Annotated in this window: 55 protein-coding genes (1 of these 55 only partly in view); 30 read left to right on the top strand and 25 right to left on the bottom strand. The window is 65.2% G+C overall.

The genetic code is table 11. The annotated features are described in order from the left end of the window. Positions 1-260: 260 nt before the first annotated feature. From EDE08_RS28795 to EDE08_RS28815, 5 genes are all read right to left on the bottom strand, one after another. Positions 261-578: an HPr family phosphocarrier protein gene (locus EDE08_RS28795; RefSeq protein WP_131872092.1), complete on the bottom strand. Its 318-nt coding sequence runs from the start codon at positions 576-578 to the stop codon at positions 261-263. Then, complete coding sequence (locus tag EDE08_RS28800) at positions 575-976, bottom strand: PTS sugar transporter subunit IIA (RefSeq protein ID WP_024339151.1); 402 nt, start codon at positions 974-976, stop codon at positions 575-577. The genes EDE08_RS28795 and EDE08_RS28800 overlap by 4 nt, the downstream gene beginning before the upstream one ends. Positions 977-1109: 133 nt before the next feature. Then, positions 1110-1634 (bottom strand): HPr kinase/phosphorylase, encoded by a 525-nt coding sequence (locus EDE08_RS28805; protein WP_131872093.1) that lies wholly within the window; start codon positions 1632-1634, stop codon positions 1110-1112. After that, the gene (locus EDE08_RS28810; RefSeq protein WP_165936247.1) at positions 1631-3427 is read right to left on the bottom strand and encodes a sensor histidine kinase; all 1797 of its coding nucleotides are present in this window, start codon (positions 3425-3427) and stop codon (positions 1631-1633) included. Before EDE08_RS28810 ends, EDE08_RS28805 begins: the two co-directional genes overlap by 4 nt. A gap of 117 nt (positions 3428-3544) precedes the next feature. Beyond that, complete coding sequence (locus EDE08_RS28815) at positions 3545-4246, bottom strand: response regulator transcription factor (protein ID WP_027535781.1); 702 nt, start codon at positions 4244-4246, stop codon at positions 3545-3547. A gap of 245 nt (positions 4247-4491) precedes the next feature. On the opposite strand from EDE08_RS28815, the gene EDE08_RS28820 reads away from it, so the two are divergent. From EDE08_RS28820 to EDE08_RS28830, 3 genes are all read left to right on the top strand, one after another. After that, positions 4492-5241 (top strand): HugZ family pyridoxamine 5'-phosphate oxidase, encoded by a 750-nt coding sequence (locus tag EDE08_RS28820; RefSeq protein ID WP_131872094.1) that lies wholly within the window; start codon positions 4492-4494, stop codon positions 5239-5241. 63 nt (positions 5242-5304) lie between these two features. Continuing rightward, on the top strand, positions 5305-7899 hold the full coding sequence (locus EDE08_RS28825) for a CHAT domain-containing tetratricopeptide repeat protein (protein WP_131872095.1): 2595 nt from the start codon (positions 5305-5307) through the stop codon (positions 7897-7899). 285 nt (positions 7900-8184) lie between these two features. Beyond that, complete coding sequence (locus EDE08_RS28830; RefSeq protein WP_131872096.1) at positions 8185-9801, top strand: phosphoenolpyruvate carboxykinase; 1617 nt, start codon at positions 8185-8187, stop codon at positions 9799-9801. A gap of 231 nt (positions 9802-10032) precedes the next feature. Here the strand turns inward: EDE08_RS28830 and EDE08_RS28835 are convergent, their stop codons facing one another. The 3 genes from EDE08_RS28835 to EDE08_RS28845 form a co-directional block, all read right to left on the bottom strand. After that, complete coding sequence (locus EDE08_RS28835) at positions 10033-10848, bottom strand: acyl-CoA thioesterase (protein WP_131872097.1); 816 nt, start codon at positions 10846-10848, stop codon at positions 10033-10035. A gap of 4 nt (positions 10849-10852) precedes the next feature. After that, positions 10853-11221 (bottom strand): hypothetical protein, encoded by a 369-nt coding sequence (locus EDE08_RS28840; RefSeq protein ID WP_245524906.1) that lies wholly within the window; start codon positions 11219-11221, stop codon positions 10853-10855. A 69-nt stretch (positions 11222-11290) separates the two neighbouring features. After that, entirely contained in the window at positions 11291-13807 is a 2517-nt protein-coding gene (locus EDE08_RS28845; protein WP_165936260.1) for a glycogen/starch/alpha-glucan phosphorylase, read from the bottom strand. Between the two features lie 205 nt (positions 13808-14012). Here EDE08_RS28845 and EDE08_RS28850 point away from each other — a divergent pair, with 205 nt between their 5' ends. Continuing rightward, positions 14013-14282: a hypothetical protein gene (locus EDE08_RS28850; RefSeq protein ID WP_131872098.1), complete on the top strand. Its 270-nt coding sequence runs from the start codon at positions 14013-14015 to the stop codon at positions 14280-14282. A 23-nt stretch (positions 14283-14305) separates the two neighbouring features. On the opposite strand, the gene EDE08_RS28855 is transcribed toward EDE08_RS28850, so the two are convergent. Then, positions 14306-15169, bottom strand: coding sequence for a LysR substrate-binding domain-containing protein (locus tag EDE08_RS28855; protein ID WP_165936248.1), 864 nt, complete (start codon positions 15167-15169; stop codon positions 14306-14308). A 98-nt stretch (positions 15170-15267) separates the two neighbouring features. Between EDE08_RS28855 and EDE08_RS28860 the strand changes: the two genes are divergently transcribed. Continuing rightward, positions 15268-16179 carry a DMT family transporter gene (locus EDE08_RS28860; RefSeq protein WP_131872100.1) on the top strand — a complete coding sequence of 304 codons (912 nt, stop codon included), beginning with the start codon at positions 15268-15270 and terminating at the stop codon, positions 16177-16179. A 168-nt stretch (positions 16180-16347) separates the two neighbouring features. Here EDE08_RS28860 and EDE08_RS28865 read toward each other — a convergent pair whose 3' ends face one another. The 3 genes from EDE08_RS28865 to EDE08_RS28875 form a co-directional block, all read right to left on the bottom strand. Next, on the bottom strand, positions 16348-17118 hold the full coding sequence (locus EDE08_RS28865) for a TIGR02186 family protein (protein WP_131872101.1): 771 nt from the start codon (positions 17116-17118) through the stop codon (positions 16348-16350). Further along, positions 17115-18032 (bottom strand): sulfite exporter TauE/SafE family protein, encoded by a 918-nt coding sequence (locus tag EDE08_RS28870; RefSeq protein ID WP_131872102.1) that lies wholly within the window; start codon positions 18030-18032, stop codon positions 17115-17117. The genes EDE08_RS28865 and EDE08_RS28870 overlap by 4 nt, the downstream gene beginning before the upstream one ends. 313 nt (positions 18033-18345) lie before the next feature. Then, complete coding sequence (locus tag EDE08_RS28875; protein ID WP_165936249.1) at positions 18346-21768, bottom strand: tetratricopeptide repeat protein; 3423 nt, start codon at positions 21766-21768, stop codon at positions 18346-18348. A gap of 265 nt (positions 21769-22033) precedes the next feature. On the opposite strand from EDE08_RS28875, the gene EDE08_RS28880 reads away from it, so the two are divergent. After that, positions 22034-22210, top strand: coding sequence for a DUF2934 domain-containing protein (locus EDE08_RS28880; protein WP_131872104.1), 177 nt, complete (start codon positions 22034-22036; stop codon positions 22208-22210). Positions 22211-22215: 5 nt separating this feature from the next. On the opposite strand, the gene EDE08_RS28885 is transcribed toward EDE08_RS28880, so the two are convergent. Then, positions 22216-22806: a PadR family transcriptional regulator gene (locus EDE08_RS28885; protein ID WP_131872105.1), complete on the bottom strand. Its 591-nt coding sequence runs from the start codon at positions 22804-22806 to the stop codon at positions 22216-22218. 190 nt (positions 22807-22996) lie between these two features. On the opposite strand from EDE08_RS28885, the gene EDE08_RS28890 reads away from it, so the two are divergent. The 4 genes from EDE08_RS28890 to EDE08_RS28905 all read left to right on the top strand — a co-directional run bounded on the left by EDE08_RS28890 (position 22997) and on the right by EDE08_RS28905 (position 28843). Continuing rightward, entirely contained in the window at positions 22997-23383 is a 387-nt protein-coding gene (locus EDE08_RS28890) for a nuclear transport factor 2 family protein (protein ID WP_131872106.1), read from the top strand. 39 nt (positions 23384-23422) lie between these two features. Continuing rightward, positions 23423-25213: an acyl-CoA dehydrogenase C-terminal domain-containing protein gene (locus tag EDE08_RS28895; protein WP_131872107.1), complete on the top strand. Its 1791-nt coding sequence runs from the start codon at positions 23423-23425 to the stop codon at positions 25211-25213. A 57-nt stretch (positions 25214-25270) separates the two neighbouring features. Further along, on the top strand, positions 25271-26479 hold the full coding sequence (locus tag EDE08_RS28900; protein ID WP_061882502.1) for an acetyl-CoA C-acetyltransferase: 1209 nt from the start codon (positions 25271-25273) through the stop codon (positions 26477-26479). Between the two features lie 150 nt (positions 26480-26629). After that, the gene (locus tag EDE08_RS28905; protein WP_131872108.1) at positions 26630-28843 is read left to right on the top strand and encodes an FAD-dependent oxidoreductase; all 2214 of its coding nucleotides are present in this window, start codon (positions 26630-26632) and stop codon (positions 28841-28843) included. 471 nt (positions 28844-29314) lie between these two features. Here the strand turns inward: EDE08_RS28905 and EDE08_RS28910 are convergent, their stop codons facing one another. Continuing rightward, entirely contained in the window at positions 29315-29623 is a 309-nt protein-coding gene (locus tag EDE08_RS28910; protein ID WP_131872109.1) for a hypothetical protein, read from the bottom strand. Between the two features lie 682 nt (positions 29624-30305). Here EDE08_RS28910 and EDE08_RS28915 point away from each other — a divergent pair. From EDE08_RS28915 to EDE08_RS28925, 3 genes are all read left to right on the top strand, one after another. Continuing rightward, a complete protein-coding gene (locus tag EDE08_RS28915) occupies positions 30306-30800 on the top strand; it encodes a MarR family winged helix-turn-helix transcriptional regulator (protein WP_061882499.1) in 495 nt (164 codons plus the stop codon). A gap of 98 nt (positions 30801-30898) precedes the next feature. Next, positions 30899-32269, top strand: coding sequence for a glutamate--cysteine ligase (locus EDE08_RS28920; protein ID WP_131872110.1), 1371 nt, complete (start codon positions 30899-30901; stop codon positions 32267-32269). A 111-nt stretch (positions 32270-32380) separates the two neighbouring features. Next, a complete protein-coding gene (locus tag EDE08_RS28925) occupies positions 32381-32947 on the top strand; it encodes a PAN domain-containing protein (RefSeq protein ID WP_131872111.1) in 567 nt (188 codons plus the stop codon). Between the two features lie 150 nt (positions 32948-33097). On the opposite strand, the gene EDE08_RS28930 is transcribed toward EDE08_RS28925, so the two are convergent. The 4 genes from EDE08_RS28930 to EDE08_RS28945 form a co-directional block, all read right to left on the bottom strand. After that, positions 33098-33667 (bottom strand): nucleotidyltransferase family protein, encoded by a 570-nt coding sequence (locus EDE08_RS28930; protein ID WP_131872112.1) that lies wholly within the window; start codon positions 33665-33667, stop codon positions 33098-33100. A 22-nt stretch (positions 33668-33689) separates the two neighbouring features. After that, entirely contained in the window at positions 33690-34469 is a 780-nt protein-coding gene (gene lepB, locus EDE08_RS28935) for a signal peptidase I (RefSeq protein WP_061882496.1), read from the bottom strand. Next, positions 34466-35893 (bottom strand): metalloprotease TldD, encoded by a 1428-nt coding sequence (gene tldD, locus EDE08_RS28940; protein ID WP_131872113.1) that lies wholly within the window; start codon positions 35891-35893, stop codon positions 34466-34468. Before tldD ends, lepB begins: the two co-directional genes overlap by 4 nt. A 118-nt stretch (positions 35894-36011) precedes the next feature. Further along, entirely contained in the window at positions 36012-36545 is a 534-nt protein-coding gene (locus EDE08_RS28945; RefSeq protein ID WP_028179828.1) for an invasion associated locus B family protein, read from the bottom strand. 460 nt (positions 36546-37005) lie between these two features. Here EDE08_RS28945 and coxB point away from each other — a divergent pair, with 460 nt between their 5' ends. The 9 genes from coxB to EDE08_RS28990 all read left to right on the top strand — a co-directional run bounded on the left by coxB (position 37006) and on the right by EDE08_RS28990 (position 44121). Continuing rightward, a complete protein-coding gene (gene coxB / locus EDE08_RS28950) occupies positions 37006-37863 on the top strand; it encodes a cytochrome c oxidase subunit II (protein WP_131872114.1) in 858 nt (285 codons plus the stop codon). Positions 37864-37949: 86 nt separating this feature from the next. Then, the gene (ctaD, locus tag EDE08_RS28955) at positions 37950-39575 is read left to right on the top strand and encodes a cytochrome c oxidase subunit I (protein WP_131872115.1); all 1626 of its coding nucleotides are present in this window, start codon (positions 37950-37952) and stop codon (positions 39573-39575) included. A 61-nt stretch (positions 39576-39636) separates the two neighbouring features. Continuing rightward, a complete protein-coding gene (locus tag EDE08_RS28960) occupies positions 39637-40581 on the top strand; it encodes a heme o synthase (RefSeq protein WP_061882493.1) in 945 nt (314 codons plus the stop codon). A gap of 7 nt (positions 40582-40588) precedes the next feature. After that, the gene (locus EDE08_RS28965) at positions 40589-40753 is read left to right on the top strand and encodes a cytochrome c oxidase system small membrane protein (protein ID WP_131872116.1); all 165 of its coding nucleotides are present in this window, start codon (positions 40589-40591) and stop codon (positions 40751-40753) included. A gap of 5 nt (positions 40754-40758) precedes the next feature. Next, on the top strand, positions 40759-41418 hold the full coding sequence (locus EDE08_RS28970) for a cytochrome c oxidase assembly protein (protein ID WP_131872117.1): 660 nt from the start codon (positions 40759-40761) through the stop codon (positions 41416-41418). Positions 41419-41495: 77 nt separating this feature from the next. Continuing rightward, positions 41496-42392, top strand: coding sequence for a cytochrome c oxidase subunit 3 (locus EDE08_RS28975; protein WP_131872119.1), 897 nt, complete (start codon positions 41496-41498; stop codon positions 42390-42392). A 96-nt stretch (positions 42393-42488) separates the two neighbouring features. Continuing rightward, positions 42489-42890, top strand: a complete 402-nt coding sequence (locus EDE08_RS28980) for a DUF983 domain-containing protein (RefSeq protein WP_131872405.1) — start codon at positions 42489-42491, stop codon at positions 42888-42890. Then, the gene (locus EDE08_RS28985) at positions 42887-43639 is read left to right on the top strand and encodes an SURF1 family protein (RefSeq protein ID WP_131872121.1); all 753 of its coding nucleotides are present in this window, start codon (positions 42887-42889) and stop codon (positions 43637-43639) included. The genes EDE08_RS28980 and EDE08_RS28985 overlap by 4 nt, the downstream gene beginning before the upstream one ends. A 116-nt stretch (positions 43640-43755) precedes the next feature. Then, on the top strand, positions 43756-44121 hold the full coding sequence (locus tag EDE08_RS28990; protein ID WP_131872123.1) for a nuclear transport factor 2 family protein: 366 nt from the start codon (positions 43756-43758) through the stop codon (positions 44119-44121). A 1-nt stretch (position 44122) separates the two neighbouring features. Here EDE08_RS28990 and EDE08_RS28995 read toward each other — a convergent pair whose 3' ends face one another. Further along, entirely contained in the window at positions 44123-45463 is a 1341-nt protein-coding gene (locus EDE08_RS28995) for an ATP-binding protein (protein WP_131872125.1), read from the bottom strand. An 86-nt stretch (positions 45464-45549) separates the two neighbouring features. Between EDE08_RS28995 and EDE08_RS29000 the strand changes: the two genes are divergently transcribed. The 5 genes from EDE08_RS29000 to EDE08_RS29020 all read left to right on the top strand — a co-directional run bounded on the left by EDE08_RS29000 (position 45550) and on the right by EDE08_RS29020 (position 50856). After that, on the top strand, positions 45550-46194 hold the full coding sequence (locus EDE08_RS29000) for a response regulator transcription factor (protein WP_028178165.1): 645 nt from the start codon (positions 45550-45552) through the stop codon (positions 46192-46194). 547 nt (positions 46195-46741) lie between these two features. After that, the gene (gene thrC / locus EDE08_RS29005; protein WP_165936250.1) at positions 46742-48160 is read left to right on the top strand and encodes a threonine synthase; all 1419 of its coding nucleotides are present in this window, start codon (positions 46742-46744) and stop codon (positions 48158-48160) included. After that, positions 48157-49446 (top strand): M16 family metallopeptidase, encoded by a 1290-nt coding sequence (locus EDE08_RS29010; RefSeq protein WP_131872129.1) that lies wholly within the window; start codon positions 48157-48159, stop codon positions 49444-49446. Before thrC ends, EDE08_RS29010 begins: the two co-directional genes overlap by 4 nt. Before the next feature lie 38 nt (positions 49447-49484). Next, a complete protein-coding gene (locus EDE08_RS29015; protein WP_131872131.1) occupies positions 49485-50072 on the top strand; it encodes a GNAT family N-acetyltransferase in 588 nt (195 codons plus the stop codon). A 133-nt stretch (positions 50073-50205) separates the two neighbouring features. Further along, complete coding sequence (locus EDE08_RS29020) at positions 50206-50856, top strand: hypothetical protein (protein ID WP_131872407.1); 651 nt, start codon at positions 50206-50208, stop codon at positions 50854-50856. Positions 50857-51063: 207 nt separating this feature from the next. Here the strand turns inward: EDE08_RS29020 and EDE08_RS29025 are convergent, their stop codons facing one another. The 5 genes from EDE08_RS29025 to EDE08_RS29045 form a co-directional block, all read right to left on the bottom strand. After that, the gene (locus EDE08_RS29025) at positions 51064-51549 is read right to left on the bottom strand and encodes a F0F1 ATP synthase subunit B family protein (protein ID WP_131872133.1); all 486 of its coding nucleotides are present in this window, start codon (positions 51547-51549) and stop codon (positions 51064-51066) included. A gap of 5 nt (positions 51550-51554) precedes the next feature. Beyond that, positions 51555-52118 carry a F0F1 ATP synthase subunit B gene (locus tag EDE08_RS29030; protein WP_131872135.1) on the bottom strand — a complete coding sequence of 188 codons (564 nt, stop codon included), beginning with the start codon at positions 52116-52118 and terminating at the stop codon, positions 51555-51557. Positions 52119-52183: 65 nt separating this feature from the next. Further along, positions 52184-52414 carry a F0F1 ATP synthase subunit C gene (locus EDE08_RS29035; protein WP_007599451.1) on the bottom strand — a complete coding sequence of 77 codons (231 nt, stop codon included), beginning with the start codon at positions 52412-52414 and terminating at the stop codon, positions 52184-52186. A gap of 53 nt (positions 52415-52467) precedes the next feature. Next, positions 52468-53217, bottom strand: a complete 750-nt coding sequence (locus EDE08_RS29040) for a F0F1 ATP synthase subunit A (RefSeq protein ID WP_061882481.1) — start codon at positions 53215-53217, stop codon at positions 52468-52470. Positions 53218-53328: 111 nt separating this feature from the next. Then, positions 53329-53703, bottom strand: coding sequence for an AtpZ/AtpI family protein (locus EDE08_RS29045; RefSeq protein WP_131872138.1), 375 nt, complete (start codon positions 53701-53703; stop codon positions 53329-53331). Positions 53704-53778: 75 nt separating this feature from the next. Between EDE08_RS29045 and EDE08_RS29050 the strand changes: the two genes are divergently transcribed. The 3 genes from EDE08_RS29050 to EDE08_RS29060 are packed head-to-tail and all read left to right on the top strand — an operon-like array spanning position 53779 to position 55060. Beyond that, positions 53779-54021 carry a hypothetical protein gene (locus EDE08_RS29050; protein ID WP_131872140.1) on the top strand — a complete coding sequence of 81 codons (243 nt, stop codon included), beginning with the start codon at positions 53779-53781 and terminating at the stop codon, positions 54019-54021. Positions 54022-54062: 41 nt separating this feature from the next. Next, on the top strand, positions 54063-54578 hold the full coding sequence (locus EDE08_RS29055; protein WP_131872142.1) for a hypothetical protein: 516 nt from the start codon (positions 54063-54065) through the stop codon (positions 54576-54578). A gap of 8 nt (positions 54579-54586) precedes the next feature. Next, on the top strand, positions 54587-55060 hold the full coding sequence (locus EDE08_RS29060) for a secondary thiamine-phosphate synthase enzyme YjbQ (RefSeq protein ID WP_131872144.1): 474 nt from the start codon (positions 54587-54589) through the stop codon (positions 55058-55060). A 164-nt stretch (positions 55061-55224) separates the two neighbouring features. Here the strand turns inward: EDE08_RS29060 and EDE08_RS29065 are convergent, their stop codons facing one another. After that, a protein-coding gene (locus EDE08_RS29065; RefSeq protein ID WP_207913125.1) for an MFS transporter crosses the window boundary here: on the bottom strand, positions 55225-55446 show its 3' portion. Its footprint extends 1404 nt past the window's final position; only the last 222 of its 1626 coding nucleotides appear in the window; its start codon lies beyond the right edge, outside the window; it ends in the stop codon at positions 55225-55227.

Here is a 55446-nt window from a genome sequence, read left to right on the forward strand (position 1 = left end):
ATTGCCGACGCCTACAGAGCATTCACCCCTGCCGAATGCGCCAACTACTTCACGGCAGCAGGATACAGTTCAACTTGATCGGAATCTGCTCTAGCTGGCGTTCCCCGGACAAGGCGCAGCGCCATAAGCGCGTTCACGCGCGTCTTCGACGCGCTATGGCGGTGCGCTGCTGATCCGGGGTCCAGTTCGGTGATGCATGGATCCCGGCTCGGCGGTACATCGCTACGCGCTGCACCGCGTCCGGGACACGAGAGAAGGGCCTAAACCCCTTCCTCGTTGAACTTGCTCTCGACGAGTTCGGTGATCGCGGCGAGCGCGGCTTCGGCATCCGTGCCGGCGGCGGATACCGTGATCGTCGTGCCGGGACCGGCGGCGAGCATCATCAGGCCCATGATCGAGGTGCCGCCGACGGTCTCGCCGCCGCGCGTCACCCACACCTGCGCGTCGAAGCGCTCGACCGCCTGGACGAATTTCGCGGAGGCGCGGGCGTGCAGGCCGCGCTTGTTGATGATCAGGAGATCCTTGGAGATCGCGCCCGCGGGCACGCCTGTCCCCGCTTGTGGCGCCTCGCCGCTCATTTGCCGGCGAGCACGCGGCTGGCGATGGTGACGTATTTGCGGCCCGCTTCCTGAGCCATCGCGATCGCGTCGGGCAGCGAACGCTCCTCGCGCACCTTGGCGAGCTTGACCAGCATGGGAAGGTTGATCCCTGCGAGCACTTCGACCTTGGGCCGGCTCATGCACGATATTGCAAGGTTTGACGGCGTGCCGCCGAACATGTCGGTGAGGATCGCAACGCCGTCGCCGGAATCGACGCGATTGACCGCCTCGATGATGTCGCTTCGGCAGAGATCGGAATCGTCTTCGGCACCGATCGTGATCGCTTCGATTTGCTTTTGTGGACCCATGACATGCTCAAGCGCTGCCTTGAATTCGTCGGCAAGGCGCCCGTGGGTCACAAGTACTAGACCAATCATCGGAAAACTCCTCGCGGGCGCTTTTGGTGCACCGCACGAACGCGCCACTTTGACCATCCAGAGCCCCCGCGCAAGAGGGGATGTTGCGTATCTCCCTGAATATAGACGGATGGATAATGGGAGCTGCGCCGGTCTACTCGGTCGCGATACTGGGGTTCATATGGTTACCATTTCCCTTCGAACAATCGCCGGTAGGGTTAACGGAAGATGAACTCTTGGTAGTGGTCAAGGCCGCAACAACCAGCGGGAGGGGCGAATGGTCGCGGCCGACCGGGACTCGCGGTATTTCGACACCAAAAATGCTGGTTTTCAACGATTCCGGCGCAGGCAGGCGCTCCGCGTCCGCCGCGTCAAGATCGACCACGAGACCGACGGTCGCATGCTCCACGAAGTCGCAGCGACGAATTCCCAAGCCCCGGATCTCGATCAAGCCAGCCAATACCGGCGCGGGGCGCACCTCAATTTCATGGCCGACTGTCGCCAGATGGACACGGTCATCACCGACCAGAACGGCCCTTTCGACCACGCCCGAGCGTCCCGCCATGATCAAATCAAAGGCAAGGCGCGACTTGCCGGAGCCCGACGGCCCGCGGATCAGCACCGCCAGAGATCCGACCTTGACGGCGGAGGCGTGAACGCTTGGCCCGCCGTCGCTCATAGAGCCGGCAGCCTGACCACGAAGCGCGCGCCGGCAACCGTCGGAGCCCCGTCGGCATCCAGCGGGCCAGGACGGTTCTCCGCCCAGATGCGTCCGCCATGGGCGTCGATGATCTGCTTGGAGATCGACAGGCCGAGGCCGGAGTTCTGGCCGAAACCCTGATGCGGACGGTCGGTGTAGAAGCGCTCGAAGATGCGCTCCAGCGCGTCGTCGCGAATGCCGGGGCCGTCGTCATCGACCACGATCTCGATCTCGCCGCGGACGCGGCGGCAGGTGAGACGCACCTTGCTGCCGGCTTCCGAGAACGATTGCGCGTTGGAGAGCAGGTTGGAGACCACCTGCCCCAGCCGTGAGTCATGGCCGCTCACGGCGAAGGAGTCGGTCTGGCTGCGGCCCTCGAAGCGCGTCTCGACCGCGACGTCGTGGCCGAGCTTGGTCTCATTGGCGACGGACACCAGCGTCGTCAGCAGCCGGCGCAGATCGACGGGGATCGCATCCTGGCGCTGCAATTCGGCATCGAGGCGGCTGGCGTCGGAGATGTCGGAGATCAGCCGGTCGAGCCGCTTGACGTCGTGCTCGATCACCTCGAGCAGGCGCGCGCGGCTGGTCTCGTTGCGCGCCAGCGGCAGCGTCTCGACCGCCGAGCGCAGCGAGGTCAGCGGGTTCTTCAATTCATGGGCGACGTCGGCGGCGAACATCTCGATCGCCTCGATGCGGCTGTAGAGCGCGCTGGTCATGTCGCGCAGCGCGCCGGAGAGGTGCCCGATCTCGTCGCGGCGGCGCGTGAAGTCGGGAATCTCGATGCGGGCCTTGATGCGGCGGCGGACGCGCTCGGCGCTGTCGGCGAGCCGGCGCACGGGTCCGGCGATCGTGCTCGCGAGCAGCAGCGACAGCATGATCATGACGGCGGCGGCGACGCCGCCGACCTTCAGGATGGCGAGGCGCTCGGCGGTGACCATCTGGTCGATGTCGTCGCCTTGCGTCGACAGCATCAAGGCGCCGTGGATCGCGCGCGAGCGCAGCACCGGGACCGCGACCGACACGATCACCTCGCCGCGTGCATTGACCCGCACCATCGAGCGTTTCTGGCCCTGCAGCGCGTCCCCCACCTCCGCATAGCCATTGCCGTTCTCGGGCCCGAGCTCGCGATAAAGCGGCAGGTCGCCGCGGTTCAGCCAGGTGCGCACCGCGACCATGCCGCGCTCGACGAAACCGGGCTTCTCGGCCGGTGGAGGCAGATCGAAGCGCAGAACGTTTTCGAGGTTGCGGCTGTCGAGCAGCAGGCTGCCGTTCGGATCGTAGATGCGGGCGCGCGTCTTGGTCGGCGAGATCAGCGTGCGCAGCACCGGCGCCACGCGCTCCGGATTGATCGGGAAGTCCAGCGGCGAATATTCGTCCGAGCCGCCATAGGTCTCGCCCGGCTTGAGGTCGAGAAGCCGGTCGGGGTCGATGGTGATGGCGTTGGTCTGCACGGTCGCGGAGGCCGCGATCGCGCCGGCGATGATCTCGGCCTGCACCAAAAGGCTCTGTGCGCGCGCGTCGATCAGCCCGGCACGAAATTGCGACAGGTACAGGATGCTCGCCACCAGCGCGACGAGGCCGGCAAGGTTGAGCGAGACGATGCGGCGGGTCAGGCTCGAGAAGGACAGCGCGAAGAAGAACTGCCCGGCGCGCTTCAGCCAGTTCAGCGGTCGCCAGCCCTGCGGCTTTTCATCAGTGACGTGCTCCGGAACGCCGTTGGATGCAAGATCCCCGGCGCTCTGGTCTGAGTCAGGCTGCGTTCGGTCAAGCAATGCTCACGCCCGCGTTAGGACAGCTCGTGCGAAGGTCCCCGCATCCTAGAGCGATCCTGGTCCCGATGGAACGAGAACCGGAGATGACATCGATCTTCGTGAAGGGCGCCGGCCGCCTCAGGCTTCCTTGAAACGGTAGCCGACGCCGTAGAGCGTCTCGATCATCTCGAAATCGTTGTCGACCACCTTGAACTTCTTGCGCAGCCGCTTGATGTGGCTGTCGATGGTGCGGTCGTCGACATAGACCTGGTCGTCATAGGCGGCGTCCATCAGCGCATTGCGGCTCTTCACCACGCCGGGCCGGGTCGCGAGCGCCTGCAGGATCAGGAACTCGGTGACGGTCAGCGTCACCGGCTCGTTCTTCCAGGTGCAGGTGTGGCGTTCCGGATCCATGCGCAGCAGGCCGCGGTCGAGCGCCTTGGCGTCGTTCTCCTTCGGCGCGACGGTGGGGTCCTTCGGCGCCGAGCGGCGCAGCACCGCCTTGACGCGCTCGACCAGCAGGCGCTGCGAGAACGGTTTGCGGATGAAGTCGTCGGCGCCCATCTTGAGGCCGAACAACTCGTCGATCTCCTCGTCCTTGGACGTCAGGAAGATCACGGGCAGGTCGGATTTCTGCCGCAGGCGGCGCAGCGTCTCCATGCCGTCCATGCGCGGCATCTTGATGTCGAGGATGGCGAGATCGGGCTGGGTGGTGCGGAAACCGTCGAGCGCGGAGGCGCCGTCGGTGTAGGTCATGATGCGGTAGCCTTCGGCTTCCAGCGCGATCGAGACGGATGTGAGAATGTTGCGGTCGTCGTCGACCAAAGCGATTGTGGGCATGAGCCTCTGCTTTCTGCTTTCCGTTTGGGTCGTGGCTTGAAACGGCGAGCAATCCAGTGATGCGCCGCATACATACATGGGTGCCGAAGTTGGCGTTCGAACCTTGTCACCGAGCAATGCAAGCTGGGCTGAAGTGTGACCAAGTTCCACGAAACGCGGCAGATTCGCCGCATCTCGACCCATAACCGGACTCTCGTTTACCCGAAAGAAGGCCCTTCATGCAACCACCTGACCCGAGAAAGCCGATGCAGCCGACTTCCGATTTCGACCCCGGAAAGCTCGCCAAATCGCTGCTGCGGCGGTCCCGGCAGGGGGCACTGGCGACGCTGATGACCGGCAGCGGCGATCCCTACTGTTCCCTGGTCAATCTCGCCAGCCACCCCGATGGATCGCCGATCCTGCTGATCTCGCGCCTCGCCGTGCACACAAGGAACATCCTCGCCGACAACCGGGTCTCGCTGATGCTGGACGAGCGCGTGGCCGGCGATCCCCTGGAAGGAGCCCGGATCATGCTGTCCGGCCGGGCGGAGGAGGCCGATGCCGGCAAGGCTCTGCTGCAGCGACGGTATCTCAGTGCCCATCCATCGGCGGAGGGCTTTGTTTCGTTTAAGGATTTCGCCTTCTTCCGGATCCGTCCCACGGGGACCCATCTGGTTGCCGGCTTCGGCCGGATCGTCGACCTCAGGCCCGATCAGTTTCTCACGGACCTCACCGGCGCCGACGACCTGCTGGCGGCGGAAGAGGGCGCCGTCGAGCACATGAATGCCGACCATCGCGACACCATGAACCTCTATGCAACGAAGCTCCTCGATGCCGCCGAGGGCGACTGGCGCTGCACCGGCTGCGACCCCGAGGGCCTCGACATGCAGGACGGCCAGACCACGCTGCGGCTGGACTTCCCGGAGCGGGTGACGGATAGCCCGGCGCTGCGCAAGATGCTGGTCCGCCTCGCTGGCGAAGCGCGCAAGAAGATGGACCAGGGCGCAACGACTTGAACGCCGCGACCCGTCGCCGCGACCCATGACCGTGATGGTTTTCGGGCTCGCAGCGAGAGGGGCATGGCGCATCATCGTATGGCATGGGCCGCGGGTCTGGCGCTCGCGATCACCACGTTGCTTGCCACCCCGGCCCTCGCCCAGAAGGGCGATCTCGCCGCGCAGGGGGCGCGGATTAACGCGCTCAATCAGGCCGGCAAATATGCGGAAGCGTTGCCCCTTGCGCAGGCCATGGTCGCGAGCCTGGAGAAGGCCAACGACGGTCGCGAACTGTCCGCCGCGCTCAACAATCTCGGCCAGGTCCATGCCGGTCAGGGCCGCGACGATCTGGCCGAGCCGGTCTACAAGCGCGCCATCGCGCTGATGGAGAAGTCGCTCGGCCTCGACACCGGCTTGATCGCGCCCGAGCTGAACAATCTCGCCGCGCTGTATCAACGGCAGGGCCGCTTCGCTGAAGCCGAGCCGCTGTTCAAGCGCGCGCTCGCCGTCAGCGAAAAGAGCCTGTCGCGCGAGCATCCCGATGTCGGCCGGGCCCTGAACAACCTCGCCACGCTCTATGTGAAGCAGGAGCGATTTGCCGACGCCGAGCCGCTGTTCCGGCGTGCACTTGCGATCTATCAGAAAGCCGCCGGGCCCGAGCATCCCGCGGTCGCGACCGTCCTGAACAACATCGGTCAGGTCGATCGCGACCTCCGTCGCGACGCCGATGCCGAGGCTCCGATCAAGCGCTCGCTCGCGATCCGCGAAAAGGTGCTGGGGCCGGAGCACCCCGATGTCGCGCGCTCGCTCAACAATCTCGCCGGTCTCTACCAGCACCAGCAGCGCCATGCCGAGGCCGAGCCGCTTTATCGTCGCGCCCTGGCGATCCGCGAGCGTGCACTCGGACCGGATCATCCCGATGTCGCGATTTCGGCGAGCAATCTCGCCCATTTCCTACAGGCGACGGGACGCACTGCGGACGCTCTGCCATTCGCGCAGAAGACGCTCGCCGCCAATCGCGCCCAGCTGCGCGTGGTGCTGCCGATCCTGTTCGCTGCCCGGCAGCAAGCGCTGCTGACGAACGACAGGGCGCTCGATGAGGCGCTCGGTGCGATCCAGCGCGGCACGCAATCGTCCGCCGCCTCCGCCGTGAACAAGCTCGCAGTGCGACTGGCCGCCGGCAGCGACCGGCTCGCGGAGCTCGTGCGCAAGGATCAGGATCTCGCGACCGAGTCCGAAGCGCTCGACAAGGGGATCGTCGCTGCGGTGTCGAAGCCGCCCGCGCAGCGCGACGTCGCGGCCGAGCAGCGCAGCCGCGCGCGGATCGCGGCGATCGCGAGCGCGCGCAATGGATTGCAGAAGACGCTCGCCGTCGAGTTTCCCGACTATGCTTCGCTCTCCAACCCGCTGCCTCTGACGGTGAAGGAGATCCAGCCGCTGCTCTCGGCCGACGAGGCGATGGTGATCTACTCCGTCGTCGACAGTCAGAGCTATGTCGTCGCGATCACGCGCGAGGGCGTCGACTGGAAGGAGATTTCTTTCGGAGCGGATGCGCTGGCGCAGAAGGTGGCCGCCTTCCGCAGGGGGCTGGATGTCGGCAAGGCGCTCGATGCCTCCGGCAAATCGGGACTGTTCGATCTTGCGCTCGCGAGTGAGCTCTATGCCGCGCTGCTCGGCCCAGTCGAGGCGCTGACCAACGACAAGCGCAACCTGCTGGTCGTGCCGTCGGCCGCGCTGACCGCACTGCCGTTTCATCTGCTGGTCACGGAGAAGCCGCCGGCGGCGATCCCGGACAGGCCCGAAGGCTATCGCGATGCCGCCTGGCTGCTGCGGCGTCAGGCCGTCTCGGTACTGCCGTCGGTGATCAGCCTGAAATCGCTGCGCGCCTTTGCCCGCAGGGACCACGGCGTCAAGCCGATGACCGGCTTCGGCGATCCCGTGTTCAACCCTGCAGCCGAAGGTCCTGCCGACCGGAGCGCCGCGAGCGGCAAGATCGCCGCGCGCAGCATCGCGACGATGGCCTATGCCGAGTTCTGGCGCGGCGCAGGCGTCGATCGCGCGCGGCTGGCGCAGGCGCTGCCGCAACTGCCCGACACCGCCGACGAACTGAATGCGGTGGCGAGGGACGTCGGCGCCGCCGCGGCCGATATCCATCTCGGACGCGATGCCAGCGAAACGACGCTGAAGCGTGCAGCGCTTGCCCAATACGGCATCATCTACTTCGCCACCCACGGCCTAGTTGCCGGCGACGTCAAGGGACTGGGCGAGCCCTCGCTCGCACTCTCCATTCCGGATCAGCCGTCGGAGCTAGACGATGGTCTGCTCACCGCGAGCGAAGTGGCCCAACTCAAGCTCAACGCCGATTGGGTGGTGCTGTCGGCCTGCAATACCATCGCGGGCGACAAGCCCGGCGCCGAGGCGCTGTCGGGATTGGCACGCTCGTTCTTCTATGCAGGGGCCCGCGCGCTGCTGGTTTCGCATTGGGCCGTGGATTCGGAAGCTGCCACCCGCCTGACCACATCGACGTTCGCGCTGCTCAAGAACGAACCAAAGCTCGGTCGTGCCGAAGCCTTGCGCCGTGCGATGTTAACCTATCTCGACGACGCCTCGTCGCCGCGCAATGCCTATCCCGCGATGTGGGGGCCGTTCGCACTGATCGGCGAAGGTGAGGTCAGGTAAGATTGCGCTGCGGCGATTGTGCGTCGCAACAACCGCAAGTAACGCGCAAACGCGCATTTGGTTGCGCGATCATTCATATTTTTTCGCCGCGGCTGCTCAGAGCTGACATGCGCGACGTTTGGCGCGGTCCTTGAATAAACCAAATCCTGCGGGATCAGCTTGGCAAGGCCAGCGTTCATGATTATTACGTCGTTCAGCCGAGGCCGAACGGCCCATTGATCAAGGTGACCGTGGTGGCGCCAAACTTGTCGCGCTGAGTGTCGCGGGTTCTAGGAGGATTCTTTCGTGCAAGAGACGGGCGTGCGCAACGGTGCCTTCGGCGCCGACAAATTCGGCTTAAAGAATCTCAAGCAGGTGCACTGGAATCTCGGTGCGCCGCAACTCTATCAATACTCGCTCGCAGCGGGTGAAGCGGTGCTGTCCGCTGACGGTGCGCTCTGCGCCGACACGGGCGAGTTCACCGGCCGCAGCCCGAAGGACAAGTTCACGGTCCGTGACGCCACCACCGACAAGAAGATGTGGTGGGCCGGCAACCAGTCGATCACCGCGGAGCAGTTCGAGACGCTCTACCAGGACTTCCTCAAGCACGCTGAAGGCAAGAAGCTGTTTGCGCAGGATCTCTACGGTGGTGCCGACCCGGCCTACCGGATCAAGACGCGCGTCTTCACCGAGCTCGCCTGGCACTCGCTGTTCATCCGCACGCTGTTGATCCGCCCCGAGGCGATCGAGCTGTCGACCTTCGTGCCGGAGCTCACCATCATCGACATGCCGAGCTTCCGCGCCGATCCTAAACGTCACGGCGTGCGCTCGGAGAACGTGGTCGCGATCGATTTCGCCCGCAAGATCGTCCTGATCGGCGGGTCTTATTATGCCGGCGAGATGAAGAAGTCGGTCTTCACCACGCTGAACTACTATCTGCCCGAGCGCGGCGTGATGCCGATGCACTGCTCGGCCAATGTCGGCGCCAAGGACGACACCGCGATCTTCTTCGGCCTGTCGGGCACCGGCAAGACCACGCTGTCGGCCGATCCCAACCGCACGCTGATCGGCGACGACGAGCACGGCTGGGGCCCGAACGGCGTCTTCAATTTCGAGGGCGGCTGCTATGCCAAGTGCATCAAGCTCTCGAAGGAAGCCGAGCCCGAGATCTATGCGGCCTCGACCCGCTTCGGCGCGGTGCTCGAGAACTGCGTGCTCGATGAAGACACCCGCGTGGTCGATTTCGACGACGGCTCCAAGACGGAGAACACGCGTTCGGCGTACCCGCTCGAGTTCATCCCGAACGCCTCGCGCACCGGCCGCGCGCCGCAGCCGAAGAACGTGGTGATGCTCGCCGCCGACGCCTTCGGCGTGCTGCCGCCGATCGCAAAGCTGTCGCCGGCGCAGGCGATGTATCACTTCCTCTCCGGCTACACCGCCAAGGTCGCGGGCACCGAACGCGGCCTCGGCAACGAGCCGCAGCCGGAATTCTCAACCTGCTTCGGCTCGCCCTTCCTGCCGCTCGACCCTAGCGTCTACGGCAACATGCTGCGCGACCTCATCGCCCAGCACAATGTCGACTGCTGGCTGGTCAACACCGGCTGGACCGGCGGCAAGTATGGCGTCGGCTCGCGCATGCCGATCAAGGTGACGCGCGCGCTGCTCACCGCCGCGCTCGACGGAAGCTTGCGCAACGTCGAATTCCGCACCGACAAATATTTCGGCTTCGCGGTCCCGACCGCGCTGCCGGGCGTGCCGAGCGAGATCCTTAATCCGGTCAACACCTGGAAGGACAAGGACGAGTTCGACAAGACCGCCCGCGCTCTGGTCGGCATGTTCCAGAAGAACTTTGCCAAGTTCGAAGCCCAGGTCGACGCCGAAGTGCGCGCCGCCGCGCCGGACTTGAAGCTCGCGGCGGAGTAAGCGCTCTGTCTTCATTGCAAAGGGGCGGCCGCGAGGCCGCCTTTTTTGTTCGGAGTCGCCAGAGCGAACCACACCCTCGGTGTCGTCCCTGCGAACGCAGGGACCCATAACCCCAAGGAGAAGTTGCCGCGCGAGCTGGCAATTCCGAGTCCTCGTCAAACCACTTCCTGTGATTATGGGTCCCGGATCTGCGCTCCGCTTCGCTGCGCTTGTCCGGGACGACGAGTGTGGCTACGCCTTGAAATACGCGATCTGCGTCGTGGTCGCGAGCAACCTGCCGTTCGGCGACCACAGCTCGGCATTCTGGTCGGCATAGCTCTTGTGCATGATCTTGGAATCCGCCGTCGCGAGCACGCGCGTGATGTCTTCAGCTGCGAGGTCTGCGCTGTCGGTGTGGAAATAGGTCGTCAGCGACACCGTGCCGAACGGCACCAGCTCGCGCCGCGCATGGAAGATGCGGCCGAAGAAGGCGTCCGACATCGACATCAGCGACAGCATGTCGAGCTTGCGCGGCGTGCGGTCGCTGATCCAGATCTTGGAGTAGGTGCTGGCGAGCTCGGGCTGCGGCGGGCCGATCCTCATCTCGCCCTCGACGAAGCGGAATTCGTACTGGTTGGCCCAGGACGCCGCGATCTTCGGAAACGGCATCGTCTCCTCGAACGGCTTCGCATCCGGATATTGCGCCACCCGGTGCTCCCAGGATGGCCGCCGCTCGGCGAACACCGCGGTGGCAAGCGTCGCCGCCTCGCCGCCGCCCTGCGACAGTTCGACACTCCAGTGCTGGCTCGAGCGATTGGCTTTCACCAGCCGTATGTCGAGGTCAAACGGTCCTTTCGCGATAGGCGCGCAGTAGTTGACGGTCAGCGCCAGCGGTTCGCCGGCGCGTTGCGGATGCTCGATCAGCGCGCGCAGGATCGTCGCGGCCGTGATGCCGCCGAACGGGCCCACGAAGGCCCAGTAGTCGTCGCTGGTGTGCCCCTGCCAGCTAGAGTCACCCGCGGAGATGCGGGTGGCCTCGTCGAAGGGGTGCGGGAGCTTGGCGTGCATGGAATTAGACCTCTACTGCGCTTCCGTCCCAACGACGAAACTCCATCGTCTCATCGCCAGGGCCATATTGCTGCGAGCTCAAAACATCGTCTGCCGGATCATCTGTGACCCAGGCATCCGCGACGGAGCCTCCTATGCGCTTCAGCGCAATGATACTCTTGCCGCTGATCAGGTCGGCGACGAAGTCGTCGATGGCAGCTTCCTCGTCCTTGCCGGAAAGACTGGCAAGGATGCTGCCGTGCGTGTGCCAGGAGAATCCGTCGAATCCCAGCGTCCAGTCCCCGTCGGGACACATGACCAACAATCGGAGCTGCCCATCCGGGCTCGTATATTCGCCGACGGGCACGATCGACTCCGGCCAGAAAAAGCTCAAGCCGTAATATGATGGCTATCCTGCCAGATCAATAACCTCGCAGGTAACGCCGTTTCACACCGCGGAAAATCAGCCCGCGGCGTCGCGCAGATCCGGCAGCAGCGGCGTGGTCGGGTTCACCGGCACGTTCCAGATCTCCTCGGCATATTCGCGGATGGTGCGGTCGGAGGAGAACCATGCCATGCGCGCGACGTTGAGGATGGAGGCGCGGGTCCAGGCCGACGAGACCAGCCAGCGCGCGTCGACCGCGCGCTGCGCCTCGTAGTAGGAATCGAAATCGGCGCTGACCATGTAATGGTCGAGATAGCGCAGCGCATGCGCGATGGACTCGAAGCGGCCGGGGTCGCCGGGCGAGAACTCGCCGGCGCCGATCGCGTTGATGGCGCGCTGCAGCTTCGGCGAATTGCGGACCACGTCGGAGGCATCCAGCCCCTGCTTGCGCCGGATCATCACGTCGCCGGCCTCCATGCCGAAGATCGCGATGTTCTCCGCGCCGACATGGTCGCGGATCTCGATATTGGCGCCGTCGAGCGTGCCGATGGTAATGGCCCCGTTCAGCGCCAGCTTCATGTTGCCGGTGCCCGAGGCTTCCATGCCCGCGGTCGAGATCTGCTCGGACAAGTCGGCGGCGGGAATGATCACTTCGGCGAGGCTGACATTGTAGTCGGGCAGGAACACGACCTTGAGCTTGCCGCCGATCGCGGGATCGTTGTTGACGATTTCGGCGACGTCGTTGATCAGCTTGATGATCAGCTTGGCGTAGCGGTAGCTCGCCGCCGCCTTGCCGGCGAAGATCTTCACCCGCGGCACCCAATTGCCGTTGGGGTCATCCTTGATCGCCTGGTACAGCGCGACCGTCTCGATGACGTTGAGCAGCTGGCGCTTGTACTCGTGGATGCGCTTGATCTGCACGTCGAACAGCGCGCTCGGGTCGACCATGATGCCGAGCCGCTCGCCGATCAGGCGGGCGAGCTGTGTCTTGTTGTGGTGCTTGACGCTGCGGAATTTCTTCTGGAATTCGACGTCGCTGGCGCGCGCCTCGATCAGCGAGAGCTGAGTGGGATCGTCGAGCACGGCCTCGCCGCAGGTCTCGCGCAAGAGGTCGGTCAGCTTCGGGTTCGCCAGCATCAGCCAGCGGCGGAAGGTGATGCCGTTGGTCTTGTTGGTGATGCGGCCGGGATAGAGATGGTTGAGATCGTGGAACACGGTCTCGCGCATCAGGTCGGAATGCATCGCCGAGACGCCGTTGATGCGGTGCGAGCCGACGAAGGCGAGCTGGCCCATGCGCACGCGGCGGCCGCTCTTCTCGTCGATCAGCGAGACCGAGGCGCGGAAGTCGATGTCGCCGGGGCAGCGCGCCTCCGCAAGCGCCAGATGCTGCACGTTGATGCGGTAGATGATCTCCAGATGCCGCGGCAACAGCCGCTCGAACAGCTCGACCGGCCAGGTCTCCAGTGCCTCGGGCAGCAGCGTGTGGTTGGTGTAGGAGAGGGTGGCGACGGTGATCTTCCAGGCCTCGTCCCAGCGGAAATTGTGGAGGTCGACCAGGATGCGCATCAGCTCGGTGACGGCAAGGCTCGGATGGGTGTCGTTGAGCTGCACCGCGACCTTGCCTGCGAGGTTGCGCAACTGGCCGTCGGAGGCGAGATGCCGTTTCACCAGGTCCTGGAGCGAAGCCGACACGAAGAAATATTCCTGGCGCAGCCGCAGCTCGCGGCCCGCGGGGCTCTCGTCGTTCGGATAGAGGAATTTGCAGATCGCCTCCGCGCGCGACTGCTCGGCGCTGGCGCTGACATAGTCGCCCTTGTTGAAAGCATCGAGCTTCAGCGGATCGGGCGAGCGCGCCGACCACAGCCGCAGCGCATTGACGTGCTGGCCGCGCCAGCCGACGATCGGCGTGTCATAGGCGATCGCCTGCACGGTCTCAGCAGGATGCCAGATCGCGCGGTCGCGGCCCTTGTCGTCGACATGCTCGACACCGCCGCCGAAATTGACGTCGTAGATCACCTCCGGCCGCTGCAATTCCCAGGGGTTGCCGAAGCTCAGCCATTCATCGGGATATTCCTGCTGCCAGCCCTGATTGATGATCTGGCGGAACAGGCCGTAATCGTAGCGGATGCCGTAGCCGATCGCGGGAATCGACAGCGTCGCCATGCTTTCCATGAAGCAGGCGGCGAGGCGGCCGAGGCCGCCATTGCCGAGCGCGGCGTCCGGCTCGCATTTGCGCAGCTCCGGCAGCGAGACGCCGAGATCGCCGAGCGCGACCTCGAAGATCTTCAGGAGGCCCATGTTGTTGAGCGCGTCGGTGAACAGGCGGCCGATCAGGAATTCGAGCGAGAGATAATAGACCCGCTTGCGTCCCGCATCGTAGCTGTGCTTCTCGGCCGTCAGCCAGCGATGCACGATGCGGTCGCGCAGCGCCAGCGCCGCGGCCTGGTACCAGTCGTGCTTCGTCGCCATGCCCGCGTCCTTGCCGATGGCAAGGCGCAGCTTTGCCAGGATCGCGCCCTTGATCTCAGCCAGCGCGAGTTCGTCGATGGGCTGTCCGGGGGCCGGAGAACTGGGTTGGAACGATGAATCCTGCAAAGCCGTCACTTCCTGGGTCGAAAGAACTCTTACCAATCTACGCGTCCTGCCCTTGCACCGGAACTGCCGCCCGTGCGCTGGTGCACTGCGCTGGCGCAAATTTATGCAAGGAACGGGCCGAGTTGGGAACCCGGGCGAGCACGGAGAAACCGGGATTTCCGTGCTAGATTACGAAAGATTCAGCCATCAGTGTGGAGAAGACCCCATGAGACTGCTGACGCGACCGCCGACGCGACTGCTGACGCGACTGCCGATCGAAATCGCCGCTGCGGCCCTGCTCGTCGTCTGCATCGGCGCCTCGGGCGCGGCGTTTGCCGCCGGCAAATCCGGTCGCAGCGCCGACGGTCTCAGTTGCGGATTCACGGTCCCGCAGAATGCGTCGCCCGCAGCCCGCTGCGTCGCGATCAAGCGCCAATGCGGCGGCAAGTTCTACGCAAATGCGTGCGGCGACAAGCTGCTGTCCGCGGCGAATTGAGAGCCGTCGGAGGTCCAGCGGACTCAAGCCGCCTTCGTCTGCACCGTGTCGCAAAACTCCGCGAGACGATTCGCAAGCCGCAGCGTTGCCGGGCTCGCATTCGGCGCAGCCATCAGTGCGAGCTCGGTCTTGTTGATCGGCGCAAAGCCTTCCTTCGCCGTCAGCACGCGGTGCTCGGACTGGATCGACATCTCCGACAGGATGCTCAGGCCCATGCCGGCGGCGACGGCGGCCTGGATGCCGGCGAGATTCGATGAGGTATAGGCGGTGTGCCAGGCGCGGCCGGCGCTTTCCAGCGCGTGGATGGCGCCGGCACGATAGAGGCAGCCGAGCGGAAAGCCGATCAGCGGCACCGACGACACGTTGACGTCGACCGGATGGCTCTTGCTGGTGACCCAGTGCACCCGCTCCGGCCACACCGCGATCGCGTCCTTTCCGCCGGCCTCGCGCTTGTAGAGCGCAAGATCGAGCTCGCCGCGCTCGAGATCGCGGGCGAGGTGCTTGCTCTGGTCGGCGCGGACGTCGAGCCGCAGGCCCGGATGCGAGCGCGAGAACGCACCCAGCAATCTGGGCAGCCGGTACGCCGCGAAATCCTCGGGGATGCCGAGCCGGATCGCGCCTTCGCTGTCAGGCTGGCGCAGCACGTCGCGCGCCTCCTCGGCGAGCGAGAGCAATCGGCGCGCATAGGAGAGCAGCCGCTCGCCGGCCTCGGTCGGCCGCACGTCCTTGCCGTCGCGGTGCAGCAGCAGCTGGCCGACATCCTCCTCCAGCCGCTTGATCTGCTGGCTCACGGTCGACTGCGTGCGGTGGACGCGGGCGCCGGCGCGGGTGAAGCCGCCGGCCTCGACCACCGAGACGAAGCTGCGCAGGAGCTCCAGATCGAGCATGCTGGCCTCCATTGAAAAATCAACTGACATGGAGTTAATCATTTAATTTCCAAATGACAAGCCGCCTCTCTAGATCGAGGGCTCAGGAGAATGCCCTCATGTCGCTCGCCACCTCGCTTCCCGCAGCCCCCAGCCGTTTCAACACGCTGCCGCTCGCCATCGGCCTGTTCTGCCTGCTCTGGAGCTACGCCTTCGTCGCCGGCAAGATCGGCGTCACCCATTGCCCGCCGCTGATCCTGCTCGCCGCGCGTTTCTCGCTGGCCGGCATCTTGATCCTGGGCGCCACGCTGATCCGCGGCGACGGCTGGTCGTTGTCCTGGCGCGACGCCGCCATCTTCGCCGTGCTCGGCATCGCCAACAACGCGCTCTATCTCGGCCTCGGCTATACCGGGCTGCAATCGGTCTCCGCCGGGCTCGGCGGGCTGATCGTCTCGGCCAATCCGGTGTTCACGGCGGCGCTCGCCGCGATCCTGCTCGGCGAAGGCATGACCTGGCGCAAGGCGAGCGGCCTCCTGCTCGGCGTGATCGGCGTGACGGCGATCGTCTGGCACCGCCTGTCGGTCGGCACCGATTCGCTGCACGGCATCGTCTTCACGCTGGCCTCGCTGGCCTCGCTCGTGGCCGGCACCATCCTGTTCAAGCTGCTGGCGCCGAAGGGGTCGTTGTGGATCGGCAACGGGGTGCAAAACCTCGCCGCCGGCATCGTGCTGACGCCGGTCGCGCTCGGCTTCGCCGATATCCATGCGATCGACTATACGCCGAGTCTGATCGGCGCCTTCGCCTTCCTCGTGCTCGGCGGCTCGATCCTCGCCTATTGGCTCTGGTTTCATCTGCTGAAGGTGTGCGGCGCCACCGCCGCCAGCGCCTATCACTTCCTGATGCCGCCGCTCGGCATGCTGTTCGCGTTCCTCGTGCTCGGCGAGCACGTCGAGGCGCGGGACCTGCTCGGCATCATTCCGGTCGCGCTCGGGATCTATCTGGTGACGCGGCCGGCCAAGGCGGCGTCGTGAGGACGTCGCCACAATCTCAACTGTCATGCCCCGGCTTGACCGGGGCATCCAGTACGCCGCGGCGGTTGTAGTGAAGGCGAGCTATCCAACGAGCGTCTCTGGAATACTGGATCGCCCGGTCAAGCCGGGCGATGACGAGAGGAGAGAGTGGCGCCTCAAGTGTGTGGCTCAATCCTTCCGGAACACGATCGACGCCATCCAGCCCGTCATCAGCGCCATCGCCACCGTGGCCAGACCGTACAGAAGCCCGTTGTGCCGGGCCGTGGTGGCGACGAACTGCTCGAATCCGACCTTGACGATCTCGAACGCGGTCTCGGTCTTGCCGATGAATGCGCCGTTGGCAAACAGCTTGATCTCGATCTCATAGGTTCCGATCGGCACCTCCGCGGGCAGTGGAATGCCGGTGCGGAACAGCGTCGGTGTCAGGAACGTCACCGCGCTCGGATCCTCGCGATAGAGGCCGCGCTGGGTGCGCAAGCGAATGAACGCCGAGCGGAACGCATCGTTCGGCACCACGTCGGCGTAATCGCCGCCGACGCGCTGCGTCAGCAGCACGTTGTTGAGCCCGATCTGCTGCCGCCGGGCGATCTCGGGCGAGGTGATGGCGTCGAAGGGGCGGTTGGCGAACAGCGCCAGATAGCTCGGCACCTGCAGGAACTGCCGGTAGTCGGTGTTGATCCAGATGCCGAAGGTGCGTTCCTTGCGCCGCGTCACCATGTCGGCGCGCGGGCCCTTCACGGTGACGACGAGATCGTAGGCCGTGCGGTCGGCGGGCGTCGTGGCGTCCCTCTCGACCGAGCCGAACAGCACCAGCTCCTCGCCGGAATAGTTCGGTGTCACCGTGACGCGGTGGTTGGAGACCGACACGATCAGCCGCTCGGCCCGCGCAGCGCCGCCGAGCAGCAGGACGAGAGCGATGGCGAGAAGCGTGCGCGTCATCCGCTCACTCCGAGCTCGCGGATGGTGAAGAGATCCGAAGGCTGGATCACCAGCTCGATCGCGAAGCGGATGCCGACCGAGAGGATCAGCAGGCCGAGCAGCAACCGCAGCTGCTCGCCGCGGATCTTCTGGCCGGCGCGGGCGCCGAACTGCGCGCCGGTGACGCCGCCGACCATCAGGATCAGCGCCAGCACGGCGTCGACGAGGTGGTTGGTCACCGCGTGCAGCATGGTCGCGAACAGCATGGTGACCAGCGTCAGCACCATCGAGGTCCCGATCACCGTGGAGGTCGGCACCCTGAGCAGATAGATCATGATCGGCACCAGGATGAAGCCGCCGCCGATGCCCATGATGGCGCCGATGAAGCCGATCAGGATGCCGACGACCACGACCGGAATCACCGAGAGGTAGATCTTCGACCGCTTGAACCGCATCTTCAGCGGCAGGCCGTGGATCCAGCTGTGCGTGCGGCGCGGCGGCAGCGCGCCACGCCGGGTCCGCATCAACGCGCGCAGGCCCTCGGAGAACATCAGGCTGCCGACCGTGGTGAGCAGCACGACGTAGGAGAGCGCGATCATCAGGTCGAGCTGGCCGAGCGCGCGCAGCTGGGTGAAGGCCCACACGCCGAGCGTGGTGCCGGTGACGCCGCCGCAGAGCAGCACGCTCGCCAGCGCCGGATCGATCGCGCGCCGCCGCCAATATGAGAGCGCGCCGGAAAAGGACGAGGCCGCGATGTGGCTCGCGACGGAAGCGACCGCCACCGCCGGCGTGATGCCGATGAAGATCAGCAGCGGCGTCATCAGGAAGCCGCCGCCGATTCCGAACATGCCCGAGACGAAGCCGACCGCGGCGCCCATGGCGAGCACCAGGAAGACGTTGACCGGAAGATCGGCGATCGGAAGGTAGAGCTGCATTGAACCACGCACCGGCGAGACGGATCGACGAACGCGGAATGCTCGCGGAAAGGACGGAACGATTGCCGCGCCCCTCAATAGCGGACTTTGCCTGCGGGCGGGACCGGGAACTTCGCGCGTGGTGAATGCGTCAAGTGAGATCATTCGGCTGGTCACCGCGCGCCGCGGCTCCTGCCACCTTCTCCGCTGTCATGCCCCGGCTTGACCGGGGGCATCCAGTACGCCGCGCCCGTTGTTGTGACAGCGAGCTCCTCAACGCCGGCCTCTGGAATACTGGGTCGCCCGGTCAAGCCGGGCGACGACAAGAAGCCGCTTAATGCGCCGCCGAGGCCGAGCGCTTGGTCGCGACTTGCTTCGGCGCCGGCTTGGCGCTCGCCTGCGGCGCGGTGTCCCAGCCGCCGGCGGGCGCTGCGACATTGACGGCATCGTCGGGCTGCGGCTCGGCGCTGAAAGTCTGGATCGCGAGCTTGGCGGCGGCGAGCGATTGCGGGTCGAGGCGCTTGGCGACGTCGTCGCGCTTGCCGGCCGCGTCCGCATCGCCCTGAGCGGCCGCCAGGCTGAACCATTTGTAGGATTCGGCGAGGTTCTGCTCGACGCCGATGCCGCGGGCATAGAGGATGCCGAGGTTGAACTGGCTGTCGGCGACGCCGCGATCGGCGGCCTTGCGGAACCACTGCGCCGCGCTCTTGTAATTGGCGCCGCGCCCACCGCCGTCGGCGTCGAGCACCGCGAGATTGTGCATCGCCTTGGCGTTGCCGCGCTCGGCGGCCTGGGTGTAGTAGCGGCGGGCGATGTCGGCGTCCTTCTTCACGCCAAGGCCCTTTTCGTAGAGCGTGCCGAGGCGGAAGATCGCGGGCACCACGCCGGCCTGCGCCGCGCGGTCGTACCACTTCGCCGCTTCGTCGTAATTCGTGGCGACGCCCTTTCCTTCGGCAAAGCGCACGCCGATCTCGTAGGCCGCGGTTGCATCGCCCTTCATCGCGGCGGTGCGCAAGGCCGGGCCGCCGATGCCGTCAGGCAGTCTCTCGCTCGGCGGCACCTGGACGAGGCCGAGCTTGGCGCGGCTCGTGCCCGACAGCGCGCCGGTGACGTCGCTGGAGGCCGGCGGCGGCGGGGCCGCGGCAGGCGCCGGCGGGATTTCGACCGAGGCCGAGTTGCCCGGAATGGCGGCGGGCGGCGGCGCGGCATTGTTCTGGGATTGCCGTCCGATCGGCGTCGGCGACGTCATCGACGGCGTGACCTGCTCGGGCGCGGCCGGCCTGGTCTCGACCGGCGGTGGCGCGGCCTGCGGTGCCGGCTCGCTCGGAATATCCTGCATCGCCTGCGGCGCCGGCGGCGGGCTGCCTTCGAGCAGGTTCATCGCCATCTTGAAGGTGCCGAGCACGATCACGACCACGCTTGCGCCGACCAGCAGCGAGCGGATCTTCGAAGTGATGGTCGAACCGCCGTCCTTGCCCTGGTCCTTGCTCTTGGACCGGTCGGCCCCTGCCTTGGCGGCGCGGCCGGTCTTTTCCGGCTGCGCGGCGGCGGCTTGCGCAGCGCGGCGTGCGGCCGCGATGAAGCTCGACGACGACACCGGCTCTTTCGGCGCGGTGGCGATTCCGCTGATCGCGCTCTCGGAGGCGGCGATGCGCTCCGACGGCGTGGCGAGGCGTCCGCCCGGCCGTGTGCCCGGCTCGAGCGGATGATCCGGTGGCAATTCCGGCGCGAGCGCGGCCCGCGCGGGCGCGGTGTGCGGCTCCAGGATTTCGCTGATCGCACGCGGCGGCAAGGGTGGTGCGACTTGCGGTGCCGCCGGCACCGGCGGCGGCGCAACCGGCGCAGCTGCGTGGAATTCGCGCGGCGCGGCGACGAAGGCGGCTTGCGCACCCTGCGCGGCGGCGGGATTGGGCAGCTCGGGCTTCGGATCGTATTTCGGCTGCTGTGGTTGGGGCCGCGGCTCGCGCGCCATCGGCGCCGGCTCCATCGGAGCGGCCATCGGCATCGGCTGCGGGGCGGGGGGAGGCGGCACGGTGCGCACCGCGCGCAGATCGCCCTCGATCATCGAGAGGCGATCGACGACGTGGCCGAGCGCGCTGTGGACGGCCTCGAGCGAGTCCTGGGTGTGCCGGTTGGTCTCGGCCTGGCTGAAGCGGATGTCGGAGAGCTCGCGCTTGACGAGATCGACCATGCCGGAATCGGGAGGCGGTGCGGAGTTGCGGCTCTCGGCCAGCGCGGCATAGGTCGCCTGCTGCCGCTCCAGGTGGCGCAGGATGTCGTGCAGCCCGTCCTCGACGCGGCTCAGATTGCCGTTGTGCGGATCGGAGGCGGCTTCGATCCGTTCCAGCAGATAGGAGACGCGCTGTTCGAGATGCGCGAAGGTGGATGCGGAATCGCTGCCGACCTGCATGCGGTCGAAACGGTCCGACAGCGCGCGGATCGCGGCTTCGAGGTGCTCGGTGCTCTCGGATGGCTGAGGCCGTTCGCGGGTTTCGAGCGCAGCGGTGAGCGCGGCGATGCGCTGCTCCAGCACCGCGAAGCTGTCGCCGTGGCCGGAGGTGCGGGTGATCTGGTCGACCTTGGACGACAGCAGCTGCACGTCCTCGGAAAGCCGTGCCAGCGCTTCGTTGGAAGCGACGTTGGAGACGATGCCGCGCAGCGCCGAGATCGCGCCTTCGAGCTGCTGCACTGTCGAGGGATCGTCATTGGCGCGCAGGATCAGATCGAGCTTGGCGCCGAGATTGCGGATCGCCTCGTCGTAGCCGGTGAGCTGCTCGGCCGGCGTCAGCGTGCGCAGCACCTGCTTGATGTCGGACAGCGCATGCTCGATGCCGGAGAGGACCTGGCCGTCGGTGCCGTTGGACCGGGTCTCGTCGATGCGACGGTGCAGCGAGCGGATCTCGTTCTCGATCGATTCGATCGCGCGCCGCGGCATCGCCTCTGTGATGGCGGCACGGATTTCGGCAAGCTCGCTGCGGAAGGCATTGATCGCCTGCTCGGTATTATCAGGGCGCTGCAGCGACTCGATCTGGCTCGTGATCTTGAGCAGGTGGCGCTCGAGCGATGAAAAATCCGGTCCCGGCTGTGGTGGCGGCGGCGCGTAGGCAGGCGCGGGCGGGGCCATGGGCGGTGCGTAGGGAGCGGCGGGCGCAAGCGAAGGCGCGGCACGCGGCGGCATTTGCCTGGGCGCAAAGCCGTCGAGCTCGCTCTGGCGCGCGGTGATCTCGGCAACCGCGACGTCGAACGACGCCGGGCTCAGGGGTGGTGAGCTGCGATAGACCTGCGCTGCCGCGCGCTCGACCGCATCGGCCTGGCTCTGGCGCGTCTCGACCGGGGCGGGGCGTGGGGCCTGCGGCTGCTGCGGTTGCCGCTGCGGGCGCGAGATTTGCGACAGCCGCGCATCGAGCCGCGAGATCGCATCGTTGAGCTGACGCGCGACGCCCTGCTCGCGCGAGATGTCTGGTCTTGAAGAGTCCTGGCGCGGGGCGGGCTTGGAAATCCGTTCGATCTGCTGGGTGATCGCATCGAGCCGCTGGTGGATGTCGGCGACTTCGCGGCTCTCCTGACTGGGTCCTTGGCTCGGCATGTGCTGCGGACGCTGGTCGTAGGCTGCGCGAAAGTTCGGCGGGGTCGTCTCGCCGAGCGTGGAGTTCAGCCAATCGTTGAGCGACATGCCCGCACGACGCGCAGCAGCTTCGGCCCGCTCCCGGACGGATGGATCGATGCCGTCAACACTCCACGATACGCGCGAATTCATGACTCTGTCCGGTTCCGACTCCGGCGCCCCACCCGGCGCCTCCAGCCTCCCCACGCGCCCCGGTTGCAAAGACAATCGAATTTGGCGCGGGTCGTCTGCCTCGAAAACCGACTTTTTCCTGTTACGGTAAATAACGAGTTAAGGAATGCGGCGCGGGTGTCTTAAAGTTGGGCGGCCTCTGCTCCTGGGCCGTTGCTGCAATCTCGCCCTCCCAGGAACCGAAGGCGAGTTGGAAGCTTGGAACTTCCGCAACAAGGGTGGTTCAATGACCGGTCTGACCGAAGAAGAGATCCGCAAGCGCGCCTTTGAGATCTGGAAAGGTGCTGGCGAGCCAAGCGGGAAAATGGATACCTTCTGGTATCAGGCTGAAAAAGAGCTTCTGGCCGAGCGGTCAGAGCAAGGCGAAGTCCCGCCCGGGATGACGGACAATTTGCCGGTCTAGCGGGCTCAACCCTTCCCTTCGCGTTTGCTCTCCTCGATCGGCACCACCGTGCCTTTCCCGGTCGTCGCCGACAGCGCCTCCAGCGCCTCCTCGCAGAAATCGGCCACCATCTGCTCGTGCCGGGCCCCGAGGCGGAGCAGCAGCAAATTGCCGAGGTCGAGCCGGCCTTCCGCCGTGCCGTCCGGAAAACGCTTCTTCAGGATGCGCTCGTAATTGGCGTGGCGGTCGCGATGGTGCTCCAGGCGGGCCATCAGGTCGGTGCGCAGCGGCTCGATGTCGATGCTGTCGAGCGCGTGGAGGCGGACCAGCAGGTCGTCCTTGGTCGAGGCCGGTGTACTTGGCCGCGCGGCCCAGTGCCGCAGCGCTGTTCGCCCCTCCGGAGTGAGCGTATAAACCAGCTTGTTGGGCTTGCCCGATTGCACGACCTCGCGGCCCTGGATGTGGCCGCGGTCGCGCAGCTTGGAGAGCTCGCGGTAGATCTGCTGGTGGTCGGCCTTCCAGAAGAAGCCGATCGAGGAATCGAACGTCTTGGCGAGCTCGTAGCCCGTCATCGGACGTTCCGTCAGGCATGCGAGGATCGCGTCGCCCAGTGCCATGACCGGTCTCCTGTTCTCGACCTTGTGGCTTGACTTTATGCGCATCGGCGCATATGCGTCAATGTGCATATGAGGCGGTGAGCAGTCGAGACAAGTCCCGACTGAAAAAATCCAGCAGAATCAACCCGACTGCTACTGTGCATGGGGTTGTTTTCGCACTTTTGCCCTTGGCCTAGGGAGGCACCCGAGAATGACCGGCCTCGATTCCTGGTACGCCTACATGAAGTCTCATGACCGCACCGCGCTCTGGGACCTTCTGCATCCCGATGCCGTGTTCGAAAGCCCTGTGGTGCATACCCCGCAGCGCGGCCGCGACATCACCTTCAAATATCTCGCCAGCGCCGAGAAGGTGCTTGGCGGCCCCGGCTTCACCTATGTCGGCGAGTGGCGCAGCGACAGTGGCGCCGTGCTCGAATTCAAGACCATGATCGACGGCATCGAGATCAACGGTGTCGACATCATCAGCTTCGATGCCGAGGGACGCATCACCCATTTCAAGGTGATGGTGCGTCCGCTCAAGGCGATCAACATGCTGCACCGCCTGATGGCGGAGCAGCTTGCCGCCGCCCAATCCTAAGCCCAACATCATCCCTTCGAGGCCTGCCGGGAGACCCCCATGCCGATCTATAAAGCCCCCGTCGAAGACGTGAACTTCCTGCTCAACGACGTCTTCCAGATCGACCGCTACGACAATCTGCCGGGCTTCTCCGATGCGTCGAGCGACGTGCGCGACGCCATCCTGGGCGAGGCCGCCAAGCTCGCCGAAGAGGTGTTGCAGCCGCTCAATCGCGTCGGCGATCTCGAAGGCTGTAAGCGCGCGGACGATGGCAGCGTCACCACGCCGAAGGGCTTCAAGGAGGCGTTCAAGCAGGTGGTCGAGGGCGGCTGGCTCGGCCTGTCGGCGCCGACCGAATATGGCGGCCAGGGCCTGCCGGTGACGCTGAGCCAGGCGGTCAACGAATTCCAGATCTCGGCCAACATGGCGTTCTCGATGTATGGCGGCCTCACTATGGGCGCGACCGCGGCGCTGCTGGTGCACGGCACGCCCGAGCAGAAGAAGACCTACGTCCCGAAGATGGTCGCCGGCGAATGGACCGGCACCATGAACCTCACCGAGCCGCATTGCGGCACCGACCTCGGCATGCTCCGCACCAAGGCGGTGCGCCAGGCGGACGGCAGCTTCAGGATCACGGGCACCAAGATCTTCATCTCGGCCGGCGAGCACGATCTCGCCGACAACATCATCCATCTCGTGCTCGCCCGCATCGAGGGCGCTCCCGCCGGCATCAAGGGCGTGTCGCTGTTCGTGGTGCCGAAATTCCTGGTGAACGCCGATGGCTCGGTGGGCGCCCGCAACGGCGTCGTCTGCGGCTCGATCGAGCATAAGATGGGCATCCACGGCAACTCCACCTGCGTGATGAACTACGACAACGCCACCGGCTGGCTGATCGGCGAAGAGAACAAGGGCATGCAGGGCATGTTCGTGATGATGAACGAGGCTAGGCTCGGCGTCGCCGTCCAGGGCCTCGCCCAGTCCGAAGTCGCCTACCAGAACGCCGTCGCCTATGCTCGCGAGCGTATCCAGGGCCGTTCCCTCACCGGCGCCAAGGCGCCGGACAAGCCCGCCGATCCGATCATCGTTCATCCCGACGTACGCCGCACGCTGCTGTCGATCCGCGCCTTCAACGAGGCCGCGCGCGCCTTCGTGATCTGGACCGCGCTGAAGAGCGACGTCGCCCACCGCTCCGAGGATCCCAAGGATCGCCAGGCCGCGGACGACCATATGGGCCTGATGACGCCGGTGCTGAAGGGCTTCCTCACCGACTACGGCTTCGCCAACGCGGTGCAGGCGCAGCAGATGTATGGCGGCCACGGCTACATCGCCGAGCAGGGCATGGAGCAGTTCGTGCGCGATGCGCGCATCGCCATGATCTATGAAGGCGCCAACGGCATCCAGGCGCTCGACCTTGTCGGCCGCAAGCTGCCGCGCGACGGCGGCCGCGCCATCATGGCCTTCTTCGGCGAGGTGATGGCCTTCGCCAAGGAGAATGGCGGCGACGAGGCGCTCAAGCCCTTCATCACGCCGCTCTCCACCTCGCTCGGCCACCTCCAGCAGGCCACCACCTGGCTGATGCAGAATGCGATGGCGAAACCGGACAATGCCGGCGCTGCCGCCACCGATTACCTGCATCTCTTCGGCTTCGTCGCGCTCGGCTATATGTGGGCGAAGATGGCGAAGGTGACGAATGCCAAGATTGCCGAGAGCGGGGCGACGCCTTATCTCTCGACCAAGCTCGTCACCGGCCGCTTCTTCATGGAGCGGATGCTGCCGGAGACGGCCGCCAATCTGGCGCGCATCCAGGCCGGTTGCGCCACCATCATGGAATTGCCGGCGGAAGCCTTCTGAGGCCTGCTCCCGCCGCCGTTTCCCAATAGCTTTCAAACATCACATCAGGAGGGCGTCATGCCTGAGGCATTCATCTACGATCACGTCCGCACCCCGCGCGGCCGCGGCAAGCCGGACGGCGCGCTGCACGAAGTCACGGCGCTCGCGCTCGCGACCGTGCCGCTGAAGGCGCTGAAGGACCGCAACAACCTTCCGGAAGATTCCGTCGACGACGTCATCCTCGGCGTGGTCGATCCGGTCGGTGAAGCCGGATCCGACATCGCGCGCTTCGCTGCGCTGAAGGCCGGCCTCGGCGAAGCCGTTCCCGGCGTGCAGATCAGCCGCTTCTGCGCCTCCGGCCTCGATGCCGTGAACTTCGCCGCGGCGCAGATCATGTCCGGCCAGCATGAGCTCGTGATCGGCGGCGGCGCCGAATCGATGAGCCGCGTCGGCATAGGCGCCTCCGGCGGGGCCTGGCCGGTGGACCCCTCGATCGCGGTGCCGGCCTATTTCATGCCGCAGGGCGTGTCAGCCGATCTGATCGCGACCAAATACGGCTTCTCGCGCGACGACGTCGACGCCTACGCGGTGCAGAGCCAGCAGCGCGCGGGCAAGGCCTGGGACGAGGGCCGCTTCAACAAGTCGGTGGTGCCGGTGAAGGACATCAACGGCCTCACCATCCTCGCCAAGGACGAGCACATGCGTCCCTCGACCACGATGCAGTCGCTGGCGCAGCTGCAGCCGTCGTTCACCATGATGGCGCAGATGGGCGGCTTTGACGGTGTCGCGGTGCAGTCGCATCCCGAGATCGAGCGCGTCAACTACGTGCATCACGCCGGCAATTCGTCGGGCATCGTCGACGGTGCCGGCGCCGTGCTGCTCGGCAGCAAGGAAGCGGGCGCGAAGTACGGCATGAAGCCGCGCGCAAAAATCCGCGCCTTCGCCAACATCGGCTCCGAGCCGGCGATGATGCTGACCGGTCCGGTCGACGTCACCGAGAAGCTGTTTGCGCGCTCGGGCATGAAGAAGTCGGACATTGACCTGTTCGAGCTCAACGAGGCTTTCGCCTCGGTCGTGCTGCGCTACATCCAGGCCTTCGACATCGACAATGCCAAGATCAACGTCAATGGCGGCGCCATCGCGCTCGGCCATCCGTTAGGGGCGACCGGCGCGATGATCCTGGGCACCGTGCTCGACGAGCTCGAGCGCACCAACAAGTCCACCGCCCTGGTCACGCTGTGCATCGGCGGCGGCATGGGCACCGCGACCATCATCGAGCGGGTGTAGGTTCGTAGGGTGGGTTAGCCGCAGGCGTAACCCACCTCTTCTGTCCCCGCAGCGAAAGACCGTGGTGGGTTACGCTTCGCTAACCCACCCTACGAATTCAGAGTCAACCGCCGCGCCTGAGATCGGCTGCGGCACCGAGGAGCAACCAGCATGGCCTACAAGAATTTCAAGGTTGAGACCGACGCAGACGGCATCGCGCTCGTCACCTGGGACATCCCGGGCCGGTCGATGAACGTGCTCGACGAAACCTCGACCAACGAGCTCGAGGCGATCGTCAAGGCGACCACGGCTGACGCCGCGGTGAAGGGCGTCGTCATCACCTCCGCCAAGGAGGCGTTCTGCGCCGGCGCCGACCTGTCGATGCTCGAAGGCATGAACCAGGCCTATGCGAAGGTGTTCAAGGAGCAGGGCGAGACCGCGGCGAACCAGATGCTGTTCGACCAGAGCCGCCGCTTCTCGCTGGTGCTGCGCTCGATCGAGACGTCGGGCAAGCCGTGGGCGGCCGCGATCAACGGCCTCGCGCTCGGCGGCGGCTTCGAGATCACGCTGTGCTGCCATTATCGCGTTGCGGCCGAGAATCCCAAGACGCGCCTCGGCCTGCCCGAGGTCAAGGTCGGCCTTTTCCCCGGCGCCGGCGGCACGCAGCGCGTGCCGCGCCTGGTGCCGCCGCAAGATGCGATGACGATCCTGCTCAAGGGCGACCCCGTCACGGTCGAGAAGGCCAAGGCGCTGAATTTGATTCACGCCGTCGTTCCCGCCGCCGATCTCATCAGGGCCGCCAAGGACTGGATCAAGGGCGGTGGCAAGGCCGTCGCGCCCTGGGACGAGAAGGGCTTCAAGCTGCCCGGCGGTCCGGTGTTCTCCAAGGCCGGCATGATGATGTTCCCGGCCGGCAACGCGATCTACCGCCGCGAGACCTACGACAATTACCCCGCGGCGCGGGCGATCATGAGCTGCGTCTATGAGGGCCTGCAGCTGCCGATCGATGCCGCGCTGCGGGTGGAGTCGCGCTACTTCGCCTCGGTGCTGCGCTCGAAGGAAGCGGCGGCGATGATCCGCAGCCTGTTCCTGTCGATGCAGGAGCTCAACAAGGGCGCGCGCCGCCCGAAGGACGTGCCGCCGACCAAGGTGAAGAAGATCGCGGTGATCGGCGCCGGCTTCATGGGCGCCAGCGTCGGCTACGTCTCGGCCCGCGCCGGCCTCGATGTCGTCCTGATCGACCGCGACCAGGAGAGCGCCGACAAGGGCAAGGGGCATGCGCAGAAGGTGATCGAGGAGCAGATCAAGAAGGGCCGTGCCAAGCCTGGTGACGCCGAAGCGCTGCTCGCGCGCATCACGCCGACCGCGGACTATGCCGCGCTGAAGGACGTCGACCTCGTCATCGAGGCCGTGTTCGAGGACCGCAAGGTCAAGGCGGACACCTTCGCCAAGGCGCAGCAATATCTGAAGCCGAACGTGATCTTCGCCTCGAACACCTCGACGCTGCCGATCACCTCGCTGGCCGAGGGCTTCAAGGACCAAGGCAAGTTCATCGGTATCCACTTCTTCTCGCCGGTCGAGAAGATGATGCTGGTCGAGATCATCCTCGGCAAGAACACCGGCGATCTCGCGCTCGCGACCGCGCTCGACTACGTCCGGCAGATCGGCAAGACGCCGATCGTCGTGAACGACTCTCGCGGCTTCTTCGCCAACCGCTGCGTCGGCCGCTACGTCGCCGAAGGCAACGAGATGTTCCTGGAAGGCGTGCCGCCGGCGATGATCGAAAACTGCGCCAAGATGGCCGGCATGCCGGTCGGCCCGCTCTCGTTGTCGGACGAAGTCGCGCTCGACCTCGGCCTCAAGATCATGAAGGCGACGGAGGCCGATCTCGGCCCCAACGCCATCAATCCCGATCAGAAGAAGCTGATGGTGGAGATGGTCGAGAAGCAGGGCCGCCTCGGCCGCAAGAACAGCAAGGGCTTCTACGACTACCCCGAGAAGGGCAAAGGCCAGAAGAGCCTGTGGCCGGGCTTGTCAGCGCTGCAGCCGAAGCAGCTCGACCCTGATACGCTCGACATCGAGGAGCTGAAGCAGCGCTTCCTGGTGGTGCAGGCGGTGGAAGCGGCGCGCACGGTGGAGGACCACGTCATCACCGATCCGCGCGAGGCGGATGTCGGCTCGATCCTCGGTTTCGGTTTCGCGCCTTTCACCGGCGGCACGCTGTCCTACATCGACTTCATGGGTACGAAGAAGTTCGTCGAGCTCTGCCGCAAGCTCGAGGCGAAATACGGCTCGCGTTTCACCCCGCCGAAGCTGCTCGAGGAGATGGCGGCGAAGGGCGAGACCTTCTACGGCCGCTTCGCGCCGAAGAAGGCGGCGGCCTGAGAGAGACCTGTAGTAGCCCGGATGGAGCGTGAGCGAAATCCGGGCACGCAGAGCCAAAAGGCCGGATCATCGATCCGGCCTTTTTATTGTCCGTCGCCGAACGGCGAGAATGCGCGCCCCGATACGGTCTCGCCGGCGAGGCTGGCCTTCCAGCTGCCTTCCTCGTCGCGGCCGATGCGCACCTCAAGGCGCCAGCCATTCTGGTTGGTGAAAGAGATGTCTGCGCCGCCCCTCGTCTTGGCGTAGCTGCACCGATATTCGGCTCGCTCCGCCCTGGCACCGCTCTTGCTGATGTTTCACCGGATGGCCCATTGGCATTGAAGGTGTCCCGCAATGATCCCCACGGTGTCTCAAGACAGCGCAGCTGGCGTTGCGGTAAGATACGCGCCCCTGCTGATTCTGGGCCGGTCGTGGCGACGCCGCGGGCTCCTCCGGCGGCGCAGAAAAATTCCCTCGTGGCTCGGCCTGGCTCTACTCGTTCTCCTTCTCGATATCGCAATGGCCGTGCTTGCCTGGCTCGCCGTCGATGTCGTCCTGCATTGAGAGCTGGCCTCTGTACAGGTAGAACGTCGCCGCCAGATAGGCGAGCTGGCCGGCAATCAGGCAGCCGACGACGATCGGAACGCCCGTCCAAAATCCAAAGCCTGAGCTCTGAAGGACCGTTGCTGTAACGATCGCGGTCGCCGGCGAGACCAGCAGCAGAGTCCAGACTCGGAAGATGAGCCCCGTCGCAAGGCCAGTGATTGCGCTCGCGAGCAGGAGAAGGAGTACAGCCGTCACAATAGCTTCCCGGTCCAGTGATCTGCGTCGTGTTCTCGCGCTGAAGCTGAGCCAAGTGGAGTGCTCTCACAAGGATAGTGACGGCCGCGGAGTGCACAACGCAGAGTTATTGTTAACCCTGACAATGCTCGTAAAATTGAAGTCAGTGCATCGCGGATCTTCGGATTCAGCGAATGGCGCAAGCAGAGCGCGGGATCATCGATCCCGGTCTTCGGCGCTTCGCCTGTCCTGCTCTGCGAACGGGGGACCAAAGCTCCTGCGCAGCTCGGAGGTGAGGAATTTCAGCTGTGGTGCTCGGAATTGTCGCGGGCCGGCGCCAGCGCCTCGGTCGAGGCCTGACGGCGCTCTTCTGGACAATCGCCGGGCCTTCGGTCACGATCTCGCCGCTGTCGAGGCCCGGCGCAGGGCCTGGCCCCCAGGGGTCAGCTTCAGATAGTCGTCGCCCATTTTCGAGCTTCTTGGCGCCGATTCGACCTCGACCATCTCATAGGGCAGGCCGGCTGACAGGAGGGCCATTGGGGGGACGGCGAGCAGGCACCGGTCGAATCCTGCGGTTTCGCGGAATTCCGCCTGGTGCTTGGTTCGGCCGAAACAGCAACTACATGCACCTGCTTGAAATAGTCAAGATTGATGCAGGTGCATCAAATGGAGTAAGAGACAGGCGACGAACTTGAGCGGGACCATGAAACGCAAACCATCGACCGAGGCAACGGCTGCCTGGATCCGCCTGATGCGGGTGCAGAGCCGCGTGCTCGATTGCGTCGAGCAGGACTTGAAGAAGGCCGGCTTCCCACCGCTGGCCTGGTATGATGCGCTGCTCGAATTGTCGCGGGCGCCCTCGGGCGAACTGCGGCCGGTCGAACTCGAGCGGCAGATGCTGATCCCGCAATATTCCACCTCGCGGCTGATCGACCGCCTGGTCGACGAGGGCCTTGCCTCGCGGCGCGAATGCAAGATCGACAAGCGCGGCCAGTTCGTCGAGATCACGGAAGCCGGCCGCGAGTTGCAGAAGCGGATGTGGGGCGCCTATTCGGCTGCGATCGAGAAATATGTCGGCTCGAAACTGTCCGATGCCGACGCCGTCAAGCTCAGCAATCTGCTCGATCGCCTGGGCTGCTCGTGCGGCGAGGTGAAACTGCCGCCCGCGGGCGTCAACGAAAGCATGCCGTCGCGATGATCGCGCGGCAAACCGCTCGTCCGCGCAACCGGTGGGTTCGCGGGCCATCCCTGTCACCGCGCGCGTTCGGTCGAAGCGCCTTTTGATTAGAGTTTGATATGGCGCGAGACCAGATCGATATGACGCCGCTGCAGTCACGCGACGAACTCGTCGCGTGGTTCGAGGCCGGCTGCAAGGACCCGTCCGAATTCCGCATGGGCACCGAGCACGAGAAGACGCCGTTCACGCTCGACGGCCACCGTCCGGTGCCTTACGAGGGCGCGCGCGGCATCGGTGCGCTGCTCGAAGGCATGAAGCTCCTGCTCGGCTGGGAGCCGATCATGGAGAGGGGCAACATCATCGGCCTCTACGACGTCACCGGTGGCGGCGCGATCTCGCTCGAGCCCGGCGGACAGTTCGAGCTGTCCGGCGCGCCGGTCGAGAACGTGCACCAGACCCAGGGCGAGTTGATGGCGCATCTGGCACAGGTGCGCGAGATCGCAACGCCGCTCGGCATCGGCTTCCTCGGGCTCGGCATGACGCCGTCCTGGTCGCGCGCCGATATCCCGGTGATGCCCAAGGGCCGCTACAAGATCATGACCAATTACATGCCGAAGGTCGGTCAGTACGGCCTCGACATGATGTACCGGACCTGTACCGTGCAGACCAATCTCGACTTCTCCTCCGAAGCCGACATGGTCAAGAAGCTGCGCGTCTCGCTCGCGCTCCAGCCGGTCGCGACGGCGCTGTTTGCCAATTCGCCGTTCACCGAGGGCAAGCCGAATGGCTTCCTGTCGTTCCGGTCCGAGATCTGGCGCGACACCGACAACGCGCGCGCGGGCATGATGCCGTGGGCCTTCGAGGACGGCATGGGATTCGAGCGCTATGTCGACTACGCGCTCGACGTGCCCATGTATTTCGTCAAGCGCGGCGAGGAATACATCGACGTGTCGGGCTCCTCGTTCCGCGCGTTCTTCGAGGGCCGCAACAACAATCTTCCCGGCGAGCGTCCGACGCTGTCGGACTGGGCCAACCATCTCTCGACGATCTTCCCGGAAGTGCGGCTCAAGCGCTATCTTGAGATGCGCGGCTCCGACGGCGGTCCGTGGGGCCGCTTGCCGGCGCTGCCGGCGTTCTGGGTCGGGCTGCTGTACGACGACGTTTCGCTCGACGCCGCCTGGGACATGGTGAAGCACTGGACCGCGCATGAGCGTCAGGCCTTGCGCGATGACGTGCCGCGCTTCGGCTTCAAGGCGCGAATCAAGGACCGCTATCTGTTCGAGATCGCCAAGGAGTGCCTCGTTCTGGCACATGCCGGCCTGCGCCGGCGCGGCCGGATCGACCAGCTTGGCCGCGACGAGACCCGACACCTCGAGCCGCTCGATCGCATCATCGATTCCGGCCGGACGCCGGCGGAGGAGATGCTGGAGAAGTTCAACGGTCCTTGGAAGGGCTCGGTGGAACCGGTCTACGCGGAGTATGCGTTCTAGATCGGCAAGCTCGATCAGGACCTGAGCCGTTCATCGCCCATACAGGTTTGCGGCGATCAAATGGCCGGCCGAAAAAACCTGAGCGTCGTCAATAACTCGAAAGCTGTTCCGATGAGGAAGGGCCGCCTGTCCGGGGTCGTCATGACCAGCGTCGCGGCATGCGTGATTCTGCTTTCGCTTGCATTTGCGAGCGTGCCGGCGCCTGCCCAGACGGCGTTCGATCGCCCCGGCGGCGACTATTTCAGCACGCCGGTCACGTCGGGCGATCCCGAGGATTGCGCGCTGCTTTGCGAGCGTGATCGCCGCTGCCGCTCCTGGAGCTTCAGCTATCCCGACGTCGAAGGCGGCTCGGCGGTCTGCTGGCTGAAGAACACCGTGCCGCCGCGCGTGCCGGGAAGTTGCTGCATCTCCGGGGTGCGCGGCGCCGGCGTGATCGAGCCGCGCGTCGAAGGCGTCGAGACCTCGATCGACCGCCCGGGTGGCGATTTGCGCAATTTCGAGCTCAAGGACGGCGAAAGCGTAGAGGCCTGCAAGGCCGCCTGCACCGCCGACAACAAATGCCGTGCCTTCACCTATGCCCGCCCCGGCTACACGGGACGCGAGGCGCGCTGTTTCCTGAAGAAGGAGATCAAGCCGCCGCGCCGCAAGGCCGGATTCACGTCGGGCGTGGTGCGGTAGTATTCATACTCTTGCCCTGGGCGCAGCGCGGCGCTCCTTCAGCGCTGCGCTGCAGAGCCGGGGCCCATGCCACACTGCATGCTGTTGCGCATGGGTCCCGGCTCTGCGCCGCATCGTTTCACGATGCGTCTTGTCCGGGACACGTGGAGCTTATGCGTCCGCCGCAACCACCGTCAGCTCGGGCCACAGTGCCTTCCATCGCGCGGTTTTCGTCTCGTAATTGGCGGCGGAGAAGTTCGGCGCCCGGTTGGGCCTTACGATCAGCCTTGCGACGTCATCGAACCCGTGGGGCGCATAGACGTCGAAATTCCCACCAACGGGTCGGATACCCAGCTGCGTATTCTTGGTGAGGAAACGGTCGATGCCGTCCGTCGAGCGCGTCAGCGGCGGATAGGGCAGGTTATGCTTGCCGGGGTACCACAGATGCACCCGTGCCTGGTTGCGGATCTCGATCTTGGCGCCGAGATGCGCGAGCCGCGCATGCAGTCTGCGGATCACCGCGTCTTCCGCCTCCCACGACGTATCGGGATCGAAGTAGAACACGTCGTAGTCGGCGATGCCGTGACTGATCGCGCGGCCGGTGAGCACGTTCCACACCGTCTGCACCAAGCAACCCGCGACCAGCCAGGCATCCGGCAGCGCAAGCTGCGCGAGGGCATCGGCAATCGCGACGTTGACGGGATTTCTCAGGGCAAGCGTGAGGAATTCGTCACGGTTCATCGTGAAGGGGAGAGACTTCCGCTCAATGCACGGCGGTGAAGAACCGGGCAAGCCTGAATCCGGACAGCCAGGTCCACACCGGCTGACCGCGCATGCCGAGATCCCAGGAGCCGAGCACGGCATCGGCACGGCCGATCAGATTGTCGATCGGCAACAGGCCGACGCCGCCGGCGCGCAGCGGCACGCGGCTGTCGGCGGAATTGTCGCGGTTGTCGCCGAGCACGAAGAGATGCCCGGCCGGCACCGTCACTTCGGGCGTGTTGTCGAGCGGGCCGTTGTCGCGCATCTTGAAGATCAGATGCGAGACGCCGTTCGGCAACGTCTCGACATAGCGATAGGCAGGCTCGCTGCCACCACGGTCGTCCTCGGCGGCGCCGACGCCATCGGGCTTCAGCTCGGCCGGGCGGTCGTTGATGAAGAGCTGCCCCTGCCGCATCTGGATGCGATCGCCGGGCAGCCCCACGACGCGCTTGACCCAGGCCTGCGAGCGATCGCCGGGCCAGCGGAACACGACGACGTCACCGAGCTTTGGCGTCTCCGCGAACACCCGGCCGCTCTCGGGCAGGCTGATCTGGATCGGCAGCGACGAGGTGCCGTAGCCATAGGGGAATTTCGAGGCGAGCAGCGCATCGCCGATCAGCAGCGTCGGCTCCATCGAGCCCGACGGCACGTAGAACGGCTCGGCGAGCGCGCCCTTGGCGATGAAGACCGCGGCGACGATGCCGGCGAGCTGCACGAGTTGGCCACCCCAGCCGCTGCTTTTCCGCTTGGGGGTGACAGTCACTTTGTCTTCCACGCTCATGCGCCCGTTCCACCCACGGTGATGCGTTCCATCAGCAGCGATGGCTGGCCGACGCCGACCGGCACGCCCTGACCATTCTTGCCGCAGGTCCCGATGCCGGTATCGAGCGCAAGGTCGTTGCCGATCATGCGGATGCGATGCAGGTCGGTCGGCCCGTTGCCGATCAGCATGGCGCCCTTCAGCGGCGCGCCGATCTTGCCGTTCTCGATCTTGTAGGCCTCGGTGCACTGGAACACGTATTTGCCCGAGGTGATGTCGACCTGGCCGCCACCGAAATTCGCGGCGAACACGCCGTTTTTGACCGAGGCGAGGATCTCGGCGGGATCGCGGTCGCCCGCGAGCATGTAGGTGTTGGTCATGCGCGGCATCGGCACATGGGCGTAGCCCTGGCGACGGCCGTTGCCGGTCGGCTTCATGTTCATCAGCCGCGCGTTTTGGCGATCCTGCATGTAGCCGACGAGGATGCCATCCTCGATCAGCACGGTGCGGTTGGTCGGCGTGCCCTCGTCGTCGATCGACAACGAGCCGCGCCGCGAGGCGATGGTGCCGTCGTCGACGACCGTGACGCCCTTGGCCGCGACCTGCTGGCCCATCAGGCCGGCAAAGGCGGAGGTCTTCTTGCGGTTGAAGTCGCCCTCCAGGCCATGGCCGACCGCTTCATGCAGCATCACGCCGGGCCAACCGGCACCGAGCACGACGTCCATCTCGCCGGCCGGCGCCGGAATCGATTCCAGATTGACCAGCGCCTCGCGCAGCGCGCCGTCGGCGGCCTCGCGCCAGGATCTGCTCTCGATGAATTCGGCATAGCCGGCACGGCCGCCATAGCCCTTGCTGCCGCTCTCCTGGCGGTCACCCTGGCCGGCGACGACGGAAATGTTCACGCGCACCAGCGGACGGATGTCGCGATAGCTCTCGCCGTCGGGCCGCAGGATCTCGACGACCTGCCAGGTCGCGCCCAGGCTGACGCTGACCTGCCGAACCCGCGGATCCTTGTCGCGCAGGTAAGCGTCGATCTCGGCGAGCAGCTTGACCTTGGTCTCGAAGCCGGGCGCATCGAGCGGATTGTCGTCACTATAAAGCCGCACGTTGGTATGCGCCGGCGGCGCGGCGAAGCTGCCGGAGTAGCCGCCGCGCACGGCGGCGACCGCGTCGGCGGCGCGAATCAGCGCCGGCAGCGACACGTCGGAGGAATGGGCGTAGCCAACCGCGTCGTCCTTGACGGCGCGCAGGCCAAACCCTTGCGATGTGTCGTAGGTCGCCTGCTTCAGCCGCCCATTGTCGAACATCAGCGCTTCGGTCTGGCTGTACTCCAGGAACAATTCGCCGTCGTCGGCGCCCGAGAGCCCGCGCGCGACCTCGCTGCGAACCTGGTCGCGGTCGAGATTGGCACGGTCGAGCAGGGAGGTTGTTGCAGGGTTGGTCATGCGTCCGTCCATTATCGGGGGCTGTGGGGCAAGATAATGGTTTCGGACCGGTTCCGCGAGGGCGCCGAGCCTCACATTACGGAAACAATAGGATCCCTCACCAGTGCCGGATCGGCCGCTACGGCAGCTTGTCGTAGCCCTCGCCGAGCCCGTTCAGGCTGAGCGGGAAGCCGATGCCTTCTTCGGGGGTCTCGAAGATGATGAAGGTCGCGGTCTTGGCGCTGCGCAGCTGGCCGAGCAGCTTGTCGTCCATCACCACTTCCGCCACGCAGCCGTTGGGCAGGCATCTGACGAAACCGGCGCGGCCGACGTCCTGGTTGTCGAGCTTGAGTCCGAGGCCGGAGGGCAGCAGCACACCCAGCGGCGCCACCACGCGCATGAGGCGGCTCTTCTGGTCGGCGGTTTTCAGCACGATCACGGTCAGGCCGGCATTGGAGCGGTCTTCCGCCACCACGCTCTGGATCAGCGCGCATTGCTCGGTCTGGGCGCCAGGCGGAGTATCGCAGCGGATCTGCCAGTCGCCATGGACGGAGCGCACCGCGCCCTGCGCATGGGCGAGGCCGGGGAGCGCCAGGAGGACGATCGCGGTCAGGAGGGCGGTCAGCGCCGGGAGGCCGCTAGCTGGCTTTGCCATCGATCTCGAAAGCCCCATCGGGTCGGTCCCTCTGCTCGCCTGGGTCGCTCGCGCTTGGCAGGCCAATCTGGCGGACTGATACGGGAATGACGGCGTCTTGAAGGCGATTCCCAAGCAAATTCCGCGCCGCCTCGCGCCGCCGCCGCCGGCACGAATCAGGCTCCTGCGCAGCCATCCGCCAGTGCCTACCGCGGGCAATTCCGCTGTCAAGCCGCGGCATCCCGGGAAACGGTATTTTTGTTTGATGTTGCTAGGAAATATCTTGCCGATGATGGCTGACAGACCGAGCTCAAGACTGCATTGCGATAGATCAAGAATTATGGTTTGAGAGGCTTGATTTCGCGTTCTAGCGATCTGGCCCCAATTCCTCTTAGAGGTATTCTTGCGTGGCGGTTTGTCGGACTGGCGGATCGAATAAGCGTTTCCCGGAAGCAGGGGAATGCACTTGGGGTGATTTCGTAAGGGGAGCGCGAACGGCATGAGGATGTCGATGGGTCGGGTGGGCCGGCAATTGCTGGGATTGGCCACCATCGCCTTGGTGGCGGCTGGCGTCACGCTGGGGACGGGTGGTGCGGCATTCGCCGCTGAGCTCGGGCAGCCGGCGCCGTGGGAGTGGACGCTTCAGCAGTCCGGTTCCCCGGTGATGGACAATATCGTCTGGTTCCACAATTTCCTGTTCGTGCTGATCACCCTGATCACGCTGTTCGTCCTGGCGCTGCTGGTGATCGTGGTCATCAAGTTCAACGCGAGGGCCAATCCGGTGCCGTCGCGGACCACCCACAACACGCTGATCGAGGTGGCCTGGACGCTGATTCCCGTGCTGATCCTGGTCGGCATTTCGGTGCCGTCGTTCAGGCTTCTGTTCCTCGAGCTGGACATTCCGAAGGCGGACCTGACCGTCAAGGCGACGGGCAAGCAGTGGTACTGGTCCTACGCCTATCCCGACAACGGCAAGTTCGAGTTCGATTCGCTGATGGCCCAGGACAAGCAGCCCCGCCTGCTCGGCGTCGACAACGAGATGGTGGTCCCGGTCAACAAGGTGATTCGGGTCCAGACCACGGGCGCGGACGTCATCCACGCCTTCGCGCTGCCGGCTTTCGGCGTCAAGATCGACGCCATTCCGGGCCGGCTGAACGAGACCTGGTTCAAGGCCACCAAGACCGGCATGTATTACGGCCAGTGCTCGGAACTGTGCGGCAAGGATCACGCCTTCATGCCGATTGCGATCCGCGTGGTGAGCGACCAGGAGTTCGCCTCCTGGGTCGAGGCGGCCAAGAAGAAATATGCGAGCGGCGGCACCAGCACCTACGCCTCCGCGGCCGGCCCGACGCAGTAAGCGTCGGGTGACGGCTCGAGGGACTGAAAGCGATAAAAGGGCGGGACCTCCAAAGGTCCGAATGGGACGCAAGGCAGGATTTGAAAATGGCAACGAGCGCAGCGGCACACGGCGATCACGCGCAAGACCACGGACATGACGAGCACGCCCATCCGACCGGATGGCGCCGCTACGTCTACTCGACCAACCACAAGGACATCGGCACGATGTACCTCATCTTCGCGGTCATCGCCGGCGTGATCGGCGCCGCGATGTCGATCGCGATCCGGGCCGAGCTGATGTATCCGGGCGTGCAGATCTTCCACGAGGCGCACACCTACAACGTGTTCGTGACCTCCCACGGCCTGATCATGATCTTCTTCATGGTCATGCCTGCGATGATCGGCGGCTTCGGCAACTGGTTCGTGCCGCTGATGATCGGCGCGCCCGACATGGCGTTCCCGCGCATGAACAACATCTCGTTCTGGCTGCTGCCGGCGTCCTTCGCGCTGCTCCTGATGTCGACCTTCGTCGAGGGCGAGCCGGGCTCCAACGGCGTCGGAGCGGGCTGGACCATGTACGTGCCGCTGTCGAGCTCCGGCCATCCGGGGCCGGCCGTCGACTTCGCGATCCTGTCGCTGCATCTGGCGGGCGCCTCGTCGATCCTCGGCGCCATCAACTTCATCACCACCATCTTCAACATGCGCGCGCCGGGCATGACCCTGCACAAGATGCCGCTGTTCGTGTGGTCGATCCTGGTGACGGTGTTCCTGCTGCTGTTGTCGCTGCCGGTTCTCGCCGGTGCGATCACCATGCTGCTCACCGACCGCAATTTCGGCACGACGTTCTTCGCACCCGACGGCGGCGGCGACCCGGTGCTGTTCCAGCATCTGTTCTGGTTCTTCGGTCACCCCGAGGTGTATATCCTGATCCTGCCCGGCTTCGGCATGATCAGCCAGATCGTCTCGACCTTCTCGCGCAAGCCCGTGTTCGGCTATCTCGGCATGGCCTACGCCATGGTCGCGATCGGCGGCATTGGCTTCGTGGTGTGGGCGCACCACATGTACACGGTCGGCATGTCCTCGGCGACGCAGGCCTATTTCGTCGCGGCCACGATGGTCATCGCGGTTCCGACCGGCGTGAAGATCTTCTCCTGGGTCGCCACGATGTGGGGCGGCTCGATCGAATTCCGCGCCCCGATGATCTGGGCGGTGGGCTTCATCTTCCTGTTCACGATCGGCGGCGTCACCGGCGTCGTGCTGGCGAATGCCGGCGTCGATCGCGTGCTGCAGGACACCTATTACGTCGTCGCGCACTTCCACTACGTGCTGTCGCTCGGTGCGGTGTTCGCGATCTTCGCCGGCTGGTACTACTGGTTCCCGAAGATGTCGGGCTACATGTACAACGAGACTTTGGCCAAGGCGCACTTCTGGGTCACCTTCATCGGCGTCAACATGGTGTTCTTCCCGCAGCACTTCCTCGGGTTGTCGGGCATGCCGCGCCGCTACGTCGATTATCCCGACGCCTTCGCGGGCTGGAATCTGATCTCGTCGCTCGGTTCCTACATCTCCGGCTTCGGCGTGCTGATCTTCCTCTACTGCGTGATCGACGCTTTCGCCCGCAAGGTACCGGCGGGCAACAACCCCTGGGGTGCCGGCGCGACCACGCTGGAGTGGACGCTGTCCTCGCCGCCGCCCTTCCATCAGTTCGAAGTGCTGCCCCGCGTGCAGTAAGCAGTCTTCCGCGGCGCCCGTGACGGGCGCCGCGGCGCTATAACGAAGCGAGTAGATCTAAGTGTCCGTCCTCGACCAGAACGCCATCGACATCAATCCCCGCATCTCCGAAGCGGAGGTCGGCGATTACATCGCGCTGCTCAAGCCCCGCGTGATGTCGCTGGTCATCTTCACCGCGCTGGTCGGAATGGCGATGGCGCCCGGGCATTTCCACCCCGTGCTGGCGATCACCTCGCTGCTCTGCATCGCGGTCGGTGCCGGCGCCTCCGGGGCCCTCAACATGGCGCTCGAAGGCGACATCGACGCCAAGATGTCGCGCACTGCGAACCGGCCGATCCCGCGCGGCCGCATCACCCGTCCCGAAGCCATGGCGTTCGGCATGACGCTCGCCTTCTTCTCGGTGATGACGCTCGGCATTCTCGTCAACTGGATCGCAGGCAGCCTGCTTGCCTTCACCATCTTCTTCTACGTCGTGATCTATACGATGTGCCTCAAGCGCTGGACCGCGCAGAACATCGTGATCGGCGGCGCCGCCGGCGCGCTGCCGCCGGTGGTGGCCTGGGCTGCGGTAACGGGCACGGTCGACGTCGAGCCGCTGCTGCTGTTCGCCATCATCTTCTTCTGGACCCCGCCGCATTTCTGGGCACTGGCACTGTTCCGCTCCGACGACTACGCGCGCGCCGGCGTTCCGATGCTGCCCAACGTCGCCGGGCCCGACGCGACCCGTCTCCAGATCCTGCTCTACACCATCGTGTTGATTGCGGTCGCTGCGGCGCCCTGGGCGCTCGGCTATTTCGATGCCGTCTACGGCATCGTCTCGCTGATCCTCGGCGCCGGCATGCTGGTGCTCGCGATCAACGTCTATATGCGTCGCGAACGCAGCCAGTCGCTGCGCGCGACCCGCAAGCTGTTCGCTTTCTCGATCCTGTATCTGTTCGCGCTGTTCGCGACCCTGCTGGCCGAGGTCGTGTACCGGGCGCTTGCTCCGATGGTTGGGGGCGCATGAGGCAGGAATGGCTGACAAACCCGAGCCAGATGGAATCGTCCTCACCGAGGCGCAGCGGAGGAGCCGTCGTCAGCGTTCGATCGCAATCGCGCTCGCGCTCGGTGTTCTCGTGGTGCTGTTCTTCGCCGTCACCATGGTCAAGGGACCGGCAGTGCTCGTACGGCCGATGTAGGTAACATGGATCACGAGCCGACCATATCGCGGGATCAGAGCCGGACGGCCAAGAAGGGCCGTCTCGGTGGGCTTGGTTTCAGTGGCCTTGGCCGCGACGCGCTGGTCGCCTCGATCTGCGGCGGCGTGGTCGCGCTGATGGTCGGTGCGTCCTACGCGGCGGTGCCGTTCTACAACTGGTTCTGCCGTGCCACGGGCTTCAACGGCACGACGCAGGTCGCGACTTCTGCGCCGGCCACCGGTCCGATCGCGCGGAGGATATCGGTGCGCTTCGATTCCAACGTCGCGCCCGGCCTGCCCTGGAAATTCGAGCCGGAGCAGAGCGAGATCGAGGTCAATATCGGCCAGGTCGTGACCGTCTTCTACACCGTGACCAACCAGGCCGCGCGCACGACCGCGGGCCAGGCCGCCTACAACGTCGCGCCGCTGACGGTCGGCTCCTATTTCCAGAAGATCAACTGCTTCTGCTTTACCGAGCAGACCATGGCGCCCGGCGAGAAGCGCGAGATGCCGGTCGTGTTCTATGTCGATCCCTCGATCGTCGACGACCACGAGAATGACGGGCTGAGCTCGATCACGCTGTCCTACACGTTCTATCCGGTGCGCGACCCCGTAGTGAAGCCGCTCGCCGCCAGCGAGGACGACAAACGCAAGGGAAATCTTTGACCGCCGGGCTCACGGTCGGGCGGTTGGAAACAAGGGGATAAGTGCCTGACAGGCACGGGATTGAGGAGAGAGACGGAATGGCTACGGCGCACACCAAGCATCACGACTATCACCTGGTCGATCCCTCTCCCTGGCCGGCCGTCGGCTCGCTCTCGGCCTTCATCATGGCGGTCGGCGCGATCGCCTGGATGCACCACATGTTCTCGGCCGCGCCGATCGTGTTCGGCGTCGGCACCGTGGGCGTGCTCTACACCATGGCGAGCTGGTGGGCCGACGTGATCAAGGAAGCCCAGTACAAGGGCGATCACACCCGGGTCGTGCAGCTGCATCACCGCTACGGCATGATCCTGTTCATCGCCTCCGAGGTGATGTTCTTCGTCGCCTGGTTCTGGGCTTATTTCAACGCGGCGCTGTTTCCGGCCGACGCCGTCCATGCCACCCGCGATGCGGTGTTCGGCTGCGGCCTCGGCACCCAGCCCGGTGCTTGCGCGGTCCCCGGCACCTGGCCGCCGAAGGGCATCGAGACTTTCGACCCCTGGCATCTGCCGCTCCTGAACACGCTGATTCTGCTCACCTCCGGCACCACCGTGACCTGGGCGCACCATGCGCTGCTCGAGAACGACCGCCAGGGCCTGAAATACGGCCTGATCCTCACCGTCGTGCTCGGTGCGCTCTTCACCTGCGTGCAGGCCTATGAGTACAGCCACGCGGCGTTCTCCTTCGCCGGCAATGTCTATGGCGCGACCTTCTTCATGGCGACCGGCTTCCACGGCTTCCACGTGCTGGTCGGCACCATCTTCCTGCTGGTCTGCCTGTTCCGCGCCTATGCCGGCCATTTCACGCCGAAGCAGCATCTCGGCTTCGAGTTCGCCGCCTGGTACTGGCACTTCGTCGACGTGGTCTGGCTGTTCCTGTTCCTCTGCATTTACGTCTGGGGACGCGGCGCCGAGACCATGGCCCACGCCGCCCATTAAGTTGCATCGAACCGATCAGAAAGGGCGGCCCCAGGGCCGCCCTTTTGCTTGCCGGCCGCCGAACGTTCGGCGGAAACTGTGATAGGGTCCGCCATCATGAACGACACCGCCGGCCCACCGCAGCCCGAAACCACCGTCCTGCAAAGCGCGATGCGCGGGCTCGCCTGCAAATGCCCGCGCTGTGGCCAGGGCAAGCTTTATGCGGGCTTCCTGACGCTCGCGCCCGCGTGCGACCGCTGCGGCCTCGACTATGCTTTCATCGATACCGGCGACGGCCCGGCGATCTTCATCATCATGCTCGCCGGCGGCATCGTTGTTGCGTGCGCACTCATCGTCGAAGTCAAATACCAGCCGCCATATTGGCTTCATGCCGTGCTCTGGCTGCCGCTGATTCTCGCCACCACGCTGTTGCCGCTGCGTGCGATGAAATCGCTGCTGATCGCGCTGCAGTTCCACTACAAGGCGGCGCCGGGCCGGTTGGTCGATCGCGCGAAATGAACGAGCCTGCGCGCAAGGCCCGCGTGGCCGGTTTCGCGCTGTTCACGCTGTTCCTGACGGCTGTGTTCGTCGCGCTCGGTGTCTGGCAGTTGCAGCGCCGGACAGCCAAGCACGAGCTGATCGCGGCGCTCACCGAGCGGCTTGCGGCGGCGCCAGTCGCACTGCCGCCGCCGGCGCTGTGGACCGGGCTGAATCCTGCTCGCGATGAATTCCGCCGCGTCAGCTTCACCGCCACCTACGCGGCCCTGCCCGATGCGATGGTCTATTCCTCCGGCTCCGCGGTGCGCAAGGACGCCTCCGGCCCCGGCACCTGGGCGTTTCTGCCGGCGCGGCTATCCACGGGCGAGACGGTCGTGATCGATGCGGGCTTCGTCGAGAACACGATGCAGGATCGCGATGTCGAGGATCGCGCGGTGAAGAAGCTCGTCACGGGCCAACCGGTGGCGCTCACCGGCTATCTGCGCTTTCCCGAGGCGCCGGGCTGGCTGACGCCGGCGGAGAATCGCGACAAGCGGCTCTGGTTCGTGCGCGATCACCTGGGAATCGCAAGTGCGCTCGGCTGGGGGACGGTCGCGCCGTTCTATGTCGATCTCGAGCATCCCGCGCCCGCGAATGGCATTCCGCGCCCGGGACCGCTCGACGTGAATCTGAAGGACGATCACCTGCAATATGCGGTGACCTGGTTCACGCTGGCCGGCGCCGTTCTGATCGCCTTCGCCGTATGGGCAAGAGGCCGGCGGCAGAGCTGAGCTTGTTCGGAACCATCTTGAGGGAACCCGGTATCGCCCGGGGTTTATTATTCAGCACATATTCACGAGTGTGGTCCTAAGCCGCTGGTTCTTTTCCGCGGCAGACAGGATGCGGCGTGAGCGATTTCGACCAGATGGGAATTATCGTCGATTGGGTGGACGCCTGCCGGAAGGGCGACCTCACGGCGCTGCTCGACCTCTATGCCGACGACGCCCAGCTCGAATGCACGTGCAACGGCACGCAGCGATATCAGGGACGGGGCGAGCTCGAAGCCTATTGGCAGCCGCGGCTCAGCGCCTTCTCGTCGGCTGGTTTCGGGCTGGAGGAAATCCATCCGACGCCCCACGGCGTCGATCTCGAATATTCCGTCGCCGGCGCGCTGCGCATTCAGGCCTCGTTTCGTTTCAACCCGGAAGGCAAGATCCGCAGCACGATATGCGAGCCCGCGCGCCAGAACGCGCATGACGGCTGCGTATGCTAGTCTAGCCTGCTGACGGCACGTCCCGCATCGTTTCGACAGGAAGACGGCAGCGGACGTAAGTTCGCTCATCCACGCGCAACAGGGATAGCGATCCGGTGAGCGCGCGCACGCGCTCATGCATGCCGGTCAAGCCCCGGCCGAAGATGTTGTCCGCAGGAAAGCCGCCGCCGTCGTCGGAGATCTCGATCGCGAGTGTCTCGCCGGCGACGGTCGCCCTTACATGGGCGTTGCTGGCGTTGGCGTGGCGCAGCACGTTGGTCAGTGCCTCCTGTATCAGCCGATACACGGTTTGGGCCGCCGGCCCGTCGATCACGTTCAGATCGGCGTCGATCGTGTCCGTCAGGATGATGTGCGGTGCCTGATTGCGAAAGGTCCGGAGCAGCGTCTGCACGCTGGTCGAAAGGCCGAGTTCCTCGATATAGAGCGGCCGCAGCCGGTCGAGGATACGGTGATTGGTCTGCTGGAGCGCCTCGACCGATTGCAGCAGGCTCTGTGCGGAATTGCCGAAATTTCCCGCCAGCGGCGCAGCCTCGACCAGCGCGATCGTACCGGCGCGGATGCTGAACAGCAGCGGTCCGAGTTCGTCGTGCAGTTCGCGGGCGAGGTCGCGCCGCTCGTCGTCCTGGAGCGACACCAGCCGGTGCATCAGATCGCGATTGTCCTGGCTCAGTTGCGCCAGCGTTGCAGCCAGCGCATTCGCCTCTTCGCAGCCTTGCCGGATTTCCGGCGGACCCCCGACCGGAATCGGCCTGGTGTAATCGCCCCGTCGTATCCGCGTGAGACCTTGGCCGAGATCTCGCAAAGGGCGCAGGACGGATCCCGCCAAGACATAGGCGATCGTGCCGGTAAGAACCATCAGCACGGCGACCAGGCTGGTGAGCGCGAGAAAGCCGATCCATTTCTCGAACAGATCGGCCGACATGTCCTGCAGGAATACGATATCGCCGATGCGTCTGCCGTCGATCATCACCGGGGATGCCGCATCCATGTCGGGGGTGGCGAGAAGGTCGATGAACCATTGCGGCACGCCATGCGGCCTGTGCAGGCCGTCCTTCGGTGACGGCGCGGGACCCGCATCCAAGGCGCGGAATTGGATATCGGAGGAGGTGTCCAAGGAATGGACAAAGGCGTCGAGCGTCCGCCGTGGATTGTCCGATGTGCGCAGCGTGTCGTTGAGCGCGGCGGCGATGGCCTCTGTCGAACGTCGTCTCGGCTCGTTCTCCGCCGCCAGTTGGTCCGTTGCGAATATATGGAGCAGCACGCCCGCCAGGATCAGCGCCGCCAGAAAGCTGGCGCCGAGTGGAACAAACAGTTGCGTCCTGAACGAAAGTCGTTGCCACATTAGGCCAATTCTAACGCGCATCGGCGGGATTTACCCTTTCCATTTATTCCCGCCGGTCTATGAGTCGAAAAACAAGAGAGTGCGCGATGCAAGATACCGCCAAGCTGGCGACCAGGGTCCTGATCGTCGACGACCATCCGGTAGTGCTGTCCGGTTGCCGCACCCTGTTCGCGTCCGACCATTCAATTCGCATTGACGAGGCGAGCGACGCCAAATCCGGGCATCGCGCCTATGTCAGCAAGCGGCCCGACGTCACCGTGATCGACATCAGCCTGCCCGATGTCTCCGGCTTCGAACTGATGCGACGCATCCGCAAGGACGATCCCGACGCCAAGATCATCATGTTCAGCATGAACGACGATCCGGCCTTCGTGGTGCGGGCAGTCGAGCTCGGGGCGCAGGGCTATGTCTCCAAGGGCGACGATCCTCGGATCCTGCTGAAAGCGGTACGCAAGGTGGTCGCGGGCGACAATTTCATCTCGCCGCAACTCGCCGAGGCCGTGACGTTTTCCGGTGCGGCCATCAAAGCCAATCCGGCCTCACAGATGACGCCGCGGGAGCTCGAGATCCTGCGCCTGCTTGGACGTGGCGACAAGATCGTCGAGGTCGCCGAGGCGCTCGGCATCTCTTACAAAACCGTGGCCAACACCACATCCCTGCTCAAGCAGAAGCTGGGCGCCAAGAACCACTCCGACCTGATCCGGATCGCAGTGGAAATCGGGATGAACTGACCTTCTGCCAGCGACCGAACCGGCTGCTCCAGGATGCAGCGGTTCGGTCGACGGATCGACGCCGCCGTTGGCCGGGCAATGCATGGGCAACGGGCGGCACCCATCCGCGGACACAATGGGCCGGGCCTGTATTCGTTCCTGCAGCAGAAGACATTTCGGGAAAAAGTAGCAGTTTGAAAGAAGCCTCCGGCTGCGCTGCATCAGCCGGCGCCCGAAAGGAGTCGGGAAAAACAGGAACATTTTTCGGCCGGCACGGTTTTGGCCCTTGACGACTTCGTGGCAGGCGACGAATGCTTGCCGGAACAGTTTTGACGGCGCGACCCTGACGAAGCAAACCGGTCTGCACACAACGACAGACCTTCCAAGAGAAGGGCTGCGGCAATGCCGCAGCCCTTTTTCATTGGGCGACGGGAGGGGCCGGAAGCGGTTTCCTGATGCCGCAAAACACTTTATGGTGGCCCAAAGCCTCTGGCTGTTATCAAGTAGTTTCGTAAGATCAAAGGCTTAAGGACCTGGCCTCGGTTCGGCCCGGCCTTTGGAGGGCAGTTTGACTCGTTATATCTCGACCCGGGGCGAGGCCCCCGAACTCGGCTTCTGTGACGTGATGCTGACCGGGCTTGCCCGCGACGGGGGCCTGTATGTGCCGGCGGCCTGGCCACAGCTCCCGACCGAGACGATCGCCGGCTTCTTCGGCCGGCCCTATTGGGAGGTCGCGGTCGACCTGATTCGTCCCTTCGCCGGCGGCGAGATTTCGGACGCCGAGCTTGGTCGTATGGCGAACGAGGCCTATGCCACCTTCCGCCATCCCGCGGTGGTGCCGCTGCGCCAGATGTCGCCGCACCAGTTCGTGCTGGAGTTGTTCCACGGCCCGACGCTCGCCTTCAAGGACGTGGCGATGCAGCTGATCTCGCGGCTGATGGACCACGTGCTCGCCAAGCGCGGACAGCGCACCACCATCGTGGTCGCCACCTCCGGCGACACCGGCGGCGCAGCGGTCGAAGCCTTTGCGGGACTCGAGAATGTCGATCTCATCGTGCTGTTTCCGCACGGCCGCATCTCCGAGGTGCAGCGGCGAATGATGACGTCGACGGGCGCGGCCAACGTCCATGCGCTCGCCATCGAGGGCACCTTCGACGATTGCCAGGCGATCGTGAAGGGGATGTTCAACAACCATCGCTTCCGCGATGCGACTTCGCTGTCCGGCGTGAATTCCATCAACTGGGCGCGCATCGTCGCCCAGGTGGTCTACTATTTCACCTCCGCCGTTGCCGTTGGGGCGCCGGCGCGCGCGGTCGATTTCGTCGTGCCGACGGGCAATTTCGGCGACATCTTCGCCGGCTACGTCGCCAAGCGCATGGGGCTGCCGGTGCGGACCCTGCGCATCGCCGCCAACGTCAACGACATCCTGGCGCGGACGCTGAAGACCGGAATCTACGAGGTGCGCGAGGTGCACGCGACGGCGTCGCCGTCGATGGACATCCAGATCTCGTCCAATTTCGAGCGGTTGCTGTTCGAGGCGAGCCGGCGCGATGCAGCAGGCGTGCGCCGTCTGATGGAATCGCTGAAGCAGTCCGGACGTTTCGTGCTGCCCGATGCGACGCTCGCCGCGATCCGCGAGGAGTTCGATGCAGGGCGCGCCGACGAGACCGAGACTGCGGCTGCGATCCGCGCCGCCTGGCGCGAAGCAGGCGAACTGGTCGATCCCCACACGGCGGTGGCGCTCGCCGTTGCGGACCGCGATACCACCGACACGAGGGTGCCGAGCATCGTGCTCTCCACTGCCCATCCGGCCAAATTCCCCGACGCTGTCGAGGCGGCCTGCGGCCAGCGGCCGCAATTGCCGGCCTGGCTGGACGGCTTGATGACCAAATCCGAACACATGAGGGTGATGAAGAACGATCAGGCCGAGGTCGAGCGGTTCGTGCTGTCGGCCAGCCGCGCCGCAAAGCAAGGAGTTGCCGGATGAGCGTCGAGATGACCAAACTTGCCTCCGGCCTGACCGTCGTCACCGACGAGATGCCCCATCTCGAGACTGCGGCGCTCGGCGTCTGGGCCGGCGTCGGCGGACGCGACGAGAAGCCGAACGAGCATGGCATCTCGCATTTGCTCGAGCACATGGCGTTCAAGGGCACGACCAAGCGCTCCTCGCGCGAGATCGTCGAGGAGATCGAGGCGGTCGGCGGCGACCTCAATGCCGGCACCTCGACCGAGACCACGTCCTATTACGCGCGGGTGCTGAAGGCCGACGTGCCGCTCGCGCTCGACGTGCTCGCCGACATCCTCGCCAATCCAGCCTTCGAGCCCGACGAGCTGGAGCGCGAGAAGAACGTGATCGTCCAGGAGATCGGTGCCGCGCAGGACACGCCCGACGATGTCGTGTTCGAGCATCTGAACGAGCTCTGCTATCCTGACCAGCCGATGGGCCGCTCCCTGCTCGGCACGGCCAAGACGCTACGCGCCTTCAACCGCGACATGCTGCGCGGCTACCTCTCGACGCATTATCGCGGGCCCGACATGGTGGTGGCGGCCGCCGGCGCGGTCGATCACAGCCAGGTCGTCGCCGAGGTCGAGAGACGCTTTGCCAGCTTCGAGGGGACGCCGGGGCCGAAGCCGCAGACCGCTCAGTTCGGCAAGGGCGGCACCAAGGTGGTGCATCGTGAGCTCGAGCAGGCGCATCTGACGCTGGCGCTGGAAGGCGTGCCGCAGAGCGACGCGTCGCTGTTCTCGCTCCAGGTCTTCACCAACATCCTCGGCGGCGGAATGTCGTCGCGCCTGTTCCAGGAGGTGCGCGAGAAGCGCGGCCTCTGCTACTCCATCTACACCTTCCACGCGCCTTATTCCGACACCGGCTTCTTCGGCCTCTACACCGGCACCGACCCGGCCGACGCGCCGGAGATGATGGAGGTCGTGGTCGACATCATGAATGATTCGGTGGAAACGCTGACAGACGCCGAGATCGCCCGGGCCAAGGCGCAGATGAAGGCGGGCCTGCTGATGGCACTGGAGAGCTGCTCCTCCCGTGCCGAGCAGCTTGCCCGGCATGTGCTCGCCTACGGGCGGCCGCAGACGGCGCAGGAACTGGTAGCCCGGATTGATGCCGTCAGCATCGAATCGACGAGGGACGCGGCGCGTGCGCTGCTGTCGCGGAGCCGGCCCGCCGTTGTCGCATTGGGCAGTGGCAGGGGTCTGGACACGGCCGTATCTTTTGCGGAAGGATTGACCCGGGCGCGCGCCAAGGCGCGGCTGCATTAGGAGCTGTGCTAGGGAGCCCCACCCCGGAAAGCATCACCATGGCCCTCTTTCGCCTGCCATCCAGTGGACCCGCCACCCTCGCCCCACGCGGCAACGGGCTGCTGCTGCGCGCGCCGCAAATGTCGGACTTCCTGCAATGGGCTCATTTGCGCGAAACCAGCCGCGACTATCTCACGCCCTGGGAGCCGATCTGGCCGTCCGACGATCTCACCCGGTCCGGCTTCCGGCGGCGCCTGCGCCGCTATTCCGAGGACATTGCCGCGGACCGCTCCTATCCCTTCCTGATCTTCCGTGAGCTCGACGGCGCCCTGGTCGGCGGCATCACGCTTGCCAACGTCCGGCGCGGCATCGTGCAGGCCGGCACCATCGGCTATTGGGTCGGCCAGCCTCATACCCATCGCGGCTACATGACCGCCGCGCTGCGGGTGCTGCTGCCGACGCTGTTCGGCGAGCTCAATCTGCACCGGGTCGAGGCCGCCTGCATCCCCACCAATGCGCCGTCGATCCGGGTGCTGGAGAAGTGCGGCTTCTCGCGCGAGGGCCTGGCGCGCCGTTATCTCTGCATCAACGGGGTCTGGCAGGACCACCTGCTGTTCGGCCTGCTGCACGAGGATTTCCGCGGCTGAGCCGCCATCCCGTGAGGGCAAGGTCTCCCTGCTTGCCACCTTTTTGCTGCCTTGGGTTCGCCGATTTTGACGATATAACGGCGCGGGCCGGCCGGTGGTTGGGTCCGGATATTGTGATGGAGTATGGGTGTCGATGGTGAAGGAGCTTCGGTCATCGCGCAAGGCGTTGCGGCGGGGGACAGCGGTCGCGTTGGCGCTGTCGATTGCGCTCGTGTTCGTCTCGCCGGTGGCGGCCCAATCCTTGAGCGACCGCTTCAAGAGCCTGTTCGGCGGCAAGTCGGACGAGCCGGCGCAGCCCAATCCGGCGCCCGCGCCCGGCCAGCCAGCCGACGACGAGCTCGATTGCCCGCAGGTCACCGTGCGCGCCGGCGCCTCTACCTATGCCGTCGGTGCGAACGGCAAGCAGGCCATCGGTAACGACATCCGCTTCCAGGCCACGATCACCAAAATGGCGCGCGAATGCGCCCGGAGCGGCGGCGACATCACCGCCCGGATCGGAATCCAGGGCCGCGTCATCGCAGGTCCCGCCGGTGCGCCTGCTACGGTCGACGTCCCATTGCGCATCGCGGTGGTGCAGGGCGGCGTCGGCGAGAAGGTGATCGCCTCGAAGGCCTACCGGACCACGGTCGCGATGTCGGAGGGCGGCAGCGTGCCCTTCACCTTTGTCGCCGAGGATATGAGCTATCCGGTGCCCTCGGCCAAGGATGCCGATTCCTACATCTTCTATGTCGGCTTCGACCCGCAGGCGCTCGCGCCCGAGCCGAAGGGGCGGAAGAAGAAATAGGCGAGGTGTTGCGGCAATCTCAACTGTCATTGCCCGCGAAGGCGGGCAATCCAGCATTCCAGAGGGCGAGATGCTTGATCCGAGAAACCTCGGCGTGCTGGATCACCCGCCTTCGCGGGCGATGACACCCAGTTTGCGGCTGCAGATCGACCAACAAAAAAGCCGGCGCTCATCGCGCCGGCTTTTTGATTGATGAGAGCGGACCCCTCAGTTCAACTTCTGCCTGACTTCGTTGATCCCCTTGGTCAGCAGGTCGTCGGCGACCTGGCCTCTGACCGACTGCGACAGGATCGTGGAGGCGGCTTGGACGGCGGCTTCCGCGGCTGCGGCGCGGACGTCGGCCAGCGCCTGGGCCTCGGCGAGCGCGATCTTGCTCTCCGCGGTCTTGGTCCGGCGGGCGACGAAGTCTTCCATCTTCGCCTTAGCCTCGGTCGCGATGCGCTCGGCTTCGGCCCTGGCGTTGGCGATGATGTCGGCAGCCTCGCGCTCGGCCATGGCACTGCGCGACTTGTAGTCGGCGAGCACCTTGGCCGCCTCCTGCTTGAGGCGCGCGGCGTCGTCGAGCTCGGCCTTGATGCGTTCGGCGCGATGATCCAGCGCCGTCATCGCCGTCTTGAAGACCCCGAGATAGCCGAACACGACCATCAGGATCACGAAGGCGACGGCGACCCAAAATTCAGGTTCGAAGAACATCTCGACTAACCCTTCAAGGACGCATCGACCGCGGCATTGACCGACGCGGCGTCCGGAACGACGCCGGTGAGCTGTTGCACGATCTGACCTGCCGCATCGGCCGCGATGCCGCGGACGTTGCTCATGGCGGCGGCGCGGGTCGAGGCGATGGTCTTCTCCGCCCCGGCGAGCTTGGCTGCCAATTGTTCTTCCAGCGCCTTGCGCTCGGCGTCCGCCTGCGCATTCGCCTTGTCGCGGGATTCGTTGCCGATTGCCTGCGCCCGCGTGCGCGCCGCAGCGAGCTCGCTTTCATAGGCCTTCAGCGCTGCGTCGGACTGGTCCTTCAGCTTCTGCGCTTCGGCGAGGTCGCCCTCGATCTTGTTCTGACGCGCCTCGATCGCACCGCCGATGCGCGGCAGGGCGAGCTTGGACACGATCACATAAAGCAGGACGAAGAAGATCGCGAGCGACACCAGCTGTGAAGCGAAGCTGCTGCTCTCGAACGGCGGAAAACCGCCACCGTGGTGACCACCGTCAGCCTCGGTGTGTGCGCCCGCCGGACCTTTCGCGCCGCCATGACTCTCAGCCATGGAGTTCTCCTGTTGCTGTCACACGCGCCGTTCCAAGGACTGGAACGGCGCGAAAAACGTCGTCCTCAGAGCGGAACGAACAGCAGCAGCAGCGCGATCAGCAGCGAGAAGATGCCGAGCGCTTCGGTCACGGCGAAGCCGAAGATCAGGTTGCCGAACTGGCCCTGAGCGGCCGACGGGTTGCGCACGGCTGCGGCGAGGTAGTTGCCGAAGATCACGCCCACACCGACGCCCGCACCGCCCATGCCGATGCACGCGATGCCCGCGCCGATAAGTTTTGCTGCTGCCGGATCCATTTTAGACTCCTTGGAAGAAAGATGGGGTTGTGGGTGGAAATTCCCCGGACCGCTCAGTGTCCCGGATGAATGGCGTCGTTGAGGTAGATGCAGGTCAGGATCGCGAACACATAGGCCTGGAGGAACGCGACCAGGATTTCCAGCGAGGTCAGCGCGACCGTGAGCGCCAGCGGCAGCACGCCGCCGATCCAGCCAATGGCGCCGAGCGAGAAGCCGAGCATGGCGACGAAGCCCGCGAACACCTTCAGCGCGATGTGGCCGGCCAGCATGTTGGCGAAGAGACGAACGCTGTGGGAGACCGGCCGCAGGAAGAACGACAGGATCTCGATGAACATGACCAGCGGCAGGATGTAGATGGGGACGCCGTGGGGAACGAAGATCTTGAAGAATTTCAGGCCGTTCTTGTAGAGGCCGTAGATCAGGACCGTGAAGAACACCAGCAGCGCGAGCGCTGCGGTGACGATCAAATGGCTCGACACCGTGAAGGTGTAGGGGATGATGCCGACCAGGTTCGAGACGCAGATGAACATGAACAGCGAGAAGATCAGCGGGAAGAACTTCATGCCTTCCGCGCCGGCCGTCGAACGGATGGTCGAGGCGACGAATTCGTAGGAGATTTCAGCGACCGACTGCAGGCGTCCGGGAACCAGCTGCGTGCCGCTGGCAAGCATCAGGAGCGAGATGATCGCCACCGCCACCAGCATGTAGAGCGACGAATTGGTGAAGGCGATCGTGTGATTGCCGATGTGGCCCAGGGTGAAGAGAGGCTCGATGTTGAACTGGTGGATCGGATCGATTTTCATCAGCGCGGCATCTCTTGGTCTGCCGGGCAATGCCGGCGGGTCTCGGTCTGCCGGCCGGGCCGGCCCGTACCGGCGAGGCCGGCACGATCATTCCTCTCCTGGTGGGATCCGCTAGGAATCGCCGCGCCTGTTTTGACCCGCGCCCGCCGTTCTCACCACATTCACCACGCCGGCCACGAAGCCCAGCAGCAGGAACACGATAAATCCGAAAGGCGACGTCGACAGCAAGCGGTCGAACCCCCAGCCAATCCCCGCTCCGACAACGACGCCGGCGATCAACTCCGAGGATAACCGGAAACCAAGCGCCATCGCCGAGGCTCTGGCCGCTCTGTCTCCACCGTCACCTGCGGGTTGCTCGGTCTTGGTCCGGCGGTCGCGAAATTCGGACAACCGCTGATCAAGACTTCCGAGCCGTTCGGAAAGCGCGGCTTCCTCGGATGATCTATCGCGATCTCCATCCTCGCCGTGTCCCGTGCCCTGTGTCATGCAACGAAGACCCGAAACGCTGCGGCTGAATGGAAATTGCGCCCGTCACCCTCAAAAGCCGCGCGGACCATACTGATGGCCCATAATCAAGTCAAGCCAAGTCACGATTGCGTCGCTTTCGGTTATGTATCTGATTTATTTGATGATATCGGCGTGCGCGGCAGCGTCGCACACAGCGTGACGCCGCACCGCAGCAGGTCTCCTCACGATCGGCGGACGCAGTTGTCCTTTCGCCTCACGGCCTGGATCAAAGAAGCCACCGCGTTCGTTGATTTCAGAGGCGGGTTTTTGGCGGCGGATTGCCTGGCGCGGGTGTAGAATTGCACAAAAGCCGCACCAGTGCCGTGGCGGAGAGGGCGATGAGACCAGCGACGTCATCCACAACATCATGGCTTGCGGCGGCCGCCGCGGTGATGGTCGTCAGCGGCGGCCTCGTGGCCGCCCAATCCGCGCCCGACGGCGAAAATGGTCGCTACAGCATGACACCCATCCCCGAGGGCGTGCTGCGGCTCGACACGCGCACCGGCACGGTATCGACCTGCACCAAGAACGGCGCCGGCTGGGCCTGCTACGCGGTGCCCGACGAGCGGACCGCACTCGACGCCGAGATCGGCAGGCTCCAGGCCGAGGTCGAGAGGCTGAAGGGACAGCTCGCGGCGGGGCCGACGGTGTCGGGCAAGATCGACGAGGCGCTGCCGAAATCCGAGCAGTTGAAGAAGGCGGAGCCCAAGGTCGCCGAGGGCGAGCGCAAGATCGAGATCCCGCTGCCGAGCGACCAGGACGTCGATCGCGTGATGTCGTTCCTGGAAAAGGCCTGGCGGCGGCTGATCGACATGGCCAACCGCGTGCAGAAGGACGTGTCGGGCAAGATTTGAGAGTTTGAATGACGCCTGAGAAACAGCTGACGCGTTCGGTGCCATCGACCGTGCAGGCCACGGCCATCGGTACCGCCCTGTTGACGGTGCCGACGCCCGGGCGAACCTTCGTCGATCTCACCGCGGAAGCGACGAAGTTCATCAAGGACGTTCACGCGCGCGATGGCGCGCTGACGCTGTTCATCCGCCACACCTCGGCCTCGCTGACGATTCAGGAGAACGCCGATCCCTCCGTGCTGGTCGATCTTACCACGGCACTGTCACGGCTCGCACCGGAGAACGCCGGGTGGACCCATGACACCGAGGGGCCCGACGACATGCCCGCGCACGTCAAGACCATGCTGACGCAGACTTCGCTCCAGGTCCCGGTCCTGAAAGGGAAGCTCGCGCTCGGCACCTGGCAGGCGATCTATCTGGTCGAGCATCGCAGCCGCCCGCACCGCCGCGAGATCGTGCTGCAATTCATCGGCAGCAATCAGTAAGCGCACAAGACAAAACCGGCCGCGGAGACCGCGGCCGGTTCGTGTCGTCGATCGCTGCCAAAGCATGATCCGGAAAAGTGCGAAGCGGTTTTCCGAAAAGATCATGCGTAAACAACAACCTGAAGCGCGATGACGATTCATCCAAATCGCATCGCGCTTTAGGATCAGGTCGCCTTGATGTCGACGTCCTTGGTCTCGGGCAGGAAGAAGAAGCCGATCACGACGGTGATGGACGCGAAGATGATCGGGTACCAGAGGCCGGCATAGATGTCGCCGGTCGAGGCCACGATGGCGAAGGCGGTCGCCGGCAAGAGGCCGCCGAACCAGCCGTTGCCGATGTGGTAGGGCAGCGACATCGAGGTGTAGCGGATGCGGGTCGGGAACAG

This window comes from Bradyrhizobium sp. R2.2-H (assembly GCF_004346455.1).
GTDB lineage: Bacteria > Pseudomonadota > Alphaproteobacteria > Rhizobiales > Xanthobacteraceae > Bradyrhizobium > Bradyrhizobium diversitatis.

What these genes read in the sequence shown, in the direction of transcription:
- EDE08_RS29025 (WP_131872133.1), bottom strand. Translation starts at nt 51,549, where the DNA reads ATGTTCTTCGAACCTGAATTTTGGGTCGCCGTCGCCTTCGTGATCCTG.
- EDE08_RS28945 (WP_028179828.1), bottom strand. Translation starts at nt 36,545, where the DNA reads ATGGGGCTTTCGAGATCGATGGCAAAGCCAGCTAGCGGCCTCCCGGCG.
- EDE08_RS28930 (WP_131872112.1), bottom strand. Translation starts at nt 33,667, where the DNA reads ATGAACCGTGACGAATTCCTCACGCTTGCCCTGAGAAATCCCGTCAAC.
- EDE08_RS29035 (WP_007599451.1), bottom strand. Translation starts at nt 52,414, where the DNA reads ATGGATCCGGCAGCAGCAAAACTTATCGGCGCGGGCATCGCGTGCATC.
- EDE08_RS29045 (WP_131872138.1), bottom strand. Translation starts at nt 53,703, where the DNA reads ATGACACAGGGCACGGGACACGGCGAGGATGGAGATCGCGATAGATCA.
- tldD (WP_131872113.1), bottom strand. Translation starts at nt 35,893, where the DNA reads ATGACCAACCCTGCAACAACCTCCCTGCTCGACCGTGCCAATCTCGAC.
- EDE08_RS28800 (WP_024339151.1), bottom strand. Translation starts at nt 976, where the DNA reads ATGATTGGTCTAGTACTTGTGACCCACGGGCGCCTTGCCGACGAATTC.
- EDE08_RS28885 (WP_131872105.1), bottom strand. Translation starts at nt 22,806, where the DNA reads ATGGCACTGGGCGACGCGATCCTCGCATGCCTGACGGAACGTCCGATG.
- EDE08_RS28865 (WP_131872101.1), bottom strand. Translation starts at nt 17,118, where the DNA reads ATGACGCGCACGCTTCTCGCCATCGCTCTCGTCCTGCTGCTCGGCGGC.
- EDE08_RS29030 (WP_131872135.1), bottom strand. Translation starts at nt 52,118, where the DNA reads ATGGCTGAGAGTCATGGCGGCGCGAAAGGTCCGGCGGGCGCACACACC.
- EDE08_RS28895 (WP_131872107.1), top strand. Translation starts at nt 23,423, where the DNA reads ATGCCGATCTATAAAGCCCCCGTCGAAGACGTGAACTTCCTGCTCAAC.
- EDE08_RS28855 (WP_165936248.1), bottom strand. Translation starts at nt 15,169, where the DNA reads ATGCTCGATCTGGAGCTCCTGCGCAGCTTCGTCTCGGTGGTCGAGGCC.
- EDE08_RS28965 (WP_131872116.1), top strand. Translation starts at nt 40,589, where the DNA reads ATGGCTGACAAACCCGAGCCAGATGGAATCGTCCTCACCGAGGCGCAG.
- EDE08_RS29060 (WP_131872144.1), top strand. Translation starts at nt 54,587, where the DNA reads ATGACGCCTGAGAAACAGCTGACGCGTTCGGTGCCATCGACCGTGCAG.
- EDE08_RS28970 (WP_131872117.1), top strand. Translation starts at nt 40,759, where the DNA reads ATGGATCACGAGCCGACCATATCGCGGGATCAGAGCCGGACGGCCAAG.
- EDE08_RS29040 (WP_061882481.1), bottom strand. Translation starts at nt 53,217, where the DNA reads ATGAAAATCGATCCGATCCACCAGTTCAACATCGAGCCTCTCTTCACC.
- EDE08_RS28975 (WP_131872119.1), top strand. Translation starts at nt 41,496, where the DNA reads ATGGCTACGGCGCACACCAAGCATCACGACTATCACCTGGTCGATCCC.
- EDE08_RS28905 (WP_131872108.1), top strand. Translation starts at nt 26,630, where the DNA reads ATGGCCTACAAGAATTTCAAGGTTGAGACCGACGCAGACGGCATCGCG.
- coxB (WP_131872114.1), top strand. Translation starts at nt 37,006, where the DNA reads ATGAGGATGTCGATGGGTCGGGTGGGCCGGCAATTGCTGGGATTGGCC.
- EDE08_RS28815 (WP_027535781.1), bottom strand. Translation starts at nt 4,246, where the DNA reads ATGCCCACAATCGCTTTGGTCGACGACGACCGCAACATTCTCACATCC.
- lepB (WP_061882496.1), bottom strand. Translation starts at nt 34,469, where the DNA reads ATGAGCGTGGAAGACAAAGTGACTGTCACCCCCAAGCGGAAAAGCAGC.
- EDE08_RS28920 (WP_131872110.1), top strand. Translation starts at nt 30,899, where the DNA reads ATGGCGCGAGACCAGATCGATATGACGCCGCTGCAGTCACGCGACGAA.
- EDE08_RS28980 (WP_131872405.1), top strand. Translation starts at nt 42,489, where the DNA reads ATGAACGACACCGCCGGCCCACCGCAGCCCGAAACCACCGTCCTGCAA.
- EDE08_RS29010 (WP_131872129.1), top strand. Translation starts at nt 48,157, where the DNA reads ATGAGCGTCGAGATGACCAAACTTGCCTCCGGCCTGACCGTCGTCACC.
- EDE08_RS28890 (WP_131872106.1), top strand. Translation starts at nt 22,997, where the DNA reads ATGACCGGCCTCGATTCCTGGTACGCCTACATGAAGTCTCATGACCGC.
- EDE08_RS29055 (WP_131872142.1), top strand. Translation starts at nt 54,063, where the DNA reads ATGAGACCAGCGACGTCATCCACAACATCATGGCTTGCGGCGGCCGCC.
- EDE08_RS28880 (WP_131872104.1), top strand. Translation starts at nt 22,034, where the DNA reads ATGACCGGTCTGACCGAAGAAGAGATCCGCAAGCGCGCCTTTGAGATC.
- EDE08_RS28825 (WP_131872095.1), top strand. Translation starts at nt 5,305, where the DNA reads ATGGCGCATCATCGTATGGCATGGGCCGCGGGTCTGGCGCTCGCGATC.
- EDE08_RS29000 (WP_028178165.1), top strand. Translation starts at nt 45,550, where the DNA reads ATGCAAGATACCGCCAAGCTGGCGACCAGGGTCCTGATCGTCGACGAC.
- EDE08_RS28925 (WP_131872111.1), top strand. Translation starts at nt 32,381, where the DNA reads ATGAGGAAGGGCCGCCTGTCCGGGGTCGTCATGACCAGCGTCGCGGCA.
- EDE08_RS28915 (WP_061882499.1), top strand. Translation starts at nt 30,306, where the DNA reads ATGAAACGCAAACCATCGACCGAGGCAACGGCTGCCTGGATCCGCCTG.
- EDE08_RS28835 (WP_131872097.1), bottom strand. Translation starts at nt 10,848, where the DNA reads ATGCACGCCAAGCTCCCGCACCCCTTCGACGAGGCCACCCGCATCTCC.
- EDE08_RS28900 (WP_061882502.1), top strand. Translation starts at nt 25,271, where the DNA reads ATGCCTGAGGCATTCATCTACGATCACGTCCGCACCCCGCGCGGCCGC.
- EDE08_RS28995 (WP_131872125.1), bottom strand. Translation starts at nt 45,463, where the DNA reads ATGTGGCAACGACTTTCGTTCAGGACGCAACTGTTTGTTCCACTCGGC.
- EDE08_RS29015 (WP_131872131.1), top strand. Translation starts at nt 49,485, where the DNA reads ATGGCCCTCTTTCGCCTGCCATCCAGTGGACCCGCCACCCTCGCCCCA.
- EDE08_RS29020 (WP_131872407.1), top strand. Translation starts at nt 50,206, where the DNA reads ATGGTGAAGGAGCTTCGGTCATCGCGCAAGGCGTTGCGGCGGGGGACA.
- EDE08_RS28875 (WP_165936249.1), bottom strand. Translation starts at nt 21,768, where the DNA reads ATGAATTCGCGCGTATCGTGGAGTGTTGACGGCATCGATCCATCCGTC.
- EDE08_RS29050 (WP_131872140.1), top strand. Translation starts at nt 53,779, where the DNA reads ATGGCCCATAATCAAGTCAAGCCAAGTCACGATTGCGTCGCTTTCGGT.
- EDE08_RS28820 (WP_131872094.1), top strand. Translation starts at nt 4,492, where the DNA reads ATGCAGCCGACTTCCGATTTCGACCCCGGAAAGCTCGCCAAATCGCTG.
- EDE08_RS28795 (WP_131872092.1), bottom strand. Translation starts at nt 578, where the DNA reads ATGAGCGGCGAGGCGCCACAAGCGGGGACAGGCGTGCCCGCGGGCGCG.
- EDE08_RS28860 (WP_131872100.1), top strand. Translation starts at nt 15,268, where the DNA reads ATGTCGCTCGCCACCTCGCTTCCCGCAGCCCCCAGCCGTTTCAACACG.
- EDE08_RS28985 (WP_131872121.1), top strand. Translation starts at nt 42,887, where the DNA reads ATGAACGAGCCTGCGCGCAAGGCCCGCGTGGCCGGTTTCGCGCTGTTC.
- EDE08_RS28870 (WP_131872102.1), bottom strand. Translation starts at nt 18,032, where the DNA reads ATGCAGCTCTACCTTCCGATCGCCGATCTTCCGGTCAACGTCTTCCTG.
- EDE08_RS28850 (WP_131872098.1), top strand. Translation starts at nt 14,013, where the DNA reads ATGAGACTGCTGACGCGACCGCCGACGCGACTGCTGACGCGACTGCCG.
- EDE08_RS28805 (WP_131872093.1), bottom strand. Translation starts at nt 1,634, where the DNA reads ATGAGCGACGGCGGGCCAAGCGTTCACGCCTCCGCCGTCAAGGTCGGA.
- ctaD (WP_131872115.1), top strand. Translation starts at nt 37,950, where the DNA reads ATGGCAACGAGCGCAGCGGCACACGGCGATCACGCGCAAGACCACGGA.